The sequence below is a fragment of the Bacillus sp. BML-BC051 genome (assembly GCF_019656175.1).
Lineage (GTDB): Bacteria > Bacillota > Bacilli > Bacillales > Bacillaceae_G > Bacillus_A > Bacillus_A mobilis.
Genome location: NZ_BPLI01000092.1, coordinates 1 through 45,450 on the forward strand (window position 1 = coordinate 1; position 45,450 = coordinate 45,450).

General features: G+C 33.2%; 39 protein-coding genes and 3 pseudogenes. 17 read left to right on the forward strand and 25 right to left on the reverse strand.

Annotation, left to right across the window (positions count from 1 at the left end; translation table 11 throughout):
• Positions 1–70 precede the first annotated feature (70 nt).
• Positions 71–547 carry a DinB family protein gene (locus K5S59_RS27605; RefSeq protein ID WP_120450629.1) on the reverse strand — a complete coding sequence of 159 codons (477 nt, stop codon included), beginning with the start codon at positions 545–547 and terminating at the stop codon, positions 71–73.
• A 184-nt stretch (positions 548–731) separates the two neighbouring features.
• On the opposite strand from K5S59_RS27605, the gene K5S59_RS27610 reads away from it, so the two are divergent.
• Positions 732–1,220, forward strand: a complete 489-nt coding sequence (locus K5S59_RS27610; protein ID WP_000902389.1) for a DinB family protein — start codon at positions 732–734, stop codon at positions 1,218–1,220.
• Between the two features lie 184 nt (positions 1,221–1,404).
• Positions 1,405–1,941, forward strand: coding sequence for a GNAT family N-acetyltransferase (locus K5S59_RS27615; protein WP_001235447.1), 537 nt, complete (start codon positions 1,405–1,407; stop codon positions 1,939–1,941).
• A 108-nt stretch (positions 1,942–2,049) separates the two neighbouring features.
• Here K5S59_RS27615 and K5S59_RS27620 read toward each other — a convergent pair whose 3' ends face one another.
• The 3 genes from K5S59_RS27620 to K5S59_RS27630 form a co-directional block, all read right to left on the reverse strand.
• Positions 2,050–2,466, reverse strand: a complete 417-nt coding sequence (locus K5S59_RS27620; protein ID WP_002072550.1) for a DUF2690 domain-containing protein — start codon at positions 2,464–2,466, stop codon at positions 2,050–2,052.
• Between the two features lie 75 nt (positions 2,467–2,541).
• Positions 2,542–3,054, reverse strand: coding sequence for a DUF2690 domain-containing protein (locus K5S59_RS27625; RefSeq protein ID WP_000473763.1), 513 nt, complete (start codon positions 3,052–3,054; stop codon positions 2,542–2,544).
• A gap of 300 nt (positions 3,055–3,354) precedes the next feature.
• Complete coding sequence (locus K5S59_RS27630; RefSeq protein WP_120450630.1) at positions 3,355–4,248, reverse strand: LysR family transcriptional regulator; 894 nt, start codon at positions 4,246–4,248, stop codon at positions 3,355–3,357.
• A 122-nt stretch (positions 4,249–4,370) separates the two neighbouring features.
• On the opposite strand from K5S59_RS27630, the gene K5S59_RS27635 reads away from it, so the two are divergent.
• Positions 4,371–5,336 (forward strand): quinone oxidoreductase family protein, encoded by a 966-nt coding sequence (locus K5S59_RS27635; protein WP_120450632.1) that lies wholly within the window; start codon positions 4,371–4,373, stop codon positions 5,334–5,336.
• Positions 5,337–5,388: 52 nt separating this feature from the next.
• Here the strand turns inward: K5S59_RS27635 and K5S59_RS27640 are convergent, their stop codons facing one another.
• The 4 genes from K5S59_RS27640 to K5S59_RS27655 form a co-directional block, all read right to left on the reverse strand.
• On the reverse strand, positions 5,389–6,099 hold the full coding sequence (locus tag K5S59_RS27640; RefSeq protein WP_098258076.1) for a histidine phosphatase family protein: 711 nt from the start codon (positions 6,097–6,099) through the stop codon (positions 5,389–5,391).
• 160 nt (positions 6,100–6,259) lie between these two features.
• Positions 6,260–6,784: a GNAT family N-acetyltransferase gene (locus tag K5S59_RS27645; RefSeq protein ID WP_000256489.1), complete on the reverse strand. Its 525-nt coding sequence runs from the start codon at positions 6,782–6,784 to the stop codon at positions 6,260–6,262.
• A 6-nt stretch (positions 6,785–6,790) separates the two neighbouring features.
• Complete coding sequence (locus tag K5S59_RS27650; protein WP_098258078.1) at positions 6,791–8,692, reverse strand: endonuclease MutS2; 1,902 nt, start codon at positions 8,690–8,692, stop codon at positions 6,791–6,793.
• 454 nt (positions 8,693–9,146) lie between these two features.
• Positions 9,147–9,866 carry a hypothetical protein gene (locus tag K5S59_RS27655; RefSeq protein ID WP_000831438.1) on the reverse strand — a complete coding sequence of 240 codons (720 nt, stop codon included), beginning with the start codon at positions 9,864–9,866 and terminating at the stop codon, positions 9,147–9,149.
• Positions 9,867–10,407: 541 nt separating this feature from the next.
• On the opposite strand from K5S59_RS27655, the pseudogene K5S59_RS27660 reads away from it, so the two are divergent.
• Positions 10,408–10,563, forward strand: a pseudogene (locus K5S59_RS27660) (exosporium leader peptide); the annotation flags it as partial.
• A 93-nt stretch (positions 10,564–10,656) separates the two neighbouring features.
• Here K5S59_RS27660 and amyS read toward each other — a convergent pair.
• Positions 10,657–12,198 (reverse strand): alpha-amylase, encoded by a 1,542-nt coding sequence (gene amyS / locus K5S59_RS27665; protein ID WP_097994637.1) that lies wholly within the window; start codon positions 12,196–12,198, stop codon positions 10,657–10,659.
• 215 nt (positions 12,199–12,413) lie between these two features.
• On the opposite strand from amyS, the gene K5S59_RS27670 reads away from it, so the two are divergent.
• Positions 12,414–13,205 (forward strand): arylamine N-acetyltransferase family protein, encoded by a 792-nt coding sequence (locus K5S59_RS27670; RefSeq protein WP_098258080.1) that lies wholly within the window; start codon positions 12,414–12,416, stop codon positions 13,203–13,205.
• Between the two features lie 117 nt (positions 13,206–13,322).
• On the forward strand, positions 13,323–15,110 hold the full coding sequence (gene pepF / locus K5S59_RS27675) for an oligoendopeptidase F (protein ID WP_098258081.1): 1,788 nt from the start codon (positions 13,323–13,325) through the stop codon (positions 15,108–15,110).
• 35 nt (positions 15,111–15,145) lie between these two features.
• Here the strand turns inward: pepF and K5S59_RS27680 are convergent, their stop codons facing one another.
• A complete protein-coding gene (locus K5S59_RS27680) occupies positions 15,146–16,279 on the reverse strand; it encodes a serine hydrolase domain-containing protein (protein WP_000915178.1) in 1,134 nt (377 codons plus the stop codon).
• A gap of 262 nt (positions 16,280–16,541) precedes the next feature.
• On the opposite strand from K5S59_RS27680, the pseudogene K5S59_RS30380 reads away from it, so the two are divergent.
• Positions 16,542–16,772 (forward strand): annotated as a pseudogene (locus tag K5S59_RS30380) (hypothetical protein).
• A 110-nt stretch (positions 16,773–16,882) separates the two neighbouring features.
• On the opposite strand, the gene K5S59_RS27690 reads toward K5S59_RS30380, so the two are convergent.
• Positions 16,883–18,073 (reverse strand): MFS transporter, encoded by a 1,191-nt coding sequence (locus tag K5S59_RS27690; protein ID WP_120451106.1) that lies wholly within the window; start codon positions 18,071–18,073, stop codon positions 16,883–16,885.
• Between the two features lie 125 nt (positions 18,074–18,198).
• Here K5S59_RS27690 and K5S59_RS27695 point away from each other — a divergent pair, with 125 nt between their 5' ends.
• From K5S59_RS27695 to K5S59_RS27705, 3 genes and pseudogenes are all read left to right on the forward strand, one after another.
• The gene (locus tag K5S59_RS27695) at positions 18,199–19,050 is read left to right on the forward strand and encodes a LysR family transcriptional regulator (protein ID WP_120450634.1); all 852 of its coding nucleotides are present in this window, start codon (positions 18,199–18,201) and stop codon (positions 19,048–19,050) included.
• Positions 19,043–19,553, forward strand: a pseudogene (locus K5S59_RS27700) (DUF3916 domain-containing protein). Before K5S59_RS27695 ends, K5S59_RS27700 begins: the two are co-directional and overlap by 8 nt.
• A gap of 93 nt (positions 19,554–19,646) precedes the next feature.
• On the forward strand, positions 19,647–20,324 hold the full coding sequence (locus K5S59_RS27705) for a YdcF family protein (protein ID WP_120450635.1): 678 nt from the start codon (positions 19,647–19,649) through the stop codon (positions 20,322–20,324).
• Positions 20,325–20,367: 43 nt separating this feature from the next.
• Here K5S59_RS27705 and K5S59_RS27710 read toward each other — a convergent pair whose 3' ends face one another.
• Both K5S59_RS27710 and K5S59_RS27715 read right to left on the reverse strand, forming a co-directional pair.
• A complete protein-coding gene (locus tag K5S59_RS27710) occupies positions 20,368–21,312 on the reverse strand; it encodes a glycerophosphodiester phosphodiesterase (RefSeq protein WP_098237390.1) in 945 nt (314 codons plus the stop codon).
• A gap of 381 nt (positions 21,313–21,693) precedes the next feature.
• Positions 21,694–23,313 carry an FAD-dependent oxidoreductase gene (locus K5S59_RS27715; RefSeq protein ID WP_120450637.1) on the reverse strand — a complete coding sequence of 540 codons (1,620 nt, stop codon included), beginning with the start codon at positions 23,311–23,313 and terminating at the stop codon, positions 21,694–21,696.
• Between the two features lie 473 nt (positions 23,314–23,786).
• On the opposite strand from K5S59_RS27715, the gene K5S59_RS27720 reads away from it, so the two are divergent.
• The 5 genes from K5S59_RS27720 (at position 23,787) to K5S59_RS27740 (ending at position 28,250) form a co-directional block, all read left to right on the forward strand.
• Positions 23,787–24,131, forward strand: a complete 345-nt coding sequence (locus tag K5S59_RS27720; protein ID WP_000571878.1) for an ArsR/SmtB family transcription factor — start codon at positions 23,787–23,789, stop codon at positions 24,129–24,131.
• Positions 24,132–24,149: 18 nt separating this feature from the next.
• A complete protein-coding gene (locus K5S59_RS27725; protein WP_000646410.1) occupies positions 24,150–25,148 on the forward strand; it encodes an NADP-dependent oxidoreductase in 999 nt (332 codons plus the stop codon).
• A gap of 176 nt (positions 25,149–25,324) precedes the next feature.
• Positions 25,325–26,791: a protein adenylyltransferase SelO gene (locus K5S59_RS27730; RefSeq protein WP_212982107.1), complete on the forward strand. Its 1,467-nt coding sequence runs from the start codon at positions 25,325–25,327 to the stop codon at positions 26,789–26,791.
• Between the two features lie 215 nt (positions 26,792–27,006).
• Positions 27,007–28,119 (forward strand): response regulator aspartate phosphatase, encoded by a 1,113-nt coding sequence (locus tag K5S59_RS27735; RefSeq protein ID WP_000495318.1) that lies wholly within the window; start codon positions 27,007–27,009, stop codon positions 28,117–28,119.
• Positions 28,116–28,250 (forward strand): Phr family secreted Rap phosphatase inhibitor, encoded by a 135-nt coding sequence (locus K5S59_RS27740; RefSeq protein WP_000735069.1) that lies wholly within the window; start codon positions 28,116–28,118, stop codon positions 28,248–28,250. The genes K5S59_RS27735 and K5S59_RS27740 overlap by 4 nt, the downstream gene beginning before the upstream one ends.
• Before the next feature lie 146 nt (positions 28,251–28,396).
• Here the strand turns inward: K5S59_RS27740 and K5S59_RS27745 are convergent, their stop codons facing one another.
• The 6 genes from K5S59_RS27745 to K5S59_RS27770 form a co-directional block, all read right to left on the reverse strand.
• The gene (locus K5S59_RS27745; protein ID WP_120450639.1) at positions 28,397–29,005 is read right to left on the reverse strand and encodes an FMN-binding negative transcriptional regulator; all 609 of its coding nucleotides are present in this window, start codon (positions 29,003–29,005) and stop codon (positions 28,397–28,399) included.
• Between the two features lie 137 nt (positions 29,006–29,142).
• Positions 29,143–29,670 carry a GrpB family protein gene (locus tag K5S59_RS27750; RefSeq protein WP_000813602.1) on the reverse strand — a complete coding sequence of 176 codons (528 nt, stop codon included), beginning with the start codon at positions 29,668–29,670 and terminating at the stop codon, positions 29,143–29,145.
• A 23-nt stretch (positions 29,671–29,693) separates the two neighbouring features.
• Complete coding sequence (locus K5S59_RS27755) at positions 29,694–30,041, reverse strand: DUF4260 domain-containing protein (protein ID WP_120450641.1); 348 nt, start codon at positions 30,039–30,041, stop codon at positions 29,694–29,696.
• 12 nt (positions 30,042–30,053) lie between these two features.
• Entirely contained in the window at positions 30,054–31,022 is a 969-nt protein-coding gene (locus K5S59_RS27760) for a bile acid:sodium symporter family protein (RefSeq protein WP_120450642.1), read from the reverse strand.
• A 4-nt stretch (positions 31,023–31,026) separates the two neighbouring features.
• Positions 31,027–32,418 (reverse strand): FAD-binding oxidoreductase, encoded by a 1,392-nt coding sequence (locus K5S59_RS27765; RefSeq protein WP_120450644.1) that lies wholly within the window; start codon positions 32,416–32,418, stop codon positions 31,027–31,029.
• 171 nt (positions 32,419–32,589) lie between these two features.
• Positions 32,590–32,988 carry a DUF2871 family protein gene (locus tag K5S59_RS27770; RefSeq protein ID WP_000737901.1) on the reverse strand — a complete coding sequence of 133 codons (399 nt, stop codon included), beginning with the start codon at positions 32,986–32,988 and terminating at the stop codon, positions 32,590–32,592.
• A 255-nt stretch (positions 32,989–33,243) separates the two neighbouring features.
• On the opposite strand from K5S59_RS27770, the gene K5S59_RS27775 reads away from it, so the two are divergent.
• Positions 33,244–33,747 (forward strand): GNAT family N-acetyltransferase, encoded by a 504-nt coding sequence (locus K5S59_RS27775; RefSeq protein WP_000636227.1) that lies wholly within the window; start codon positions 33,244–33,246, stop codon positions 33,745–33,747.
• Between the two features lie 599 nt (positions 33,748–34,346).
• On the opposite strand, the gene K5S59_RS27780 is transcribed toward K5S59_RS27775, so the two are convergent.
• Positions 34,347–37,067 (reverse strand): sensor domain-containing protein, encoded by a 2,721-nt coding sequence (locus K5S59_RS27780; RefSeq protein ID WP_120450646.1) that lies wholly within the window; start codon positions 37,065–37,067, stop codon positions 34,347–34,349.
• Between the two features lie 1,013 nt (positions 37,068–38,080).
• Between K5S59_RS27780 and K5S59_RS27785 the strand changes: the two genes are divergently transcribed.
• Entirely contained in the window at positions 38,081–39,559 is a 1,479-nt protein-coding gene (locus tag K5S59_RS27785; protein WP_120450647.1) for an Lsa family ABC-F type ribosomal protection protein, read from the forward strand.
• Positions 39,560–39,701: 142 nt separating this feature from the next.
• On the opposite strand, the gene hlyIIR is transcribed toward K5S59_RS27785, so the two are convergent.
• From hlyIIR to K5S59_RS27810, 5 genes are all read right to left on the reverse strand, one after another.
• On the reverse strand, positions 39,702–40,307 hold the full coding sequence (gene hlyIIR / locus K5S59_RS27790; RefSeq protein ID WP_000520489.1) for a hemolysin II regulator HlyIIR: 606 nt from the start codon (positions 40,305–40,307) through the stop codon (positions 39,702–39,704).
• A gap of 399 nt (positions 40,308–40,706) precedes the next feature.
• On the reverse strand, positions 40,707–41,945 hold the full coding sequence (gene hlyII / locus K5S59_RS27795; RefSeq protein ID WP_120450649.1) for a hemolysin II HlyII: 1,239 nt from the start codon (positions 41,943–41,945) through the stop codon (positions 40,707–40,709).
• A 300-nt stretch (positions 41,946–42,245) separates the two neighbouring features.
• A complete protein-coding gene (locus K5S59_RS27800; protein WP_120450651.1) occupies positions 42,246–43,481 on the reverse strand; it encodes an N-acetylmuramoyl-L-alanine amidase in 1,236 nt (411 codons plus the stop codon).
• Positions 43,482–43,923: 442 nt separating this feature from the next.
• A complete protein-coding gene (locus K5S59_RS27805; protein ID WP_098237385.1) occupies positions 43,924–44,217 on the reverse strand; it encodes an ArsR/SmtB family transcription factor in 294 nt (97 codons plus the stop codon).
• 436 nt (positions 44,218–44,653) lie between these two features.
• On the reverse strand, positions 44,654–45,094 hold the full coding sequence (locus K5S59_RS27810; protein ID WP_000773512.1) for a hypothetical protein: 441 nt from the start codon (positions 45,092–45,094) through the stop codon (positions 44,654–44,656).
• Positions 45,095–45,450 lie beyond the last annotated feature (356 nt).

Consider the following 45,450-nt stretch of genomic DNA (forward strand, 5'->3'; position numbering starts at 1 on the left):
TATCTATCCTTTTTGTCGTTATATTATTTCACAATACAGGTGTAATTTCGTTTTTTACATGCAATTACAACTAAAGAGCCTTAATAATACGCTCCATCGCCTTCATTTGCCCAATATGATCAGCTTCATGATAAAGCATCATACCGTAAAGCTCCCCTACTGTTTCCAATCCTAAAAATGGCTCTGGCAGTTTATTTTCAAATGCTTTTGCTGGAATTTCGTTAATACGTTTCGCTTGTTCTTTTAATTGAGCCGTTAACACTTCTAACGATGGTCCTTCTGTTTTCCATTTAGATGGTCTTGATCCATATCCAAACATGCCTGGATATTCAGTTGGTAATTGTTTAAATTCTTTTCCAAACATGAAAACTTCTGCTGCCGTTAACACATGGCCGATATGCCAGCGAATTGTATTGTTAAAACCTTCTGGCTGCGTATCCACAGTTTTATCATCTAACGTTTCCATAAATTTAAGTAATGCCCCGCGCGTTATTTCAAATTGTTTTAAACCAACTAATCTATTCATTTGATCGTTCTCCTTCTTCATCTACCATTTATTATGAACTAAAAATGTTCAATTTATTAAAGTTTCACCTTGTTTAATCTATCAGAAACAATGAAGAAATACATCTAATATGCTTAGCAAAAATAATAAAAAGGTTCACCTCTCGTACATATAGAATTATTTACTACACAAATAGTTTAGTAAATAAAAGAGGAGTGTTAATTTCATGTTACATATTTTAAAACAACAATATAATCTTATTAACTCTACAAGAGAAACCCTATTTTCGTTTTTGGAAGAAATCCCATTAGAAAAATTACATAGCACTGTTCCAAATTTCGGGAGCGGTAGCATTATAAAGACGCATATTCATGTAGCCGATTGCTATCGATACTGGCTTGGATCATTTGCATTTAAGCAAAAGCGAGCAGATTTTTCATTTGCTAGTGATTATGAAATTGAGCATGCAGATGTAGAGAAAGTCCGTGCTAGATTTAAGTTAGTAGATGAGACTGTACAACGTTTTTTAGATGAATACAATGACCGCTGGCTCGAAAATATAGCAAATGAAGTAAAATGGCAAAAAGAACCTTGGAGCACAACACCGCTATGGCTTTTAACTCATACAGAGACACATGAGTTTCATCATAAAGGACAAATTGTATCAATGGCTCGGCACCTTGGGTACACTCCTCCTGATACAGACCTTAGTTAATTCGATTGTTAAAAAACTTATTGATACATTTTGTTTTGTATAAAACATTTATTATTTGTTTTAGGTATACCATACTATTATAAAATTCATGTAACATTAAAGTAAGACTCATACTTTTCAAACAATACAACTCTTATCAAAAATATTTAGATACTCTATCACCAATCTTAAGGAGAAAATAATAATGAGATTAGAGAGTAAAAGGATTTATTTAAGACCTCTTTGTCAGCTAGATGCGCCTATTATATTAGAAAGTACAACGGATGATGAAATAAGGTATATGACTGGAACCAAGTCTACTTTTTCATTGGAGCAAATTAAAGCACATATAGATCATATAAATAATGATTCAAGTCGCTATGATTTCGCTATTTGTTTAAAAAGCATTGACGAAATGATTGGAGAGTTGTCGGTTTTAGATATCGATGAGGAGAACAAAAGAGCAGGATTCAGAATATCAATGCTTTCCATAGCATTAACAGGACACGGCTATGGAACTGAAGCTATTACAATTGTTTTAAAATTTGTTTTTGAACAACTATCATTAAATCGGTTACAGTTAGAAGTATTTAGCCATAATTTACGCGGAATTAAAGCTTATGAAAAGGTTGGTTTTTTAAAAGAAGGCACCTTACGTCAATCTTTATTTTATAACGATACATTCTCTGATGAAATTATTATGGCGATACTTGAAAGTGATTATAAAGATATGTCATTGTAAATAACTGTTCTTAAACTATTAACAACTTGAAAGAACCTTACCACAATATAATGTAGTAAGGCTCTTTCATTTTCATATCAAATAACAACTCTTAACTCAAGTATTATATCAATACCAAATAGTCTCAGCATAATTATATGCATCACTATTCGGAATGGCATGTTTCCCCTGCGCTTGCGCCTTTCTTGGATCTAAATCATATACCATTGGCGTATAACATGATGTTTGCCCTTTATTCAAAACACCATTTCCTCCAGTACTCCCACAAGTATATGCCTTTCCATCTGTTTTTCTTACGATTCTTGCATCAGCTTCGTTATTATATACTGCTGCACGAGTTACTGTAACTTTTGCCCATGCTGTCTTACACGTCGTGCTAAATTTTAATTCCACATAAGAATTGGAATCAATCCACTTCTTTTCTTTCGTTACTGCGGATTGGTCACAACTATTATAGTAAGGACTTTTCCCATCATATGAATGGTCTTCTGCATATGCTTTATCATTACCAGTCATACTAAACATACTAGTTAAAACGAGCAAAGATAGAAAAAACATGCGCTTAGCTTTTTTTAAAGTTTCATAGCAATCCGCTCCTTTTTAATAGCGTCCAGTTTTCCCGTAACCATTATTAATCGTCACCGCTTCGGCATCAGCTGTATAACCAAAATCAGCAGTTAAATCAAATACCATTCCTGTATAAGTGCTCGTTTGACCTGTTTTTATTGCTCCATTCCCACTATTAGAATCTACTGATTTTTGGAATACACCGTTTTTATATTTATTAATAACGGCGTAAGCATATATTCCCCCAGAAACAGAAGGTGCTGGTTGATCTAAAACAAGCTTAGACCATGCTGCATGACATTTATTACTATAACGTAAATACACTGTCCCTACTTTTTTACTCCCTTCATATACAGCTGTAGACTTTGCATTAAATCCATCTGCATCACACGTTGTACTACCTCCGTATACTTTCGTTGTTGCTGGATTTTTCCCGTCATAATAACTACTTAAATCAGTAGCTGCAAATGTACTTCCTTGAAAACTAAATAATACACCTACACTCACTACACTTAACACACATACTTTCATTAACTTTTTAAACATTGTAAATCTCCTCCTTCAAAATAAGTACGTATCATAAAGACAATCTATCCCCTATGTAAGCCCTCCTTTCATGCTTCCTAGAGGCATCTTACAGAAACGAATAAACGTTGTAAATTCCCTTATAGTTATTGGAATATACGAAGAAATTTACTTATCCGTCTAAGAAAAAAAGTTGAGAAATACACATTTTATTGCATCCTTATTTAAAACATAAAAGAACCGATACTTATTTCACTCAAGCATCGGTTCTTTATACAAAATTGTCATTTTTTCTTTTATATAAATCAAATATTTCTCCACTCAACCCGTCGTAAAAAACTCCCTCGTCACATCAATAAATTGTTGTAACGGAGCTGTCATCCACTTATCTTTATGCCAAGCAATTTGTGTATAAATCGGTGAAATTACATTTTCTAAATGTAACTCTTTTATCGTCCCTTCTCGTATATCTTTTTCTACTACTATTGCTGGTAAAACTGCTATTCCTAAATCTGCAATAACACATTGTTTAATTGCCTCGACACTAACGAACTCAATTTTATTTGCTGGATACACATCTTCTGTACGAAATAGCTCTTCAAATAAAGTTCGGTACGAGCAACCAAGTTCTGTTAACAAAAGTGTTTCCCTCTCTAAATCTTTTATAGAAACGGAAGTTTGCTCGAGTAAATGATGCCCTGAAGCAGCTACTACTTTTAATTCTTCTTTCATAAGCGGCTCCACATGTAAAGCATCTTCTGTTTTACATTCGTCCAAAATAAAGGCAAGATCGATTTTTCCCTCCATCAATTGTTCCTTCGCATCTTTATTGGAATGTGCTGGTTTAAATATAAGCTTTATTTGAGGAAATTGCGCTTTAAACCTCTTTAATATAGATGGCAGCCTATATGTACATTGACTCTCTTGCGCACCGATTATTAACGTACCTGCTATTTCCTTATCATCTTTTACAGCCATTTTCGCTTCATTACTAAGTGCAATCATCTTGTCGGCATATAATTGAAACTTTCTGCCTGCTTCAGTTAAAAAAAGACGTTTTCCTAATCTTTCAAATAACGGCGTACCTAGCTCAGCTTCTAACGTTTTAATTTGCGCCGTTACGCTCGACTGAGCAAAGTTTAATTTCTTCGCAGTTTGTGTAAAATTCAAAGTATCCGCCGCTACTTTAAATGTAATTAATTGTTTTATCTCCATTTATCGTTCCTCTTTTCAATCGATATTTCCGATTGATTTCATCGAAATAATCCTCTTTGTCTATTGATATTTGTATTGTATGATAAAGAGCATCGACAAACAATAAAATGGAGGTATTCCATATGAAAGCACTTTGTTTTGAACAGTTTGGAAGTCCAGATGTACTACAATATAAAGAAATTCATGATCCAATCATAAATCCAAATGAAATTCTTGTCCGCACGAAAGCAATCGGTTTAAATTTCGCTGATATTTATAGACGCCGCGGTGATTATCATCTCGCTGGTAACCCGCCTTATATATTAGGCTATGAAGGAGCTGGTATTGTTGAAAAAGTAGGAGCTGACGTTACGAATATTAATCCTGGAGATCGTATTGCATTTGCTGATGTTCCATTTGCAAATGCAGAGCTAGTTGCTGTTCCCTCTGAGAAAGTAATTAAGCTTCCAGATTCTATCTCTTTTGAAACAGCCGCTTCTGTCTTATTACAAGGATTAACAGCACATTATTTAACGAAAGATAGCTATCAAATAAAACAAGGTGATATAACTTTAATACACGCTGCAGCTGGTGGGGTTGGGCAACTTCTTATTCAAATAATTAAACTACTAGGCGGAAAAGTAATCGGTCTAACGTCATCAAAAGAAAAAGCACTGATAGCCACATTAGCTGGTGCTGACCACGTATTTTTATATACGGATGCATGGCCTACGAAAGTAGTTGAAATAACAAATGGCGATGGAGTAAATGTTGTATATGAATCAGTAGGTTCTACATTAGAGGAAAGTTTTAACGCTACTAAAACTGGTGGTACTGTCGTATTTTACGGAATGGCCGGTGGTAATCCTGCGCCCGTTGATCCACGTATGCTTATGGATACTTCGAAAACTTTAACTGGCGGAGACCTTTGGAACGTGCTTACTACGTATGAAGAACGTAAAAAGCGATCTACTCAATTATTTGATTGGATCGCTACTGGCAAATTAAACATTGCGAGCCCTACTACATTCCCCTTACAAGATGGTGCTCTTGCACATAAATTATTAGAGAGCAGAAAAAGCACAGGGAAGATTTTATTAATCCCATAATCGTTCCAATAAGAAAAGGAAGCTAGATTTCTCTACCTTCCTTTTCTTATTTTTATATTTCCACACTTTCTTTCCCTTTTGCAACATAACTCATATCTCCAACAGACTCGACTGTGTATGTTCCATCTCGATATACAATCTTCGTCACACTAGCATTTTCTACTCCAAGTTTTGTTTTACTACTGTCTAACATTTCGATTAAGGTAGTAATCAAAAGCCCATGAACGACAACTAAAACGTTACCGCCACCATTTGCAGCAGCTTCTTCACTAATCTTATCAATCTCTGCTTTTATACGAGTAGAAAATAATTCCCAATCTTCCGCCTGTTTCGTAGGGTCTGCTGCTCTAATCAGATTAATCACTTCTTGAATCGAAAACTTCATAAGTTCTTCTGGTGATGCAACACCTGCAGCTTTTCCAACCACATCCCACATATTTTCAAGTTTTTCACCTTCAAAAATACCAAAATTTAATTCTCGTAAATTTTTTCTTTTCTTAAGTTTCAACTTTGTTTGCTCACTATATTTTAATACTAAATTAGCAGTTTCAATCGCTCGGCCGCTATCACTACTATACGCATTCGCAAAAGGAACATCTTTTAATCCTGTTCCTAAATTAGAGGCAACTTCCACACCTTTTTCTACTAATGGAGAGTCTGCCCAACCTTGCGCGCGATGATTCGTATTTAATATTGTTTTTCCGTGTCTTGTAACATATAACGTAACTACATTCTCATTGCTATCTGTTTCTCGATTCTTCATTCTCTTCTCTCCCTTTACATTTCTATATCAATTTTACCATCTTAATTATTCATTGAGCAAAATATACGTAAGTGAATTTTCTTAATAAAAAAAGCTATCTTTCTGTATATCTCTACAAAAAGATAGCATCTTTTATGATTACATTTCTTAACTGATACTCCTACTCAGCAAAAGCACTCGAATATTGTACAATTCCTTCTACACCTTGCAGAGCGTTCTCACTTAACTCAATCACCATAAACACTTCATCTGGCACTTCAAATGGTGCTTTTATATTCCACTCACTCGCTTTCTTAAAACCAAATTTCGGATAATACTCTGGATGTCCTAATACTACAACTGATCCGTATCCAAGTTCTATCGCTTTTTCTAACGCAGCCCCAATCAGTTTGCCGCCAATTCCTTTTTTCTGATGGCCCCTAGCAACTGATACTGGTGCAAGTGCTAACGATTCTACAGAAGTTGCACCTTTCTCTATCGTAATTTTCGATAACATAATGTGACCAACGATTTCCTCATCTACTGCAACAATTGATAACTCCGGAACAAATGCGTCACATTCTCTAATACGTTTTACAAGTTCATGTTCTGTTTTATCACTAAATTCTTCATGTAAAAACGCTTGTTGTACAACTTCTTCTGTTTTTTTATAATCATTTTGTTGTTCTTGTCTAATCGTTACCATTCCATATTATCCTCTATTCTTTCTTATTTCTTTTTGGATTTTGCGAAGCGCTTTTTTCGATCCGCGCTCTATATCATGTTGCATTTTTCTTTCTTTATAATCGACAAATAGTGTATTTACATCGTATCCCTCTGGATATAACTCCTTCGCCGCTACCTCTAAAGTAATACGTTTTACGTTTACTTCAACGAATTCATCGTTATAATATACAACGACGTTATAGAAATTATCTATTTCCTTATAAAGGATACCAAAATCATCATAATCTAATAAATTTACACGATCGCCGATTTTGTACTCATAATGGTTTCCCCTTTTTTCTTGCACGAATTTCGGTTTTCTAATTTTACTTTCATTCACTTTTTCTAGAGCGTACTCTTTATTTCCCATATACTCTTTCGCTCTTTGTAGTACACGCTCTCTTACGTTCATTTTATTCGCAATCCAAAGCGCATTACTTTCACCTGATTTACCGATTACTAATTTATAAAGTGGTTCTAGTGTCTCACTATTAAATTGCATCGCTGCATTCATAAAATCATCATGCATTTCTGAGAATCGTTTAATTTCACCATAATGCGTACTCGCAACTGTAATACATCCTGCAAGATAAAACTCCTCTAAAATAGAAATTGCAAGTGCTGCTCCTTCATTCGGTTCAGTCCCGCTTCCTATTTCATCAAATAATAGCAACGTATTATTATTTGACATCCTCATAATCTCAGATAGATTTTTCATATGAGATGAAAATGTGCTTAGTGCGTTTTCGATACTTTGATTATCACCAATATCTACAAATACATTTTCGAAAATAGCAATTTCTGTTTCTTTATCTCCAGCAATATGCAAGCCTGACATTGTCGCTAAAGTCAACAATCCGATTGTTTTTAATACAATTGTTTTCCCGCCTGCATTTGGTCCGGTAATAATTAAACTACGGTAGTTTTGACCGATTTCAAAGTGTAACGGTACTGCTTTCCCACTTAAAAGCGGATGCTTACAATTTACTAAATGAATGTAGCCATGATCATTTAATTTCGGCTCTATTCCATCGATTGATTTACTAAACTTCGCTTTCGCAAATACCATATCATATTGACTAATTAATTCCATATTAATTTTTATATGATAAATATTTTCTACCACCATACCTGATAAAGTCGCTAAAATTTGATACTCTTCCATCGCTTCTTCAGCTTTCAAACTTGCGAGTTCCGCATTTAACTTTGTAACCGTATGCGGTTCTATAAATACAGTAGAACCTTTAGCGGACGCTTCAACTATACTTCCCGCAACTTGATTTTTATAAGAAGATTTAATTGGAATCGTATACCTATCATCCTTCTTACTAATAAAGAATTCTTGAATATACTTCTTATTTGCACTACTATTTAAAAACTTCGTTAAACGCTCTTTTATTTTTCCATCTATCGAATCAATATTATTGCGAATTCGTTTTAACTCTTTACTAGCAGCTGCATCAATACTGTTGCCTTTAATGGAAAAGTTAATTTCCTCTTCAATACTTTTATATTCAGTCATTGAATTTGCATAAGAAGCTAATACCGGCGCAAAAAATTCTTTATCTAGCATAAACTTTTTAATCTTTCTACATCCACGTAAAAAGTCTGCAACACTTACTAACTCTTCAGGATCTAAAATCATCCCTTTTTCTAATTTTTGAATTGTACTTGCAATATTTGAAATACCGAAGAAAGGAACATGCCCTTCTGCATCTACTATAGCTCGTGCTTCTGTCGTTTCATTCAAGCGATTCCTCACTACTCTTATACTCGTACTCGGCTCTAATTTATTTAATAATTCCTTACCTAATCCACTTACACAATAAGATTTCACTATTTCCTTTAATTCGTTATATTGTAACTTTTCAAAAGTCATCGTATTCATTATGTTTCTCCTCACTATGATTGATTTTTATCATAAATGAAGATACCTACTCATTAGATTCCAATGAGCCCTACATGATTCAATTACCATTTTTATACATTAAAAATATATACAAAAAAGCTGCGGGGATACCGCAGCTTTTACATTTACAAGGCATGTGTAATAACATATGAGGAAATAAGCCATAAAAAACGGATGGCAATCCTCCTATTACACGCTTTATAAAGTATTGTAGGTATCTTCATAGGTATCGAAATAAATCCATGACAAAATTAGGGGTATGCTATACATAAAAATCCCCTGGTCTTATCCGATTTATTTCATTAAATTTTTCCTATTTAGTACCTACCGCACTCACAAAAAAGCACCTCTCATTAATTTATATTATAGTCATTGAAATCTAATTTACTGAAATCATCATACTATATGTTTTGTGAGAAGTAAAGGTGTTAGGCTATTCCCTTGCAGATTGTAAAACTTTCATATAATCTACCTTTTTCTCAAGGGTCTTTTTCGCATCTTCAGCCGTTACTATATAATCTACCGCAATATGTAGTAATACATCCTTATTAGCATTTGGCAACTGAATCGTTATATCATCCACACTACTCTTACTATCTTCAATCGTTTTATTAAATTCCTGAATACTTCTTGCAAGCTCCGCTAATGTTTCCATATGTGCAGAATTGTTTACATCTAAAACAGTATTACTTCTGAAAACCGCCGTAACATAATGCTTCGGATGCTTCTTCGATATTTTTTTCTCTTCATCCTTGCCGAAAATAATATCTCCTGTCTGCATTCGATCGAAAGTAAGTATAGTATTATTCCTTTTTTCTTCATAATATGTATTGAACCTTTCTCGTAAATCGTTCGCTCCTTTTTTTATTTTATAATTATCATTCTCTACCTTTGGAGAGGTTCGTCCATCGAAGTATATTTGAAATTGCAGATATGGTTCAGCTACTTGCTGTACATAAGCGATTCGTGTATCTGGTCCTAAAAAATCCTTACCTTGACTAGGTATTTCAATTCGATCTAGTTTTACAGAAATACCATGCTCCGATTTTGTATAACTTTGTGCTTTTTGTTCAATTTCTTCATCCGATATATCACATGATGTTAATAATAATAAACTAAACATTATGCTATATTTCATTATTGTTCTTTTCATATTGCCTCTCCTTTTGCTACTACTGCCTATACAGAAATGTCCTTATCGATTTTAAATTACGATTTATATAAAGAACTTCTTTTAATAACTAACAGTGCAAAAACACCTATTTATTATCATTTTACACTTATAGTGTAATTTTACACCATATTCATTTTACCGTAAAGCAAATATACTATCTATTTAAATCACGTTAAAAACATACTAATTAGTTCCATAGCACCCACAGTACAATTTTTATTATTACGAAAAACAATATATAAATCTTTTATATTTAACGTTCGGTAGTACATTATAATTTTTAAAGCCTTGCTATTTCAGGCGAGGCTTTTTAATTTCTATCAGGGATTTTTTGTAATTTGTTGTATTTCATAGTTATATAGGAATATAGCTACATATTTAGAAAGGAAATGATTATGACTGGACTTAAAGATTGACTACAATTAGATGATAAAAAGAAATGGGATTTAACGGATATTTACCATACAATTGAAGATTAGGAAAGCGATTTTCATAAAATTGAAGTATTAACGAAAGAATTACACGAGTTGGTGGTGGTTCTGGGGTAAGAGTTACATCCGCCAGAACTAATCTATTACTTTTAAACTAAGAAGATGTTCTTCGAGTACGAATAAGAGAAGCCACGGGTGACATTATTTATTCCAACGCATCTCTCGTTGTTTTAAAAGTCGACTAGTTCATTTATGAAAAAAAGATTTAGGAATGATAACAATATAAAAAGAAGAGGAAGACTTATATTTCAGTCTTCCTCTTCTTTTCTATCACCAACTCACTGCTGAACATATATGGAAACTGATCCTCCACTTACATGGAACTGCCCCCATCCGTCCTTATTAATTGTTACAGTATTTGTTTGATTACCCGTCATATCGTACCATACTTCCCCTGCGTTATTCTTTCCAACTTCCATCCACTTTGATCCTCCTGGTCCATCTGAGATTAATGTTGCTAGACCGGAATCCGCATGTACACCATCACCTTCTCTTGTCCATCCAATTACATCTGGATGGTCTAAATAATCACGCTGCGTACCATATGCAAAGTTTTTTCGTGCCGTCAAAATTGGATCAATTTTATCTTTTAACGCTGGAATTTCATAACTACTATTTCCGTTTGTCCCATAGTAATCACCATAGAAAACTGAAGGATAACCCTCTGCACGAGTTAAAATAAATGCATATGCCAACGGTTTAAACCACGGACTTACTACAGATTCCAATGACTGTCCAGGCTGAGAATCATGATTCTCAACGAGAGTAACTGCAAGTGCAGGGTGATTTTGCATGACTGTTCCATTTAAAATAGTTCTCATATCATAATTCCCATTTCCTTTTGAAGCATAATGAAAATTGTAATGCAGTGGTGCATCAAATACAGATTGATTATAATTGACTTTCGCTAAATAATTATTTAAAGTTTGAATATCATTTTGCCAATATTCAGCCACCGTAAACATTTCTTTCCCTGTTTGCTGTCTGACATGATTTACCCAATCACGTAAATATTCATGATCAATATGTTTAACAGCATCTAAACGAAAGCCATCTAAATTTAATTCATTCGCATACCACGTCCCCCAATTTTTCATCTCATTCGCAACATCTGGATGATCAAAATCAAGATCTGCATACATCAAATAATCATAATTTCCATTCTCGCTAGACACTTCCCAGTCCCATGCTTTACCTATCCCCCTAAATTTATAAATTCGATTTAATTTCCTTCCTTCATCCCAATCCGTTCCGTCAAAATGATACCATTTCCATTTGAAATTAGAATAAGTATCTCCGCGCCCTGGAAAGTTAAACCCCGTCCATGCATTAATTTCATAATCACCTGATACTTCAATATTTCGATTGTTACGGTCTACCTCAACAGCCGTTACATTTTCAGTATAATCTGCTCCACCTTTATGATTCATAACTACATCACCGTATACATCGATGTTTTGCTTATGTAAAGCTTCGATTGCAGATTTTAATTGTGCTTTCGTCCCATATTTTGTTCGTACCGTTTCTTTTTGATTGAATTCCCCTAAGTCATATAAATCATATGCTCCATATCCTACGTCATTTTGCGTAGTTCCTTTATATGCAGGCGGTATCCAAACAGATGTAATTCCTTTCTGAGCTAAATTTCCAGCATCCGAATGCAAGCGATTCCAATGATTCCCATCATTCGGAGCATACCACTCAAAATATTGCATTAACGTTCCATTGTTAACTGTATCTGCATACACTTTACTTCCCCCATGTATACTAGGTAAAAACAAAACAACCGATAAGCCGACTACTGTTATTTTTTTTAACATATTTACAACATCCCCTTCCAAGAAAACGTTTGCATAGTTTATCGAAATTATTATAATATTCGTTCTATAATTAGTAAAGTAGCAATCTCTCACTCTCTCACATTATTTTTTAGTCTAACTTCACATATTCACCAAATACTGCACCGTAGTTTTCATTTCACATCTTATTCAAGATTGTTTACAATTTACCTATAAAAGCATAACGGAGGGATTCTATGACGGACTTTCAAAAACAATTTTTTACAAGATTACATATAGAAGAAATACACAAAGTTTCATTTGAAGATTTACCTAACATTATGTACGCGATGGCACAAACCGTCCCTTTTGAAAACTTAAACATTCTCGAAAACAACTTTACAGAAATATCAAAAGAAAATTTAAAAGAAAAAATTTTAGTAAACAACCGTGGTGGTCTTTGTTATGAACTCAATCCTACTATGTATTACTTCCTTAAAGACGCTGGATTTGATGTTCATCTCGTTTCAGGAACAGTGTACAATGCTGCAAATTCTATATGGGCTGTTGATTCTGGTCATATCGCAACCGTTTTAACACACCATAATGAACTTTATTTAATTGAAGTAGGATTCGGATCATACTTACCTCTTGCACCTGTTCCTTTTTCAGGTGAAGTCACTCACTCCGTCACAGGAGATTATCGTATTCGTAAAGAAATGACCGAAAAGGGAAACTATATTTTAGAGATGCGTAAAAACAATGAGTTTTTGGATCAATCTTCTGCTGATGATTGGACGTTAGGCTATGCATTTTATATAGAAGAAGTGAATGAGGAAAAAGCAAATGCAGCACAAAAAATTATCGTTGAACATGGGAGCTCACCATTTAACAAAGTACCTCTTATTGTAAAACTAACTGAAGATGGGCATGCATCTTTAACAAAGGATAGTCTGACAATAGCGAAAAACGGTAAAAAAACGAAAGAAAACGTTACAGATGTACAATATAAAAATCTTTTACATTCAAAATTCGGAATTACATTATAATTTTTTAAGCCTTGCCATTTTAGCAAGGCTTTTCATTTTCCAGCAGGGATTTTTTGCAATTTGTTGTATTTCATAGTTATATAGGAATATAACTACATATTTAGAAAGGAAATGATTATGACTGAACTTAAAGATCGACTACAAGTAGATGATAAAGAGAAATGGGATTTAACGGATATTTATCATACAATTGAAGATTGGGAAAGCGATTTTCATAAAATTGAAGTATTAACGAAAGAATTACACGAGTTTAACGGAAACATTCATGATGGCAATAGTTTATTAGCTTATTTAACAAAGAGTGAAGAAATTTCTAGCATAATATCTTTAATGTTCGCTTATGCACGATTACAATCTGACCTTGATACGCGCGATACTGACGCTCAATCTCTTGTCGATAAAGTATCACAATTACATGTGAAAGTAAGTGCGGCTAAATCTTTCTTTTCCCCATTCTTACTTAGCGTAGATGAAAACACATTACATTCTTACATAGAAGAAGCAGAAGGTTTACAATATTATAAAGAAGACTTATTTGAATTGTACCGTTATAAAAAACACGTCTTGAATAAGGACCAAGAAGAGATTTTATCACAATTGGGCGAAGCACTTTCCTCTCCTCAGCATACATACGGCATGTTAAATAATGCAGATATACTATTTGGTGAAGTGACTACTGATGAAGGAGAAAAAGTCACTCTAACACGCGGAATGTATGCAAAGTTAATAGAAGATGAAAATCGCGAGAAACGTAAAGAAGCCTATAAAGCTTATTACAAACCATACGTTCAATTAAAGAATTCTATCGCTTCTACTTTATCTGCTGCTATTAAAAATAATGTTACTGTTTCAAAGCTAAGAAACTATCCATCAGCTTTAGAAAAGTCATTATTTGGCGACATGGTTCCGAAAGAAGTATACGAAAATTTAATTGAGACGACAAAAAAAAATATTCAATCACTACATACCTATAATGAACTTCGAAAAGAAAAATTAAATGTAGATGAACTACGTCAATACGACTTGGGCGTTGATTTAGTAGCGGGTGTAAAACAAGACATTCCATATGACAAAGCATTTGACATGATGATCGAATCACTAGCTCCATTAGGTGGAGAATATATTGAGACATTAAAAAGCTTTAAAGATAAACGCTATATCGACGTGAGAGAAACGCCAGGAAAACGTTCCGGCGCTTATAACTTTGGTGTATACGGCGTTCATCCTTTCATTCTTTTAAATCATCACGATGATTTAAATAGCCTTTTCACTCTTACTCATGAATGTGGACACGGTATGCATACGCACTACTCACACGGATACCAACCAAGAATTTCTGCACACTATACTATTTTTGTCGCAGAAGTCGCTTCTACAGTAAATGAAGTGCTATTAATTCATCATTTATTAAAAGAAGCAAAAGATGCTGCTGTACGTAATCATTTAGTAAACCATTTCATCGATAAATTTAAAGGCACTTTCTTTACACAAATCATGTTCGCTGAGTTTGAAAAAATCACACATACAATGGCTGAGCAAGGTAAACCATTAAATGCCCAAGTCTTTAGCGAAGTTTATGAAAACTTGTTTAGAGAGTATAATGGCGACTCTCTCGTATTTGACGAAGAGGTAAAATACGGATGGGCTAGAATACCGCATTTCTATCGTCCATTTTACGTGTACAAGTATGCAACTGGATTCGCTTCTGCAATCCAAATTGCCGATAAGTTATTAAGCGGTGATCCAAATGCTCAAAAACATTATATTGAATTCCTTAAAGGCGGAAGTTCTGACTATCCATTAAACCTATTGAAAAAAGCTGGTGTTGATTTAACTACGCCAGAACCGATTGAAAGTGCACTAAATCGTTTCAGCTCACTTGTTGAAGAGTTTTCAACTCTATAAAAAAGAAGAGCCTCTCGCTAGAGGCTCTTTCTCTTTTATGCTCCCTTTCCTTCTATTAAATCATTCGCCATTTTCCTAAACTCCTGATTAAACGTATCATTCATACCATTTTGTACGTTAGAGAATAATATGACAAACGTTCGTTTATCCCGATTAAAATTATTAAATGTATTCCAACCAGCTAATACACCATGATTATGATAATAATCTGGATTAGTATAGAAACTAAATCCATATTTTCTTACAGATGATGCAGTAAACATATCTGATACACTTTGTTTAGATAGCAGTTTTCCATCCATAATAGCCTCATCTAATCTTTTCATATCTTCAACAGTCGTATACATTTCACCGCACCCATACAACCAGTTCATTTTTAAGCGGGGTGCAGCTATTAACTCATTATCTTTTCTCGTATAACCTTCTGCTAAAAAAATATCTTCAGGGAGAGTTGCACCCATTCCAGATTCATGCATTTCAACAGGAGTAAAAATATTTTCTTTCACATATTCAGCGAGCGGTTTATTCGATATCTTTTCTACAATATACGCAAGCACCATATAATTATAATCTGTATATTTCCACCCAGTCCCTGCAGGAAATTGCAATTTTTGTGCACCAATCCACGTTACTAACTTTAATCGTGACGCCGCATCAACCCTACCTTGTCCCTGATCTGGCAACCCAGACGTATGTGTTAACAAATTTCGTAACGTAATGTTTTTATCTGCCGGAAATGATGGAATATACTTATTTACATTGTCTTCAATATTTAATTTCCCTTTTTCTTTTAGCTGCATAATAGATATTGCAACGACTGTTTTCGTAATAGAACCAATGCGATATTTCGTTCTTGGTGTTGTTACTACTTTATCTTTCACATTCGCATACCCATAACCTTTTCGTAAAATCACATGGTCTTTACTAGCTACAAGAACACTTCCATTAAATCCTTTATCTTTTAAATATTGATCTAGTTTTCCAGCTGCAACTTCATAGCGCTTTTTCTCATTTGCATCGACTTCCTGCATATCGCCCTTTTTCTTACTATTTAAATTAGAAAATGCCTTTATATCATATTTCTTACCTTTATTTGCATGTATTAGTGCAACGACACTCCCACAAAAAATAGCAAAAATAAAGAAAACAATTAACCATTTCTTTAACATAATTGGAACCCTCTTTTATCTAGTTTCACTTAACATGCATCCATTCTATTCTATATCTTTTAATTTTCAAATATTTTATAATATTATCTATCTGTTATTCACCTAAGTCAACTAGATTCCTTTTTCTCATATTCAGTTTTTGGCTACTCTTTATTGTATTTCTTTCTTGCAAAATTTCCACCTTACAATCGTATACACCCTACTATAATTTCAACACCTTATGTAACATTTGTTACATATCATAAAGAACGGAGTTGTAAACATGAAAAATACTGATAGACGCAATCGTTTAGATGATATGATGTTTCATTACAGGGTAACAAAAAACAACATAGTTTTAATTGAATATTACGGAAAGTGAATTATGATATTAAAAGGAAATGATGCTGACAAATTTTTAAACAAAATAAATCATGCACATAACGATACAGAAAAACAACTCATTATGGCTAAAGTTACAGGCAATTTCAAAAGAGGCAATGAACGTTATTGAAAACGAATCTCATTTATATTTTGATTATACAACATATAAAAAAAGAAATGTCGCTCATTCGGCATTTCTTTAGACTTTCTTCATAAAAAATTTACATCGCTAACTTTCTTTTATTTTTTGTTTTTACGATATAAACTCACTGCCGAGATACTTAATAATATCACTATACACAACCACGCATACGTATATCCTTTCTCATCGACAATATAACCAAATAAAACAGGTGTAACAATAATCGCAATTTGATTGAATGTAAGTGCCAAACTAACTGTTATTCCCACAGATTCTTCACTTGCCAATTCAGCAACTTCGACGATAAAAAGACTAAACCATCCAATTGAAAAAAAGCCTAACAATGCACTTACACCAAACAATACTCCACTCGTTACTGTATGTATGCCCATTACTAACAATAGAATCAAACCGATAGAAGCACAAACAGCTATAAATAAAGGCCTATACCGATTCCCCTTATAAAACAAATCACTACTAGCTGCTAATACAACACGGCCAATCATTCCAGAAAAGAACATCACTGAAAATACTGTTCCAGCTACAATAGATGTAATAGATTGTTCCCTTACTAAAAATTTCATGAAGTGCCCAACTAACACCATTTGCAATGAAATCATGCAAATACCCGTTATATATATTGGATACAACTCTTTTTTACATATCACTACTTTTAGCTCCGTCCAAAAAGAAATTTTAATATTTTCTTTCCTTGCATCTTCTTGAACATATGGCTCTTTATAAAACATAAAAAATAATATTCCTCCAATCATACAAATGCATGCCATACTATTTATCGCGTAAATCACATTATATTGTATCGTAAGAAACGGGATTAGCACTCCCGCTAATGCGCCACCAATCGGGATACCAGCTTGCCTTATTCCCATTGCTAATCCACGATTTTCTTTTGGGAACCATTTTAAAATCACTTTACTTCCTCCTGGCTGGGACACACTATAAAACACTCCTACTAATAAAAGTACAAATAACAGACCATTAAATCCATTTACTATATTAGTTAGTAAAAACGAACCTCCGAGCAAAAATGAACTGATAGAAATTAATAATTTTTCATTATATTGATCCAGTAACCGACCGACAAAAAGCATACAAAATAGCGGTCCAATATTTACAACGCTTACTAACAATCCACTCTCCATATTCGTAAGCGCATATTCTTCTTCCCAAAATAAAGCGAAAGCTCCGACACCATATGTTATAAGCGTCGCGGTTGTTTGAGCAATCGTCGCAAAAATTAACATAACCCACTTATAAGTACTATTCATCCTCTCTTCGATTAACACAATTATCCCTCCCCTCTTCCATTGTATGAAAGTTCTGATATCATATAAAATAAAGATTCATCATATAATCCATCAAAAAAATTGATACCTTTTCGGAGGGATGATGCATGGACATAAAAGATTTAACTGTATTTTACGAAGTTGCAAAGGAAAGTAATATTTCTCACGCAGCGAAAAATTTGAACTATGTACAATCAGGCGTAACAATGCGTATGAAACAACTAGAAAATGAATTAGGTGTACCTTTATTTTATCGTAATGGAAAAGGTATAACTTTAACTTCTAACGGTGAGATTTTATTAACATACGCCAAACAAATTATCCACTTAATGGATCAATCTATAAAAGCGGTTCAAAGTAATGGAACTGATCCTAAAGGCACTTTGAAAATCGGGTGTACAGAATCTACAACCGCAGTAAGGCTGCCATCTATATTAACGGCCTATTATGAGAAATACCCAGAAGTCGAATTGATTTTAGAAACAAATACGACCGAACAACTAATTAGGCTAGTGCTAGAACGAAAACTAGACGGGGCATTTATAGCAGGATCTACTCAGCATACTGAACTTCATACAAATATATTTCGTGAAGAAGAATTAGTTCTCATTAGTAAAAAACCTTTTTCCTCTATTAAAGACATAAGAGATATGAATTTACTCGCTTTTAGTCAAGGTTGCTATTATAGAATTTTATTAGAAGACTGGCTTCAAGAAGAAGACATCTCGCCTAAACGAATATTAGAGTTCGGAACAATTGAAGCAATACTCGCCTGTGTAAAATCAAATATGGGCGTAGCAATTATGATGAAATCTATTTTAAATGATCATACACATAACTTTTCATTCAATCCTTTACCAAATAAATTCAAAAAAGTTCCTACTACTTTTATTACTCGAAAAGATCTATATCACTCAGCTGCATTACAAAAATTTATGGAGATGATTCACAATGCATGAAAAGAAAGTACGTGGTATGAAGCGTAAAACAAGGACTATGATACAGCGAATTGAAGAACATACAAAAACGTTCCCTTCTGCTTTCTATTACGATGAATATTGGTATATGCCATTACCAGTTTCCCAAGCTTTTATCAATTCGTGTAAAACACCTAGAAAAGTAAAACGATTATGTATACAAACCTTATTAAATCAGACAAACCATTTAATAAAAATAAAACCGATCGATACACATACATATCGAGTTGTTGTTTTAATCTCTATAGAAAGTTTGTGGGATTCGCAGATTATTATATTTAAAAATGAGGGGTACTTTCATAATTTCTTTAATAGAAATAGTGAATTTCAAAAATGGATTCCTCTTTCAAAGGAGTCTGATTTTTGGGAGACATGGGGGAATTTCAATTTGCCCTCCCTTTCAAACATTGCACTTTCAAGAAATCATTTATGATGAAGGTGAATGCTATGAAAAAGAAATTTGGTTTGTTAGAGAATTAACTTAAAAGGGGTACCTTCAAATGAAAAACTTCCCTTTTTTCACCTAACAAAATCGCTATATAATAAATTTATTATTTTACTTTATTGGAGGTTTTCAAATGGTAATCCCTAAATATCCTGATGTCCCTACTCTTACGAAAAAACAAATCGATCAAATTACAGAAATCACTTTTCTAAAAGAAATAACACCACAAAAATGTGATGTTATTTTCGTTTTCAGCGGTTCTCATCCTGGCAATTGGCAAGCTCCTCTAGAAGCTTATCGACAAGGTTTAGGAAACAAAATTATAGTTACAGGCGGTACTAGTTTGCATGGCATGAAACATCCGAGCTGGAATTACGGGGATTTGTCAGAAGCAGAAGTAATTGTACATAAATTAATTGAACACGGCATACCAAAAGACGCTATCCTATTCGAGACAAACTCCCTCCATTCTATCGCTAATGTAATTGAAGCGAAAAAGATTTTTGATTTCACAAAAATTAATCGGCTACTATTTGTTTGCAAAAGTTTAGGAGCCGGTCGGCAATATAGAGTATTGAAAAAACAACTACCTAATACTATTACTTGTATCCCATATACATTTGATACAAGTTTCGATGGTGAGTTTATCATTAATAGATATAATTGGATGGAAAATGAGAAGAGTCGCTCTATGATTTTCGGAGAATACTTGAGAAATATTTGCTACGGTAGAAAAGGAGGTATTGAGCCACCTGAAAAAGAGGTTGAAGGTTTAGAAGAATATGTATCCTACTACTATAATCTAGCATAATAGAAAAAGGTATACCAAAACGTCGGTATACCTTTTCTCCTATTTATTTTTCTTTTAACACACTATGTAATCGATCAGGATAATTTGTAAACATGCCTGTAGCCCCCCATTTAATTAACAATCTCATATCTGGTTTCTCATTAATTGTATACGGGTGAATTAACAGCCCATTTTTCCTAGCCATTTTCATATATGACTCATCGATAATTAGTTCTCCGTTATCATTACGTAAGTTTGGCCCAATACCAACTGCATACTTTTTAATTTCTTGAAAATCATCATTCGTTACACTTTTCGGTTCATGTGTAATATCAGACCACTCAATAATCTCATTGTTTTCATTTGGATAATACCAAAGCAGTTGAACTAACGGAATATTTTTATTCATACTATGAATCTTTGTTAAACTATCTTTACTAAATGATTGAATCATAACACGGCTAGAAGACATGTTTTGACCTACTAAATTATATTTATTTAACAGCGCTAACAACTTCTCTTCCATTCCTGGATACACATCTGGTGATTTTGTTTCAATGTAATACTTCATGCTTCTTCCGTACTTTTGGAAGATTTCTTCAAGAGTCGGAACTTTTTGCCCAACATACTCTCTCTTAGCCTTTTCTGGATAAGCTTTATTGAACCAAGACCCTGCATCTAAACTCTTTATTTCACTTAATGTTTTATCTCGTACTTCACCTGTACCATTTGTAGTGCGGTCAACTGCTGTATCATGCATTGCAATCAACTGGCCATCCTTAGTTAACTGAATATCTAACTCCAAATAATCCGCTTTCATTTTTTTCACTAGATCATAAGAAGCAAAAGTATGCTCAGGTGCATGTCCACTTGCTCCGCGATGTGCAATATTTAAAAATTTATTCGTATTCCATTCATGCTTCCCTTCTGACTTCGCATGAACAGCTCCCCCAGCAAAGATACTTCCCATCATAAAGAAAATAACGAACGCGCTAATAATTTTTCTCATCCTTCTAACCCTTCCTACGCTGCAAATTTCAACAAGTTAATGAGATTTACACGAAATAGAAGATATACTTTCATTATTTTTATAAGCTTATATTAAAATTCCAATCTTACAAATACAATTCCCCTATGTTATTACTATACTATGTATTTTCTATATCCCTCCTATTCACATGGAACTTCCTATTGATTACAGTTCACCAATAAAAAAAAGCCATAAATTATTTAGAGGACACTGTTGCATCCCTAAATAAATTTATGGCTTATCTCAAATATCTCCGGCCTCGATTAACTTGTCGAAATTAATCATACCAAACCTATTAAAATTTGTGAATATTATTTTTTCAGTAAAATGAAGCATATAAGACAATATTTCCGTAGTTACTTAAAAATCACATAATAAATTACTCATTACCTCTTCCAGCATTACATCTGGATTTACCACTGCTTTTGCCGAACGCCATCCTATAAAGCCATCTGGTCTAATTAGTACAACTCCTTCATTCTCTATCCCATATAATTCACGAAAAACATTTTCTTGAGCAATAAAGTCTCCACTTACCCCTACTCGATACATTTTAATAATTATTCCTAATTTAAATGAAACATCAAATACAGCTTCAACCCAAGAACTATTTTCTACTTCAGTAAGTAATACAAAATTGTTACCGAATAAGTCTAATATAGAAACCTTCTCCCCTTCATACATTCCAAAAAAATGTGGTGCTCGCGTTCCAGGTCTTCCGTTCAACTCTACGATATCCATTCTATGTGGAGTAGCTGAGTCATCTACTATCGCCTCTGAACAATAGTGATACCCAACAGTTACAGCTAATCCATCCATATTATTCAAACTGCCTTCCTCTCTACTTGCAGCACGGAACAATAAACTACTCGCATACTCTGTCGTTAATTTTGCAACAGGATATCTCTCTTTATGATATGTTTCTAACAATTTTGGATTTGCTTTCCCTTTTATAACAGCTGCTAATTTCCAAGCTAAGTTATGCGCATCTTGTATTCCTGTATTTGAACCGAATCCTCCAGTTGGGGGCATAATATGTGCTGAATCACCAACTAAAAAAATGCGATTATCTTGAAATTTTGTAGCCGTACTTTCACTCGCCTCCCACGGTAAAACACTTACTATTTTTGACTCGACCTTTGTGTTGCCAATTGCTGTTTGAATAATTTGTTTACAACGTTCTATAGTGAAATCCTCTGGTCGCTCTCCTTTTAATGGATCGTAGGATACATGGTAAATCCATTTTCTTTCGTTATCAACTGGAATAAGCGCACCAAGAACTTCCGGATGAAGTACCATAGAAAAACCAAATGCATCTCCTTGTATAAACTCACTTAAATCCGCTTCAAAATAAATATTCATATAATAGCCACCGATTGTACCTCGTCCCTCAGTACTTACCCCTAGTTGCTCACGTATTTTACTTTTTGCCCCATCTGCTGCAATTACATAGTCACAATGAATAATACTTTCTTCTTCCGTTTCACGATTCCGAATCGTTGCTATTACTCCGTGCTCATTTTGTTCATAAGAAACTAATTCATGATAAAAAGATAATTCTCCGCCTAATGTTCTCGTTTCTTGTAACATCATCTCTTCTAAAGTAATTTGATAACAAGCTGTTTGTTTTGATGGACTAATCTCTTCTATTTTTCGAAGTAACTTTTCATCGTTTCCATACTGATTCGCCCTCATTTGTGCCAATTCTTCCTTATTCACCTCAGCTATTGTATGAACTGCTATTCTTCCTCGGCAATTTTCTAACGCTTTACCCGCCAATCTAATTCTTTGTTCTAAACCCAATTCTCGAAATAACTCCATCGTACGAAAAGTGATTCCACCTGCTTTCGGGTGAATTGCAGTAGACTGATGCCTTTCAAGCAGTAAATAATTAATGTTATGTTTTGCAAGGAATAGCGCAGATGCTAATCCTGATAATCCTCCCCCAACAATTAAAACTGGTACATCATTCGATTTCATATATTTACCCTCCACATCATTGTTCTGAGCTCAGTGACATAAATATAATCAAAAAAACAACAAAGATATAGACTTATATTTCATTTTAAATTATCATATAGATAGATTACGCCCCAAATTACTTTTACTTTTTCATATATCTATAATCTGCTTGCATTATGCATGTATGAAAGAGTAAAACGAAACAACTCACTTTAGTAAACACCAAAATAATAAAAACATGATAAGCGGTCGTAACCCTATAAGTTATTCAGGGTACGATCGCTTATTTTTTTAAAATCCTTATCCTTTCTCATCTGTAAACAACGTATTATTAAAGCCTTTTCTACCCCCTACCATTTTCAACTCATAAAATTTCATTCGTCTCGATTTTCTTTCCCAATATTGCAGCTCATACTAGAATCATGTAGCATTACCGTATCGATGTAATGGTTCATCATCTTAAACCTTTCGACTAATTACCAGGAGGTAAAGTGATTGAAATGAATAAACAAGAACAATTAAATGTTATAAAAAAAGATTTTATTGATTCTCAAAAAGTATTATTAGCAATTGGCGATGAAACACGTCAAGCTATTTTGTTCGTTCTCATGAAAACGGAATGTCAAACCGGATTACGTGTAGGAGAAATTACGAAACAAACACACCTTTCTCGACCAGCAGTATCGCATCACCTTAGGATTTTACGAGAGGCCGGTATTATTTTAATGCGAAAAGAAGGTACAAAAAACTTTTATTATATTGATATACGTACAAAATTAAGTTTATTAAAAAATCTTGTATTAAATATTGAAAAGCTATTACACAACTTTTATTGAAATTTGGAGGTATAAGAAATGAAAGCAATGATAATTGATAAATACGGGAAAGTTCCAATGCGTATGGCAGAAGTACCTACTCCTGAAATAAATGAACATGAAGTGCTCGCAGAAATTCATGCAGCTAGTATTAACCCAATTGACTTTAAAATACGTGATGGAAAAGTAAAGATGTTACTTAAATATGAAATGCCCCTAATCCTTGGTAATGATTTTTCCGGTGTCATCGTAAAGGTTGGATCAAAAGTGACTCGTTTTAAAGTTGGTGATGAAATATATGCACGTCCAAGAAAAAATAAAATCGGTACTTTCGCGGAATATATAGCCATTCATGAAGATGATATAGCTTTAAAACCAAAGAATTTAAGTTTTGAGGAAGCAGCGTCGATTCCACTCGTTGGTTTAACATCCTATCAAGCACTACATGACATTATGCACTTACAAAAAGGACAAAAAATATTAATTCACGCTGGATCTGGTGGTGTTGGTACTTTCGCAATTCAGTTAGCAAAAATAATGGGTGCCACTGTTACAACGACTGCTAGTGAAGCTGGTGCGAATTTAGTAAAGTCTCTTGGCGCAGATGAAATTATTAATTACAAAACAGAGAATTTTGAAGAAATACTAAAAGATTATGATGCAGTATTTGATACAATCGGCGGGACAACACTTGAAAAATCATTCAATATTATAAAAAGTGGCGGCAACATCGTTTCCGTTTCAGGAATGCCGAATGCTCGTTTCGGTAAAGAATTTGGTTCCGGATTTTTTAAAACACTCTTATTTTCATTAGCAAGTAGAAAACTTACTGCACTTGAAAAAAAGCATAATGTGCAATATTCATTTTTATTTATGAAACCAAGCGGAGATCAATTACGTACTATCGCAAACTATATTGAAGCTGGAAGAATCAAACCGGTAATCGATCGAGTTTTCCCTTTTGAAGATACTCAAAAAGCAATGGAATATTCAGAGGGTGGAAGAGCAAAAGGAAAAATAATCGTAAAAATTAAGTAGTAATAAAAACTCCATTTTTTTAAATGGAGTTTTTATATTTGCTGTTAAATAGACATAGCACACTGAAGTCCTTACAATAGATTTTAAGGGGAAATGTCATATTATACTTTTAGCTAATTTTACAAAGAATACATACGTACAAATACATAATAAAAAATAAACAAGGAGGAGATAAAATGACTAAAAATAATGGAGCTGGTTGGAATTTAGATAATAGTTATACAACTTTACCACAATCATTTTATACAGAAATCCCCCCTACTTCAGTAAGTTCACCGGAGCTAGTTAAACTAAATCATTCGCTAGCAATATCTCTTGGCTTTAATCCTGAAGAATTGAAAAAGGAAGCTGGAATTGCTATTTTCGCTGGTAATGCTCTCCCAGAAGGAGCTCATCCGTTAGCACAAGCGTATGCCGGTCATCAATTTGGACATTTTAATATGTTAGGCGACGGTCGTGCTCTTTTAATTGGCGAACAAATTACTCCTTCAGGTAAACGTTTTGACATTCAACTGAAAGGTTCTGGCCCTACTCCATATTCACGCCGCGGCGATGGTCGTGCTGCACTCGGTCCGATGCTACGTGAGTATATTATTAGTGAAGCAATGTATGCACTTGATATTCCAACTACTCGCAGTTTAGCAGTTGTCACAACTGGTGAACCAACATATCGTGAAACAAAGTTACCTGGAGCAATTTTAACTAGAGTCGCTAGCAGTCATATACGTGTCGGCACATTTCAATATGCTGCAGCTCGTGGTTCTATTGAGGATCTTCAATCACTAGCTGACTATACAATAAACAGGCATTATCCAGAAATTGAGGCTCATGAAAATCGATATACTGCACTACTACAAGAAGTCATAAAGAAACAAGCAAGTCTCATCGCTAAATGGCAACTTGTTGGATTTATCCATGGCGTAATGAACACTGACAATATAACGATTAGTGGAGAAACGATTGATTACGGCCCTTGTGCATTTATGGACAATTACGACCAAGGAACTGTATTTAGCTCTATTGATACACAAGGTCGCTACGCATATGGAAATCAACCATATATGGCCGCATGGGACCTGGCGCGACTAGCAGAATCTTTAATACCAATTCTGCATGAAGATGAAGAAGAAGCATTAAAAATTGCTCAAGACGAAATTTCAAAATTTAGCGTACAGTATGAAAAACAGTGGTTCCTTGGAATGAAAAAGAAATTAGGACTATTTAGCAACGAGGAACAAGATCAATCACTTATTGAGCAACTTTTAAAAATGATGGAGAAATTTAAAGCAGATTACACAAATACATTCCGTTCATTAACTCTTAATACGATCGAAAATACAGCTCTATTTGAAAGTCCTGAATTTAAAGAATGGTACAAACTATGGCAATCTCGATTAGAAAGACAAGAAGAATCGAAAGAAAACGCCTACGAAATGATGAAAAATAATAACCCATCCATCATCCCAAGGAATCACCGCGTAGAAGAAGCTTTAGAAGCAGCTGTTACAAACGGCGACTATAGCGTAATGGAAAAACTTCTTGAAGCTCTATCAAATCCTTATGCGTATGCTACAGAGCAAGAAGAATACTGCATTCCACCTGCACCGACGAATCGTCCTTATCGTACTTTTTGTGGGACTTGATTGTTTAATCTCTTTTAATGTGCTTTCAATTATTGAAGGCACATTTTTTACATAGGCATAAATCGTACTCCAATCAAACCACACATATATCACTATTCCAATCATATTAATTGATTATCTTCGTGAAAAATGTTGAGAAATATAAGTTTTGCTTTTTAGTATTATTATTTTTGTTATTATTATTTATAAGAATATTCTAAAAAGGAGGAATCTTCATGTTTACATCCACTAAAAGTGAACAAATCACACAACTATTAAATGAATGGTACATAGAAATCCGTTTAAGACGCATTGATAGCGCAAACCGTTTTAAAGAACAAATAGATAATAAAATCAACATTTTAAAAAACGACTATCCAAAAGGTATACCTGATCAAAACTTATTGCTCTATTATTCTTTACTAAATTTCCGATATAATTATTTAATTGATAACTTAGGCGTCTCTAAAGACAGTTTTAATAAAATTGAGTCGTTTGAAATTCCAACAAATAATTTCTTATCATATTACTATCATTTCTTTAAAGCTATTCACTCAGATGCAATTGGAAACTATATACTAGCGAGAGAACATTATGATAAAGCTGAAGCTTTGCTTCAATACATTCCAGATGAAATTGAAAAAGCAGAGTTCTACTATAAACTAGGATATTCCTACTATGATAATCAGCAAGCACTTCAAGCCATCAAAGAAGTAACAAAAGCTAAAGATATGTTTTCTAATCATCTAGGATATGAAGTGAATGTAGCTTTTTGTGATAACATTTTAGGTTTAGCATGTATAAACTTAAAAGAATGGGAACTTGCTGAAGAACACTTTACAGCTGCAATGAATCAATTCCAAAAAACAGGAGAAGAAAAATTCATTTTAATGGTTCGACATAACTTAGGATGGATGTATTCAAATCAAAATCTTAATGCATTAGCTATTCGTTATCTCTCTGAAGTTATCGAGAAATCCCCAAATCATTATAAAGCTATCTTTGCTAGCGCTTTAGAATACTACAAATTAAAGGAACTTAGCGTCGCAGACGAGCTAATAAAAAGGGGATTAAGTATTAGTAACGAACTAAAACAAGAGGAGTTCCAACATCGCTTTATGATTTTACAAGAACTAAATAACAGTTCACCTGCTAAAACATTTGAAAAAATAGCATTAGCAGGAATTAAATATTTCGAACGCGAAGAATTATATGAAGATGTTCAGGAACAATATGAAACATTGGCAATTAAATTCTATGATGAAAACGAACATTCTGAAGCAAGTAAATATTTTTATATGGCATTACAAGCAAAGAAAAAAGCAAATGCTAAAGGAGGATTAAAATGAAAAAATTACTCTTAAGTTTTATGGGGATCGTTACAATTCTAGCATTTAGTACTGGTATAACAAGTCCAACAAAGTTGGATCATTCTAATACTAAGATACAAAGCCTTTCTGTAGGTGATGGAGGCGGTTGATCTATACATTTTTTCACGCGAAAAAAATGAAGTCATGCATTATCGTATGACTTCATTTTTATTCGTTGAAACTTTTGCTTCTTTTTCTTAGCTCTCTTATTTCATTTACATGACCAAAATCAATAATATATAACTTGTTTTTTCTATCACAACGAATTCCACGTCATCATTCTAGCAATCCCCCTACTCCCCTCACTACCAACTTCCTCAAGTTTCTCTACAACTAATTTTCTTCTTTCTACAGAATGATTTTGACTTAACTTCGCTTTCCCTTCTATTTTATTTATCTTTACTTTAAACCCAACTATTCCCTTACTTAATCCTCCCATATAATTCGGATCTACATCATCAAGTGAATAGGTACTCTTTGGATTTTCATATGTATGTACTAAATCTTGAAGAGAATCTATTAATTCCTGTTCATCCTCAACAATTTCTAATTCACCATATACATGCACTGCAACGTAATTCCATGTTGGTACTGCATTGTTTGTTTCATACCACGACGGCGATATATAGCTGTGGGGTCCTTGGAATATAGCAAGTACGTGTTGATTCCCACTAACTTTCCACTGTTCATTCGGACGCGCTAAATGGCCATGTAAAGTTAGAGTCTCCCTATTTAATAACAACGGCAAATGCGTTGCATATGGTTCCCCGTTATGTTGAGAAAATAATGTCGCAAAGCTATTTTGTTCTATTATTTCGTACTTCATCTCTTCATCTTGTATTGCGAAATGTTTTGGTATGTACATAAACTCCCTCTTTTCCGCTCTTTTCTATTTTATTTCCTATTATATTTAGTAATTGCATCAATCAACAGGGCCAGTTTGTATTTGTTTTACAATGGCAGCTTTCTAAAAAGAATAGACAGCATGTATTCCATGCCGCCTTAGTTTATTTTCCCTAATATATTTGTAATAAATGCCGTCTTACCTTCACTATAGCTCGCTCTATTTTTCGATTCTCTTGCTAATTCTTTCTTTAATCGTCCATATTCAACAGCAACATCTTCATGTTCACGAAGGTAATCTCGAAACGCTATATGTCTTCTTAACTCTTCGCTATTTTTGTCACACACATACAAATGATGTTCCATCCAAACTGTACTTTCCCCGTTCCATGGAACGAAGGCATCCTTTCTACCAAACGCCTCTCTCCCTTTGAAGCTCCAGTCACCTTGATGATAATACCCTATCGTTTCAAGGCTTTTTACTACTTCAGGAAAAATTTCGTACTCTTCTATTACTATAGCAATATCTAATATTGGTTTTGATACAAGTCCTTTAACAGCTGTACTTCCCACATGTTCAACGGATAAAACAAGTTCTTCCATTGCATCGTTAATAATAGTTTGTAATTTATTAAATTCACTTTCCCATTTGATGTTATATTCTTCGATTGTAATTCTCTGTTTCAATGTATCTCTCTCCCCAAAATAATTTATAACCTATGAATATGAGTATCCTTAAAATCCGTCTCATATTTCAATCCGTATCCACACATTCGATCCATTCCAATATGCGCTGTCCAAATTAAGCCAATCATTATAATGGTATCTACCTTAAAATATACACCTATTATAGCTATTACTATCGATATAATATATGTGTGAAAAATATTATAAATTTTAGCACCTACATGATTATTTATCCCATACGCCAACATTGATAAATCCGGAGCTAAAAGAAATACCAAAAATATAATCCAACTAAATTCATATATCGAATACGCATAAATCGTGGCTACGAAAACAACTAACCCTTCAAAATGTAAAATACGCTTTTGCATTCTTTACCATCCCTATTTTTCTATATTTACCGATAAATTTTCATCACTGAAAGTATTCTTTGCATTTTTTGACCAGATGGTTGCTAAAATCGGTCCTGCAATGTTATGCCATACTGCCGCTAATACACTTGGGAGTGCAGCGGCTGGTCCAAAATGTGCTGTTGCCAGCGCAACACCTAATCCTGAATTTTGCATTCCTACTTCTATTGAAATAGCTCTTCTTGTCCCTTCGTCTAGTCCAAGTACGAACGCTGTTATATATCCGAGTAAAAAGCCAAATGCATTATGAAGCATAACTGCGATAAAGATAAGAAGACCTGAAGAAGTAATGCTACTTACATTCGCTGAAACCACCGCTGAAACTATAATGATAATTGCTACAACTGATATTAAAGGAATAACAGTCATTCCTTTCGTAACAGTTGTAGGGAAAAACTTCTTCACTACTAATCCTAAAATAATAGGTAGGATAATGACTTGTACGATAGAAAGAAACATAGACATAGCATTCACTGGCATCCATTGTCCTGCAAGTAATAATAAAATAAGAGGTGTAGCAATTGGTGCTAGTAACGTTGATAACGACGTCATTGCAATAGACAACGCTAAGTTCCCTTTTGCTAAATAAACCATAACATTTGATGCAGTGCCACCCGGTACTGAACCGAGTAACACTAATCCAGCTGCTAACTCAGCTGGCAGATTCATAACGTAGGCTAGTACGTATGCGACAAGTGGCATAATAATAAACTGAGCACATACACCGATAATAACTGGCAATGGTTTTGTAGCAATGATTTTAAAATCTACAGCTTTTAGCGTTAATCCCATCCCAAACATTACAACCCCGAGTAAAATTGTTATGTAACTAGTTAGCCCGAGAAATGGAGCAGGAATGAAATATACAATAGCAGCAATACAAATAACCCAAAATGCAAAATACTTTCCAGCTATATTACTTATCGCTTCTAGTACTTTCACCCCATCATCCCCTATCCTTCAACTGAAAAACTTTATTCGGATTCAAAATGTTTTGCGGGTCAAGAGCTTTCTTTATTTTTTCCATTACGAGTAATGCCGCCCCATGTTCTTCTTCTTGATACTTCCGTTTTCCGATTCCAACGCCATGTTCTCCCGTACACGTTCCACCTCGTTTAAGAGCATATAAAACGATACTTTCATTTATTTCGTCGCCCTTTTCCACTTCTTCTTTATCGTTTGGATCTATCATTAGGAGCACGTGGAAATTCCCGTCTCCTACATGACCAAGAATACCACCAACAAGACCTACTTTATCTAACGTCTCTTTCGCATGTTGGATTGCGCCAGCTAATTCTGAAATTGGTACACATACGTCTGTACTCATAAGCTTTTTACCAGGATAGCTATGAACGTAAGAGTATGCTAGATTATGCCGTGCATCCCATAATTTATTTCTCGCCGCAGTTTCCGTTTCAAAAGCAACTTCTTTACATTTATGATCAAAAACAATTTCCTTAGTAAATTCAATATCTTGCTTTAGCCCTGCTTCATTACCGTGAAACTCTAAAAACAGTGTAGGCTCTTCTCTGTAACTTGTTTCATTATAATGATTTACTTGTTTCATAGATAATTCATCTACAAGTTCAATTCTCGCAATTGGAATGCCCGCTTGTAGTATATTAATAACAGCTTCTACTGCATCGTTTATAGTTGGAAACGATGCTCTCGCAGCCATAACATGCTCTGGTATGCCGTATACTTTTAATGTTAACTCTGTAAAGCATCCAAGAGTACCTTCTGAGCCTACGAAAACACCATTTAAATGGTAACCTGATGATGATTTCGCTGCTAAATTTCCAGTATGTATTACTTCCCCATCAGCAAGTACGACTTCTAAATCACGAACTTGATCACGCATTACCCCGTATTTAACTGCTGTCGTTCCGCTCGCATTTGTGGCAGCCATTCCACCTAACGTTGCATCTGCTCCTGGATCTACACTAAAAAACAATCCATACTTTTTCAATTCTTTATTAAGCTGAGAGCGAATCACTCCTGGCTGTACTCTCACAAGGAAATCTTTCTCTCTGATTTCGAGTATTTTATTCATGAGCGAAAAGTCCATTGTAATTCCTTTTTCATATGGTATAACGTGTCCTTCTAAACTAGATCCTACTCCAAAAGGAACCACAGGTTTTTTATGCTCACTCGCTACCTTCATTAATCTACTAACCTCTTCAGTCGTTTTCGGAAAAACTACTACATCAGGTAAACTACTAGTATGATAAGATTCATCTTTACTATGTAACTCTCTTACTGTCGTATTTACAACTACTCGATCTTCGGGAAGTACACCCTTTAATTTATTTACTAAACGCTCTACCGTTATTTCCATCGTACGCCCTCCTACTTTCTATACATTTGAATTACAAAATATGTTAACTATTTTATACATAATAATCCGAAAAATTAAATAATTCAAGTTTTATACATATGAAATTCGTTTCCTACTGTCGAATAAACAAAAAGAACTTGCAATAACTATTGCAAGTTCTTTTCTACAAAACTATATTTTAAATGACTTCTTTATTAACAACATAAACCAAACTAAAGTAACTGCCATTAACGAATGGGAAAACCCTACTATATAAGTTAACCCTTTAAAGTCCGCTCCATTTAGCTGAAGTAGCCCTCTCGCCGCTAGCGAACCTAACATTAAAGTCAATGCAATATTATGTAAAACAAACCACTTATTAAAACTTTTCGCTTCATGAAACGCGAATACTTTTGCTAATCCTAAAGCAATTAAAAAGAAGAAAAAGCCGAGTACAAGTGTATGTGTATGCAAAAGATTTAACAAAGTAGATCCTACAATCCCCTTATACTTTCCATACTCCCTAGCGAAAATCCCTGATAATAAGCCGATAATCAAATACGTAAAAGATGCATTATATAATTTTTTCATTATGTACCTCCTTGAGTAGAATGTGTAGTGTGTCATATTTAGTAATAATGATAGTTATATAGTAAAAACTCCTAGTTACCTAGGAGTCATTGTATAAGTATCTCACTCTTTACAATCAATCCTAATTATAAAATATCCCTTTATACAAAACAAACGAACTTTATGTGAACAAGTAGATCATAATGAAAATATGTTGCACTTTTGTATTTCTCAACCCATACTAATTGTTATAACTATTAAAGGTGGTGCAATAGATTGATAGTTCTTGAAACTGAACGACTCGTTCTTCGCTGGTTTGATATAAAAGACGCTCCATTTATTCTAGAATTAGTAAACGATCCTGCATGGATTCAGTTTATTGGTGATAAAAGGATTAAAAACTTAGACGATGCAAAAAAATACATTTTAAACGGACCAGTTGATATGTATAACAAAATGGGCTTTGGTCTTTACTTAGTAGAGCGAAAAGAAGATCTCACTCCACTTGGTATGTGCGGTCTTATTAAAAGAGATTCATTAGAAGATGTTGATATCGGCTTTGCCTTTTTAGAGAAATTCCGTTCAAAGGGGTATGGCTTTGAATCCGCTTCTGCTGTAATAGACTACGGTGTACAAAAGCTCGGTCTGAAACGAATTGTAGCAATTACTACTATTGATAACATCAATTCAGGAAAGCTTTTAGAAAAAGTAGGATTACAGTTCGAAGAGATCATTTCAGACTCAGGAGAAGATTTAAAGTTATTTGGGTATAACATATAATAAATTATCAGATTTCTCTTTTAATCTAATCAAAAAACATTTCTTACATATACATTCCTAAACGTTATCATGATTAAAATACTCATCTGTTTTTTAACGAGATAACAATGCTAACATTTAAATCACAACCCTAATTTTCAGTACTGCATTTATTCTTAAAAACCCTCTATCTTGTTCTTAAATTTGTCAAAACTCTTATATAGCTACATGAAAAGTTTATGCTAATATGTTACTAAGAAACTATGCGTTCCCTTAAACCTCTATCCGGCCCTGTATTTTTTACAGGGCCTTTGTTTATTTAATTTACTTATCACTTGCTTATATACACATTAAAAGTCATTTCAAATGTAATAAGCGATAAATAATAAAATAACTTTAGATAGTATGACCTGCACCTGTAATACGCTTCCTTCAAATTTCTTGACGAGAAGACAAGTCATGAAGAAGGAATCACTTAAGAACAAGATAACAGCTTGAGTAATGATACATCTTAATGCAAAATATTTTGGAAACCTAACTGCTAGTTAACTCAAAAAGAAGTTCTACTTAATATAGGTAGAACTTCTTTTCCCTTTGCTTCACAAGTACATAGTTCTCACTTATTCCCTGCTTAAAAACTTGAGAAACTCATCTTCATTTACAGGTTTACTGTAATAATAGCCTTGAATTAAATAGCATGCATTTTGTTGTAACACTGTTAATTGTTTCTTCGTTTCTACTCCTTCCGCAATCACTTTCATATTTAAAGTATGAGCTAGCGAAATAATAGTTTGTATAATTTCATCTCCATCATTCGAAGTTCCAATCCTATTCACAAATTCTCTTGGAATTTTCAAAGTATCAATTGGATATAAAGGTAGATATGCTAATGAAGAATATCCTGTACCAAAATCATCAATTGATAAATGTACACCATATGATTTTAATGCTTTTAACTTCAATAAAGTTTCTTTTTCATCTACCATGGCAATTCGCTCTGTTAATTCCAAATCAATCAAATGAGCTGGTACTCTTATTTCTTCTATGGTAGATATAATCGTTTGAACAAAATCTTTCTGTTCAAACTCTATAGCTGATAAATTTATCCCCATTTTTAGATTTGTATAACCTGCAGAATGCCATTCTTTCAGTTGTGAACACGCTTGCTGTAGCGTCCATTTTCCAATTGAAATAATCTGTGATATTTCTTCCGCGATAGGTATAAACTCAAAAGGTGAAATTAGCCCCAGCTCTGGATGTTGCCAACGTATTAATGCCTCTGCACCAATAACCTTTCCTGCCTTACTATCAACTTGTGGTTGGTACAATAAAAACAACTCATTATTTTCAATTGCATTCGGTAAATCTTGTTCTAATTGTAATCGTCTTGTTATTTTTTGAGATAATGTCTCGTCGTATATACAAACAGCATTGCTACCTTCTTCCTTTGCGCTATACATAGCAATATCAGCATGTTGTAAAAGTGTTGTGGCATTTGTTCCTCCAAATGGATACAACGCTATTCCTATACTAAGGGATAAATAAAAGCTGTGTTGATTTATTACAAATGGTTCTTCAGTTATACGAAAGAGTATTCCGCACAAATCTAACAGCTGTTGCTCTGTTTTGTTATGGACAATGATTGCAAACTCATCTCCCCCTATTCTTGCTATATGAATAGTTGGTGGCAGACATGTCCTAAAACGGTTGGCAACTTCTTTTAAAACCTTGTCACCAATTGCATGACCCAGTGTATCATTAATGTTCTTAAAGCGGTTTAAATCTATATACAGGAGTCCAAACTTATCCTGTGTTTTTTGTACTCGCTCAATAGATCTGTCTAATTCTTGTTGGAAGAATATTCGATTTCCAATCCCCGTCACCGTATCATGAAATGCTAGATAGTTTATCTCATCCTGTTGTTGCTTCATCCTCGTTATGTCTTTTACCATTATATAACTCCCAAAAGTTTGTCCTTCTATCATGATAGGAACAATCGTAACGTACCAAAAATGTATATCCTTCTCATTATTATTTTTTACACGTAACTGTAACGAAGACGAACTACATCGTTTCCCCATCTTTAGAGCTACTTCCAATTCAGGTTTATCTTCATCTAAAAAAATAGAAAAGCACTCTTTTCCTATTAATGCTGCACTGTCTTTTCCTAATAACATACTTCCAGACTGGTTTATATTTAATACGGTACCATTTAAATCAATTGTTAATATAGGATCTGGATGGTACTCATATAAAGACTTAAACCTCTCTTGATTTTTCACCAAATCATTAGATTTTTTTATTAAATCTGCTGTTCTTTTAGATACTTTTTGCTCTAATTGATTATTAAACACTTTTAATGTTTCGGTTAAATCTTTGTTTTGCATTCGTACAATTGTATGACGAATCAGTACAAATACAAAGGCAATACAATTTCCCGTAATCAGTGTAGAAGAAGAAGTTTGCTCTTTTAAAGTAAAACCAATTAAAATTGCAACTGCAAGATAAGGAAATATGACAAGAAGTTTCTTTCCAAATGTCGGATTAATAATAAAGTAATCTCTTCTAGAAGATGTACTCCTTGGAATAGTAGCAGCAATGGAAATAAATAATAGAAAAACTCTATACAAACACCTTAATAATATAAGTGAACGATGTGATAAATCATCTTGTAAATAGAAATATAAATAGTCCGTAATAGACAAGCCAGTTAATACTAAGATAAAAATAAATAATTTACTTTTCGCATTAAAAATTGCTGGTCGAAAAATAAGGCTAACTCCTAGTAATAGAAGCAATAGATCTATAATTGGGAAAATAAATGAAAGAAAAACATCTCCAATAGATAAGAATAAGATATTTGCAGAAGGTTTATTGAATAGGTACCACTCTAAGGTAAAAATGGCAGTAACTACAATACATAAATCACAAATCAAATATGCTTTTTCCCATTTATTACATTCCATCATGATTTTATAAAAGAAAGCAAAGAGAAAGAAGAATAAGAAAAACAATAAAAATACATCAGAGATATTAAAATTTTGTATTGGTAATTCTATATTAAGTACTTGAAAAGCGGATATAAAATTCCCTATCAAAAAACACCCTATTGCAATAGTAATACAAGCCCAAAACACTCCTAACTTAACTTTTCTGGATACTATAGAATAGAGTAATGAAATAAGTACAATAGTTTCAACAACTAAAGATGAGAGTCGTATATTAAAATCTGATACAAAATAATGATTGGGAAAAACAAATAAAAATATAAAGCAAAAGCTTAAATAAGCTATTAGAGCCAATATCAATACATAAAATTGCACATGTGAATGTTTACGCAACGGACTCACCTTCTTAATTTTTTCTAGATTTTTATTAAAAATGAACTGATGCTGCACTGCTCGTATTCATTTAAATGAGCTTACTTATTATTCCATATTACGACCTTTTTATAGGATTTCTTTCTACATACCACAGCCTGATTTGCTTTCTGCAGATATTTCCTCTTTTTTAACTAAGCATTCCAAAAAGAATACGATGGAAAATGTTATTTTTTTAGTATTTGCTCATCGTAAATTTGAATAATACAACTTAACTGTTCTTTGAATATGAGATAGAATCTAAACTTCCATAGCAACATAGTTATTCGCTTATTGTCACACTTAGAAAGAAGGGTAATATACTATCATTAATTTAGAAATTCGAATTAAATGACCGAACTTACTGTAACTATTATAGTTACAGTAAGAGGTGCTGTCAATTTCAAATACCTCCCCTTTTAATGGACAAAAGACGTGACACTTTGAACAAAAATAAGATGTTTATAAAAAAGATGTAATGTTATATCGACCTAACCAAAGAAATATAAATGATCTAGCATTAAGTGAAGATGATATTGCATCTCCCCAAAAAGAATGTTACTCTAAAAATAGAATGATGAAAGGAATGATGGATGAATAATGATTAACTAATTTATATTTTAAGTTGAATTTTATAACTTCAAACTACAAAATATAGGGTTAGTCTATCCATTTTTATAATTCATTTCATACTTTATTTGTCATGATTCAAATGATTAATAATTACCTACTTAAGTATAAGCGACAGACTAATCCTTCCGATTAAAAATTGGGGGATTTTTTTATTCCCTTTTATGTAAGTTAAAATTTATTAATCCCTAAATTTACCTAACAAATAAAGGAGCGAAAAAAATGACTAATTCAGATACTATTGTGACACATGTAATGCTCTATATAAGTCGTTAATATCCATCAAACTTATATAGAGGAATAAAAAAATGGATGGATGTTCCGACTTTATATGAAACGTTTCGATATATAAAGGAGGAATTATTATGTCAATGATAAAAGTTCAAGATTTAACTTTTTCATACCCAAGTAGCTTTGATAATATTTTTGAAGGTGTAAACTTTCAAATAGATACGGATTGGAAACTAGGATTTATCGGTAGAAACGGACGAGGTAAAACGACATTCTTTAATTTATTATTAGGAAATTACGAGTATAGTGGAAAAATCCTTGCTTCTGTAGAATTCAATTACTTCCCCTATCCTGTTGCAGATAAGAACAAATTTACTCATGAAATCCTTGAAGAAATTTGTCCCCAAGCAGAAGATTGGGAATTTTTACGTGAAATATCCTATTTAAATGTTGATGCCGAGGTCATGTACAGACCGTTTAACACTTTATCAAATGGAGAACAAACAAAGGTGTTGCTTGCTGCACTGTTTTTAAATGAGGGCCAATTTTTATTAATTGACGAACCAACAAACCACCTAGACACGGATGCACGAAAAATAGTCTCTGATTATCTAAGGAAGAAGAAAGGATTTATTTTAATTTCACATGACAGAATCTTTTTAGATGGATGCGTTGACCATATCTTATCTATAAATAGAGCAAATATTGAAGTTCAAAGCGGGAACTATTCTTCTTGGAAATTAAATTTCGATAGACAGCAAGAGCATGAAGAGGCTACAAATGATCGTCTACAAAAAGACATAGGAAGATTAAAACAGTCTTCCAAGCGTTCAGCAAATTGGTCTCATGATGTAGAAGCTTCAAAAAATGGAACAAGAAATTCAGGTTCTAAGTTAGATAAGGGATTTGTAGGACATAAAGCAGCCAAGATGATGAAAAGGGCAAAAAACCTAGAATCAAGGCAACAAAAAGCTATTGAAGAAAAGTCAAAATTACTAAAAAATGTGGAGAAAACTGAGTCATTAAAATTAGAAGCATTGAAGTTCAAGTCAAATGAATTCGTTACTTTGGCTGACGTGTCTGTTACGTACGATGACCAGGTCGTGAATGAGCCAATTAACTTCGTAGTTGAACAAGGTGACCGAATTGTGCTTGATGGCAAGAATGGGAGCGGGAAAAGTAGTATCCTAAAACTAATTCTAGGGTATCCGATACAGCATACAGGTTTAGTTACACTAGGTGCAGGACTCACCATTTCCTATGTTCAACAAGATACTTCTCATTTGAAAGGATCGCTATCAAATTTTATTGAAGAGCACAAGATTGATGAGACATTATTTAAATCCATCCTACGAAAGATGGATTTTGATCGAATTCAATTTGAAAAAGATATATTTCATTATTCTGGTGGCCAAAAGAAAAAACTGCTTATCGCTAAAAGTTTATGTGAAAAAGCCCATATGTATATATGGGATGAACCATTAAACTTTATAGATATTTATTCACGTATGCAAATTGAAGAGCTAATTCAACAATTTAATCCCACAATGATTATTGTTGAGCATGATAAGGCATTTCAACAAACCGTTGCAACGAAAACTATATCTATGTAACTCCACTCGAATCATCAATAAATCAAGCCATTAGTCTATAAAGTATTTGAATGAAGTGTCGAAAAAAGCCTAATTTCTCTACAATCCATTGAGAATTTAGGCTTTTTAATAAGACAATTAGGATTCATAAACAATGAGTAATTTATATATTAGACTTATCTGTTAAAGCAGAAATAATCCTGTTTACTAAGTCTTCTGGCATCCATTCATGGTTCGTATCATTCGTTTCATTTGGTCCTAAAGAATCAATGAACTTTTTAAACTTTGGAAATAAAACAATAGAAGTGATCCAATGTATTGTATGATTTATAGAGAAGAAATGAAATACTCCTTGTTTTTCGCCCTCCTGCAATATTTCTTTTAACTGTTCAAAACTACCTATAAAATACGGTTTAATCTTTTCTAATCTTGCACTTTCCTTAATAATCTCCTCATATGCTAATGTGCCAATTTCAGGATTTTCTTTTATATGTGTAGTAAAGACTGCTAAATATTCTCTTAGAGCATTAATAGGATTAAATTGATTCTTCTCAAGAAAATTAGGTAACTCATTAGCAAGGCCATATTTCTTAAACACTTCATAATACAGGTTTTCTTTCCCATTAAAATAGTATGAAGCCATAGCGACATTTACTTTCGCTTCTTTTGCAATTTCTTGTATGCTCGTACCTTCGTAGCCACGCTCTCCAAATTTTTTCTTAGCAGCCTTCAAAATATTTTCCATCGTCTGCTCTCGAGATTTCCCCATTTCACACACCTCAAATAATATATATTTCACTTCAAAAATCCCATAAGGACTTTGAATAGAGTATCTTTTTAATGAAATTTAATTATATATTTAAAGTAGTAACTTAACAACCGATGAAATCTTAATTACTTTAAACAATTCGCCACACAACGTACGCCTCAAAAAGAAACATCTCCTGAGTCTCTCCTGCCCTATATCACCATACAAAGAATTCTTTTAAAAGTGAAATAAAAATAAACACCCTACTTAAAACAATATCTCCCTGCGTAGCATGAATAGCTTTTAAATACCTCACGCTCTTTTCTAATTGCGTATAAGAATAAAATAAATAATAAGGGCCAGAGTTTATCTATCTTTACAGATAAACTCTGGCCCTTTCATTTGCAATTCATTTACTGATTAGATTTGTTTAATCTCAATATAAGGTCCTTTGATGTTTAATTTGTTAATGTCATTCGAAATATTACCTACAGTTGTTTTTTCATTAAACGTATAGATCTTTTCACCATTCACAAAGATACCCCAATTTTTATCCTCGTAACTAATACCATAACCAGCATTGCTAGATGTCGCTTTGAGTTGGTTTCCATTCATTGAAAAAGATAATTTTCCTTTTCCTTTGTTAAGTTGGTTATTCACATTTTTGATACTACTTATTTGTTCTTCAAGGTCTTTTTGGTTATCAAGAGTAACTTGATGGTTTTTCCAGTCTAATTTATAGTTGTTTGTAAAGAACTCATTATATGTATCTTTATTATTTGTTCCCCACCATTTCGAACTTACCCATTCGATATTGTACTGATCTGATATTCTACGATTTGTTATTTTTAAATCAGATGTAGATTCTGTTTTATCTACAGTAATAACTGCTACTACATTAGGAGAAAAACCATATCCTGTTAAAGCTGGTACTGTATCTTTTGAAACAAAATTATTCGTTCCTTCATTATAACTACGTGATTTCATAAATAGTTGATTACCATAGAAATTATTAAATGAATCACGATTATAAATTCCCCACTCCGGATAATTAAATGATTGGAATCCTACTTTCCAATTTAATTTTTTATCTGTGTGAGTCTCTAATACCGTTTTATAGTCTACTTGATCGTAAGATACACTTTCTTTCCAAGCAAAGCTACCTGTAATACTCGCATCGGCATTTGGCCCTTTATCATTTACCCCAACTTTCACACTTCCGCCAAGTGTATACCCTACTTCAGAAGTAACCTTTGCTGAAGTCATTGTATTCACTGGGGCAGCTTTATGAAATTGAGCACTATCACCACTTGTTATTTCTGCTTCCGTATGATACGCCGATGGCCATTTTAAACCTGCGTTATAGTATCCGCCATTAATTGTATATTTCGCATCTATATTACTACCATCAGTGGTAACAATTGCAATCTTTTTATCTGCGTAAGGATCCTCAATAAAAGAAACCTTTATTGAATTTTTAATATTCTGCTTCATGTCATAAGTAGTTTTAAAACTATTATAGACTTTTCCACCATTTTGAAGATTTTCTACAGTTCCTTTAGAATCTGCAAATGCAGACGTTGCTTGTAAACCAAGTGATCCAGACATAATAACGGACGCTACCGCAACACTTTTAGCTATTCCATTTGCTTTTTTCATACAGACAGCCACTCCTTTTTAAACATTTAAAAGATATAAACGTATTATTTTTAGCTCTCAATACTAGAGATAGATTCATAACGTTACAATGTAGAAATGTATTAATCTTTATGACAATAACTATCAACACTTATTTTGCTAATTTCTATCTCTTTTTACTGATAACTATTATCAATATTATTAAAACACAAAATAACGATTTAAACAAGAATTTTAAATACATATTTAAATTTCTTGTTTAAAAAAGCGCAAAAAAATTATAGAATTCTTTATTTCTAGAATTACTATATATTCATTTACCTATTGCAACCTATATTCAGATACATTATTCCCTTTCCATTCATAATAATCTAAAATTCCCTCATAAATGGCTTCTGCTGCAATCTGTCTTCCGTTTTCTGTAGATAACTTACTGTAATCAATACCATTATCTATAAAAGCAAGTTCCGTTAACACAGCTGGCATGTCATTTTCTCTTATAACATGAAGATCTCCATGTTTAACACCTCTATCACGTGTTTGAAGTGCGTCTACTAATCGTTCTTGAATTTTTTCAGCTAAAACACGACTTTCTTCCACATGAGGATTTGTTTTTTCAGATTTAGAAGATTTATAGTAATATGTTTCTGTCCCTTTTGCATTACCGTTAAAAGCATTTGCATGAATGCTTATAAAGATATCACCCTGATTTTGCTTAGCAAACTTAACACGTTCCTGTAAAGAGCTTTTTTGATCATGTCCAGGTCTAGTATCAGATTCACGAGTTAGTAAAACTGTAAATGGAGTATGTTTTTCAAGCAATTGTTGAAGACGTAAAGAAGTATCTAGTACAATCTTACTTTCAGGTAATCCCTTTGTGTTTTTTCCAGGATCTTCGCCGCCATGTCCGGGATCAATAATAATTGCTTTATTTTCTAAAGGATTACTTTGACAATATTGAAGCATATCTGTTTTTGCGGTTAGTTGTGCAGCTTCAGCACGTGTTATAAATCTATTTGGTTGCCAACCATGATCTGTACCAACTGAAATTTTCAAATCAATTAAGATGTTTGCGAACTTTCCACCCCAATGTCCCTTTAAATCTTCAAATTTACTTTGTCCATTGTTAATGCTTTTATTTTGTAGTTTATATGCATTCACTAGCATAGTAGCCATAGCAGCACGAGTAACTTTTCCAGAAGGATTAAATATTCCATTTCCTTCACCTTTAATTATTCCTGCCTTTTCAGCTGCGGCAATATATGGAGTTCCCCAGTGGTTTTGTGAATCTTTAAAAGATGGTTTTGCATTTAAATCAATGTGTATACCAAGAGCCCTTGTCATAATGGTTGCTGCAGAAGCTCTATCTAATGTGTCATTTGAACCAAAAGTTCCATCTGGATAACCACTCAATACTTGCTTATCAACTAAATAAGTAACGGATTTGTCAGCCCATGCAGGAACATCTGGGAATTTGTGAGTATCTGCAAAAATACTAGAAGAATAAGATAGTAGACTTCCAGCGAGAATTCCTGTAGCAATTAATTTGTTCTTCAAAATTTAGCACCTCTAAAAATTTATTACAAGTTAGTAAATATATCATTTATAGTTAATCTTTAAATAATATTCCTTTGAATAAAAAAATAGATTAAGTTGGCACTAACACTATATTACAAATGAATAAATTTAAATCGAACTATTATTCCGAAAAGAATCTCCAAACATACACTTATAGATTGAAACTATTAAATATATTCACCAACATTGTGTAACTAGTATAGTTACTTATATATACGAGTGTCAATTGAAATAACCTTACAGTTTTGTAAGGTAACAAACTTAATAATATATTAAGTAATTATTAAACAATGTAAACAATTATCTCTGATTTTAAGCAAAGATTGATTCAAAGCACACTCCTTCTAACTTAGCATTGATGCCTCCCTCAAGTCCTAATGCACATCTTAAAAAGAGCACTTTTGAAAAGTACTCTTTTTAGCTACAAACCTAGAATTCCTACAATCTGGCGAGCCTTAGCATTATCAATATAATAATGCATCTCTAATCCTCGTCTTTCTGCACGGAGCACGGTTCCCCTTAATTTTGATAGATGCTGTGAAACAGTGGATTGCGAGAGTCCTAATATTTCTGTCAACTGTGTAACATTACATAGTTTATGGTACATTAATTCATTTACAATTTTTAATCGAACGGGATGTGCCATTACCTTTAATACATCTACATCTTCCTCTCGGATTTTAGCTAGATCTTTATTAGATATTAATGTTGTCATTTCACATTCCCCTTTATTATTAATTTCTATTTTCCAATTATCCTTATAAGTAGTACTTATAGATATTTACCATTTGTCCTGTTGAGAAAATATATTTTCGTTCTTAAACAAAAAAAGACATCAATCCTATAAACAGTTTTTACTGTTCAAATGAATTGATGCCCTCTAATTTTTAGCCAAACTATATTTTGTTTTAAAAAAGTTATTTTATAGTAGACATTCTCTCGTTGACACAAACTAGTAGATTAGCGTTGGAAATATCAAAATGTATTGATAAGCGGTTGGAAGTAATTGTTTTTTGTTTAATAGCAAAAAACGAGCATCCTCTCAAATTAGACAAGGTGCTCGTTTTGATTTTGATCGTTAATTCTTAATTCAATTTAGTTTCTTTCCAATAAGGAAAGATTAAATCAACTTAAAACAAAGCGTTTTAAATTTAATTCTTAGATCTTACTGACACTTGGAATTGCCCCTTAGAACCATCATCATTTGAAACGTAAATTTTATATGTTCCGCTCGGTAATGGAGATAAAGCATTCTGTACATTTGTAACATTAATTTGTTGTTCTCCAGGTTTTATATAACCACCAACAATTAGCTCCATATTTGGACCTTTCACACTATATCCCATTGTATTTTGACCATTATTTTTCATAAAGAAGCTTAAATTTTCACTCCCATTATATACAAAAGAAGTTACAGCCTCTCCACTATAATCCATTGTTTGAGTTAACAATAAGTATGCAGGAACATGTTCAACTATATGAATGGTATCATTTGTTTTGTGTATTTCTTCAGCATAAGTATTATTTCCTAACACACCAAGTGTTAATGCTGAAATTACTCCACAACTAAGCACTAGTTTATTTAACTTCATTTTAAGCTCCCCCTTGATGTTTGTAATCTATTACCATCATACATTCTTTTTCAAGTACGTTTTTATGTAATAATTCATATCTTTAAACCTATATATTTTAACTTTATATCTTAAAATAGTTACTGAAAAACTCACATTGATAAAGCTACAGTATTATGATTCATAACAAAACATGTAAATTTCAAAATTTGTTTAACGAGAATTCATACAATTAAGTACCCACGCACTCAAATAAATAGCGTTTCCATTTTAGATAAAATATACTAATGAAAAATTTCGAAATTTCCACTTTATAATTTGGTATATTCCATGTTAATATAACGAAGGCTACAAATAGAATCCACAAAATATATTTT

What these genes read in the sequence shown, in the direction of transcription:
- K5S59_RS27690 (WP_120451106.1), bottom strand. Translation starts at nt 18,073, where the DNA reads ATGAATAGTACTTATAAGTGGGTTATGTTAATTTTTGCGACGATTGCT.
- K5S59_RS27620 (WP_002072550.1), bottom strand. Translation starts at nt 2,466, where the DNA reads ATGTTTAGTATGACTGGTAATGATAAAGCATATGCAGAAGACCATTCA.
- K5S59_RS27615 (WP_001235447.1), top strand. Translation starts at nt 1,405, where the DNA reads ATGAGATTAGAGAGTAAAAGGATTTATTTAAGACCTCTTTGTCAGCTA.
- K5S59_RS27640 (WP_098258076.1), bottom strand. Translation starts at nt 6,099, where the DNA reads ATGAAGAATCGAGAAACAGATAGCAATGAGAATGTAGTTACGTTATAT.
- K5S59_RS27810 (WP_000773512.1), bottom strand. Translation starts at nt 45,094, where the DNA reads ATGAAGTTAAATAAACTAGTGCTTAGTTGTGGAGTAATTTCAGCATTA.
- K5S59_RS27740 (WP_000735069.1), top strand. Translation starts at nt 28,116, where the DNA reads ATGAAAAAATTACTCTTAAGTTTTATGGGGATCGTTACAATTCTAGCA.
- K5S59_RS27770 (WP_000737901.1), bottom strand. Translation starts at nt 32,988, where the DNA reads ATGAAAAAATTATATAATGCATCTTTTACGTATTTGATTATCGGCTTA.
- K5S59_RS27610 (WP_000902389.1), top strand. Translation starts at nt 732, where the DNA reads ATGTTACATATTTTAAAACAACAATATAATCTTATTAACTCTACAAGA.
- K5S59_RS27725 (WP_000646410.1), top strand. Translation starts at nt 24,150, where the DNA reads ATGAAAGCAATGATAATTGATAAATACGGGAAAGTTCCAATGCGTATG.
- hlyII (WP_120450649.1), bottom strand. Translation starts at nt 41,945, where the DNA reads ATGAAAAAAGCAAATGGAATAGCTAAAAGTGTTGCGGTAGCGTCCGTT.
- K5S59_RS27805 (WP_098237385.1), bottom strand. Translation starts at nt 44,217, where the DNA reads ATGACAACATTAATATCTAATAAAGATCTAGCTAAAATCCGAGAGGAA.
- K5S59_RS27705 (WP_120450635.1), top strand. Translation starts at nt 19,647, where the DNA reads ATGGTAATCCCTAAATATCCTGATGTCCCTACTCTTACGAAAAAACAA.
- K5S59_RS27625 (WP_000473763.1), bottom strand. Translation starts at nt 3,054, where the DNA reads ATGTTTAAAAAGTTAATGAAAGTATGTGTGTTAAGTGTAGTGAGTGTA.
- K5S59_RS27735 (WP_000495318.1), top strand. Translation starts at nt 27,007, where the DNA reads ATGTTTACATCCACTAAAAGTGAACAAATCACACAACTATTAAATGAA.
- K5S59_RS27655 (WP_000831438.1), bottom strand. Translation starts at nt 9,866, where the DNA reads ATGAAAAGAACAATAATGAAATATAGCATAATGTTTAGTTTATTATTA.
- K5S59_RS27645 (WP_000256489.1), bottom strand. Translation starts at nt 6,784, where the DNA reads ATGGTAACGATTAGACAAGAACAACAAAATGATTATAAAAAAACAGAA.
- K5S59_RS27785 (WP_120450647.1), top strand. Translation starts at nt 38,081, where the DNA reads ATGTCAATGATAAAAGTTCAAGATTTAACTTTTTCATACCCAAGTAGC.
- K5S59_RS27670 (WP_098258080.1), top strand. Translation starts at nt 12,414, where the DNA reads ATGACGGACTTTCAAAAACAATTTTTTACAAGATTACATATAGAAGAA.
- K5S59_RS27630 (WP_120450630.1), bottom strand. Translation starts at nt 4,248, where the DNA reads ATGGAGATAAAACAATTAATTACATTTAAAGTAGCGGCGGATACTTTG.
- K5S59_RS27745 (WP_120450639.1), bottom strand. Translation starts at nt 29,005, where the DNA reads ATGTACATACCAAAACATTTCGCAATACAAGATGAAGAGATGAAGTAC.
- K5S59_RS27635 (WP_120450632.1), top strand. Translation starts at nt 4,371, where the DNA reads ATGAAAGCACTTTGTTTTGAACAGTTTGGAAGTCCAGATGTACTACAA.
- K5S59_RS27680 (WP_000915178.1), bottom strand. Translation starts at nt 16,279, where the DNA reads ATGTTAAAGAAATGGTTAATTGTTTTCTTTATTTTTGCTATTTTTTGT.
- K5S59_RS27650 (WP_098258078.1), bottom strand. Translation starts at nt 8,692, where the DNA reads ATGAATACGATGACTTTTGAAAAGTTACAATATAACGAATTAAAGGAA.
- K5S59_RS27755 (WP_120450641.1), bottom strand. Translation starts at nt 30,041, where the DNA reads ATGCAAAAGCGTATTTTACATTTTGAAGGGTTAGTTGTTTTCGTAGCC.
- K5S59_RS27605 (WP_120450629.1), bottom strand. Translation starts at nt 547, where the DNA reads ATGAAGAAGGAGAACGATCAAATGAATAGATTAGTTGGTTTAAAACAA.
- amyS (WP_097994637.1), bottom strand. Translation starts at nt 12,198, where the DNA reads ATGTTAAAAAAAATAACAGTAGTCGGCTTATCGGTTGTTTTGTTTTTA.
- pepF (WP_098258081.1), top strand. Translation starts at nt 13,323, where the DNA reads ATGACTGAACTTAAAGATCGACTACAAGTAGATGATAAAGAGAAATGG.
- K5S59_RS27695 (WP_120450634.1), top strand. Translation starts at nt 18,199, where the DNA reads ATGGACATAAAAGATTTAACTGTATTTTACGAAGTTGCAAAGGAAAGT.
- hlyIIR (WP_000520489.1), bottom strand. Translation starts at nt 40,307, where the DNA reads ATGGGGAAATCTCGAGAGCAGACGATGGAAAATATTTTGAAGGCTGCT.
- K5S59_RS27730 (WP_212982107.1), top strand. Translation starts at nt 25,325, where the DNA reads ATGACTAAAAATAATGGAGCTGGTTGGAATTTAGATAATAGTTATACA.
- K5S59_RS27765 (WP_120450644.1), bottom strand. Translation starts at nt 32,418, where the DNA reads ATGGAAATAACGGTAGAGCGTTTAGTAAATAAATTAAAGGGTGTACTT.
- K5S59_RS27715 (WP_120450637.1), bottom strand. Translation starts at nt 23,313, where the DNA reads ATGAAATCGAATGATGTACCAGTTTTAATTGTTGGGGGAGGATTATCA.
- K5S59_RS27710 (WP_098237390.1), bottom strand. Translation starts at nt 21,312, where the DNA reads ATGAGAAAAATTATTAGCGCGTTCGTTATTTTCTTTATGATGGGAAGT.